Source organism: Pseudotabrizicola sp. (assembly GCF_030656345.1).
Classification (GTDB): domain Bacteria; phylum Pseudomonadota; class Alphaproteobacteria; order Rhodobacterales; family Rhodobacteraceae; genus Pseudotabrizicola.
On sequence record NZ_JAUSNR010000023.1, the window covers coordinates 221,157 to 274,193 of the forward strand.

Sequence of the window (53,037 nt, forward strand, 5' to 3'; positions counted from 1 at the left end):
ATACCCCTATGTAAGAGCGCCGGCGCGATTTGACCACTGCCGCGTTCGGGCAGCATCGCGCCGGGTCCCCGCGCCGCTCTGGAAGTCGGGCTTGCCTTGTCCGGATGAGACTGGCAATGGAAGCGCGTCTGCGGCCTTGTCCGGCCTCGACCACCGTGGCGCAGCGGGCGCGCAGCCTTTTGCCCGGCGAGACAATTGGTACAAATCTGCGTGGCGGCCACGCCCAGTGTGCGTTGACACCGATATCTGCAGTAAATGCGGGATTAGGTGGCAATTGGTGGGAAGTGCTGATTGTCGCGGGTTTTCAGAGGGTTGTGGCGACGTGGCGGGGCAAGGGGCTTTGCGGGCTGAAACTTGCATAGGGGCCGGGATCGGGGCGTAGGGCGTGCTGCGGGCCGATTTGAGGGCTAAGGCGGACGGGCGGGCTTAGAATGTTTAAACCCCAATGAAATAAGCCTTAAACGCTGTCTGAAAGCGCCGGTGAAAGATGCATCTTCCACACTCTCGATGCTCGGAACATGCAAATCGGCCCGCGAGTTCGTCCGGCATTTGCATGTTCGGGCTAAGTGGCCGGAACTTAAGAGAAACAGTGAGATCGCGGGCCGAAGCTGGCGCAACCGAACATGCAAACGATTTTGCCTTGCATGGTCTGAGTCAGTCGCCTTGGATCGGCACTCGGGCCGCGCTGGTCACGGACAAAGTGAGTTGCAGTATGCCCGCGTGTTCCCGTATCGTTCCGGGATGTCTCGCCGCAGCTCCCCTCAGCGCATCACTGATGAACAGGCCTTTCCGGTGCGGGTGATCCTGCGCGAGTTGCCTGGTGGGTTCGCTGCCGCGCTGGGACCGGGCCGCGATCCGCACAGATGGATGCAGGAGAACATCGGGCCGGGAGAGATGGCGCTGTACGGCTGGCACACGGTGTATTGCCCAGACGGATTCGCGCTGTTTGCCAGATCCTGCGGTGATGCCGCGAAGTTCCTTGCTGCCTTTCCGGAATTCGAGATCGCCGATGGAACGGTGATGGAGATCTACAACTCTCCCTACGTGACAAGGGGCCGTCGCAACCGCCGTTGAACGGTGGGCAGGCTGCCGTGCGCTCAGTTGTCTGGAAGCCCGTTTTGCAGAAAGGATTCGACGCAAAGAATATTGGTAAGTGCTGCAACATGGTCATCGGTCAGCAGTTCAGAACAAGCTGCGTAGACCGCAGTTCGGACCTGTCGCCTGTTTTCTTCTTCCCGCAGGGTGCCTGCAGCAATCAGGTCTCTCCCATTCTTCTGAAAAAAGTCGGCCGCTGCCTTTCTGGCTTCGTCCCGAGCAGCTGTCGCAGCCTTTTCTTCGAGAATGGTAGCCGATTCCACAAAGCGACCGGTGGGGTGGTGATACTCCCATTCGGTGTTGAACCCCGCTGTCAGACAGGATGCTGCCGAGAGGATCGCCTGCGTGTTGAAGACTGAGCGCCATTCCAGGATGCTGGCCGCATACCCATCAAAGGCAACGCGATCACCGATCTCGATCGCTTTATGGCAGTTGGTTGCGGTGTCATTATAGGTGTCAGCGATGCCAGATGTCGGTGCACTGACTGCAAGTGCAGACAGGATGATATACTTAAGAAAATGCATGCCTGGGGCTCCTGTTCTTTCGCTTCATTGGTGGGGCATGAAGCCCAGCCAGGCAACCTTGCCTGCTGGCCGAACATCGCTTGCACTCCAGTTGCGGATCAGGCGCGGCGCAGTTTCACGATTCGCGCTTTCGATAATCAGGTCTGCGCCGTCGAATGAGACGGAGGCAACAGAAACTCCAGCGGGCTCCTTCAAAGCCCAAAGAGCAAAGCCCCGGCGAGGGGCTGACGTGTCGATCATGGCAAGGGTTCTGGCGGCATCGAACCCGGTTATGCTGACCATGGTTGGGGCCACCGCGACGAGGTTGTCGAGGATCAGGCCGTTCGAGCTTAGCCAGCTGTCCAGGAAAGCAACAGGTGCGGATCCAGAGCCAATTTTGGGTTCAAACCAAGGAATTGGCGAGAAACCAGCCCGCATGGGATTTTTGCTGGAAAAATCATCCACGGGCGTTCCCTCATTCATTGCGCCGGGCTTTTGTCGGTAAGGGCCGAAATAGAGTTCCCATCCGAGTGCGGCCGCCATTGCCTCCAACCTGTCGATCGCCGGTGAGGAACCCTTCTTGAGGCTTTGAATGGCGGTGTTGTCCGCCTTTCCAAAAGCGCGCAGACCCAGCTGCGCCTGAGACATGCCCAGTTCGGCAAGACGATTTTCGATGAGAGAAAGGAGCTGGGCTGGAGCATACATGATGTAAATTTACACTGTTTAGCCAGCGTCGCACAAGGCGGGCACTCAAGCAACAAACTGTGTCCAAAATGATGGAAATAACCATTGACTAAATGATGGAAATATCCATTAATTAGGCATGCAGTACGAACACCTCACACAGCTTGCTTCGGCCTACGCCGCTTACCTCGACAGGTCGCTTATGACCGTCGCCAAGCGGGTGGGGGTCCACAACAGAACCTTTGTCCTGCTCGGTCAGGGCAAGGGATGCCACTTCGACACCTTTGTGCAGTCGATGAGTTGGTTCGCGGAGAACTGGCCCGCCGATCTGGAGTGGCCCGAAAATGTGCCGCGCCCCGATCCACCGAAAGCCAAGCCCGCCCGCAAGGGTTCAGCACCGCTTCCCCAAAATGTTGAAACCGCTGCCCTGCGCCTATCGCAGGCAGGCCTTAGTAAGGAGTGCCCATGATGCTGAAAAGGCTGCTTCAGCGCCTTGACGCCTTTGAAGATGACCCCATTGCCCCGGTGCTTGGGGTGATGATCCTTGCCGGTCTGCTGTTTGCCATCCTGCTGGTGCCGACGCCCGGCGTGGTGACGCAATGATCGCCCCCAGCTTGGTCCCCAAGGTCGGGGTGGATGATCTGACGCCTGAAGCATGGATTGCTGAGGTGGTCGAGCTGTCGGGCCGCATCCGTCAGCTTCGTGAGACCCCCTGCGATATCAGCAGTGTGGCGATCTTCGGGCGGGCGCATGTTGTTGAGTTTCTGAGCGAAGATCTGGTCGCGTTGATGGGCCATCCCAAGGCGCAGCCATGGCTGGCTGAAATTCAGGCCGGTGTCGGGGTGATGTTCGGGAGGGCCAGCTGATGCCCGTTATGATGGGAGTGCCGCAAGCCTGGACGGATGCGATGGGCCATCTGCGGGAGGCCTTGATCGCCCGTGAGCAGATGCGCGACCGGGCCGCGCCGCAGCCCGCGCGGGATATTGCCACTGTCCGCTACACGCAATCGGTGGACGCTTTGGTCGATGCGCTGGACCGCTGCATGACGCGGCAGCTGCTGGGGCGGATCACGGGCTGGCTGGCGCGGGAGGGCAACCACTGATGGCTTTCATGTTGCCCAAACCCGCACTGGCCAAGTTCACGGTAGAGCCATCGCGCAGCGGCTATCTGGTCTACACGCCGGATCGTGAGGTTGCGGCCGGGCCGTTCACCGACCGCAACCGCGCCCTGATGGACTGCGATCACCGCCAGCAGGAGGCGGATGCAAAGCGCAAGCGCGGCCCGCGTCCCTGCATGTGCTGCACGCAGATCTTTGAAAGTGACGGTCCGCACAACCGGCTTTGCGCCGGGTGTCGGCTGGCGTCGCATGACACCCAAGCCTTCACCTTCATCAACCCCCGGAGGCGCACGGGATGAGCGGACAGCTCGGCCACATCAAGGCGGCGCGGCTGGACAGCCCCCGGTTGCAGCGCGTGTTGCAGCTGCTGTCCGACGGCAAGCCCCGCACCACGCGCGAGATCGTGCGCAAGGCGCGGGTTATGGCCGTGAACGCCGCCGTTGCCGAGCTGCGCCATCACGGCGCGGAGATCACCTGCGTCAAGCAAATGGCCCCCGGCGGGCACGGCTGGCGCTTTTACTACACCATGACGAAGGCCCCAAAAACATGAAGAACCTGCCGTCGCCAATCCTGACCCGCGTCACGCTATCCGAGATAAGGGCCAGCAACCGTCTGCGCCCGGTTTCGCAGGCTGGGGTCGAGGCCATCCTCGCCTCGGTTGCCGAAATCGGACAGATCAAAGACCCAATGCACGTGCGCGCGAAGAAGGACGGCCTGATCCTGCTGGCAGGCGGTCACCGCATGGCTGCATACATCAGTCTTGGGATTGAAGAGGCTGATGTCTGGCTGTGGTCGGGCATCACCGATGATGTCGCGCGGCTGATTGAGATCGACGATAACCTTGCGGGCGCAGAGATGAATGCGCTCGACACGGCGGTCTTCCTTGCAGAGCGCAAGAAGGTCTATGAGCGGTTGCATCCGGAGACTGCGGCTGCAGCCTTCAAGGGCAACCAGCACACCGGCAGTGTGGCGGCGGACACGATGTCCGTCACCAGCTTTGCCCGCGCCACGGCTGAAAAGTTCGGCATGTCGGATCGGCATGTGCGCCGGTTGATCGAGGCGGGAACCAAGCTGGGGGTCGATTCCGCACGTCTGCGGCAGGCCCCGCGCCCGGTGTCGCTGAAGGATCTGATCGAGATCGCAAAGATATCAGAGGTCACGGAGCGCTACGCGGTCATCGACGCCCTGATAAATGGACAGGTGAAGTCTGCTGGCGAGGCCCGGCGCGTCTGGACCGCCAAGGAAGCGGGCCATCAGGTTCCGATCAAAGACCCCGTTGAAGACGGGTTTCAGGCTTTGATGAAGGCTTGGGAACGTGCTCCGATGGCCGCGAAAAAGCGCTTCTTGCTGGAGCATGAAAAGGACATCTGGGAGGCACAGAACAAAGGCGCGCCACTGGCCAACTGGTCGGAGGCCGCTGAATGACAACCCGTCTGACCCCCGCGCGCGAATGGTGGACCGCCGAAGAGATTGCCGCCGCCGCGCTGCCCGATATGCCCGCCACCCGGCAGGGCGTGGATGCGGTGATCAAGCGCGACTTCTGGCGCGGCAATCCGGGCCACGCCCGGCGGCGCGAGGGTCGGGGCGGGGGTTGGGAGTACAGCTGGCGTCTGTTCCCCAGCCGGGCACAGCGCAAGCTGCTGTCGGAAGTCGCAGCCCCCGTGGCGTCGGAGCGCCCGGCGCGGGATGAGGCATGGGCGTGGTTTGATGGGCTGCCGCAGGCGGTCAAGGACAAGGCGCAGGCCCGGCTGCTGATCATCCAGAAGGTCGAGGCGCTGGAACCTGCCGTGGGCAAGCATATGGCAATCGTCAATGTGGCCCGGCTGGATGGCATCGCCACCCGGACCATCTGGAATTGGATGGGCGCAATAGACGGGGTGCGGTCAGAGGACCGGCTGGCCTATCTCGCGCCCCGCCACCGGGCTGCGCCAGAGGGCCAGCGCCGGGCGGCGGTCAAGGATTGCGATCCGGACTTCTTTGACCAGATCAAGGCCGATTTTCTGCGCAATGAGGCCCCGCCCTTCACCGACTGCTATCGCCGCGCATTGCGGGTGGCGAAGGCCAAAGGCTGGGCCACCTTGCCGGAACGCACCATGCGGCGGCGGCTGGATGCGGCGGTATCGACCGCCGTCCAAGTGCTGGCGCGGCAGGGTGTCGATGCCCTGAAGCGGATGTTTCCGGTGCAGGTGCGCGACAAGACCTGTCTGGGCGCAATGGAGGCGGTGAACGCCGACTTCCACAAGTTCGACGTCTTCGTCAAATGGCCTGCGCCCAAGGGTGAACCGGAACAGATCATCCGCCCGCAGATGGTGGCGTTTCAGGACATCTATTCCGGGCGCATCCTGTCATGGCGGCTGGACGTCACACCGAACAGCACGGCCGTGCTGCTTTGCGCCGGGGACATGATCAGCGAATGGGGTATTCCGGAGCATGTGCTTCTGGACAACGGGCGCGAGTTTGCGGCCAAGTCGATCACCGGCGGAGCCTCGACCCGGTACCGCTTCAAGGTCCGCGAAGAGGACATTCCCGGCCTGTTCACCGCACTGGACTGCAAGATCCATTGGGCCACGCCCTATAGCGGTCAGTCAAAGCCGATTGAGCGGGCCTTCCGCGATATGTGTTCATCCATCGCCAAAGACCCGCGCTTTGCCGGGGCCTATACCGGCAACCGCCCTGATGCGAAGCCGGAAAACTACGGGTCAAAAGCAATCCCGCTGGAAGATTTTCTGACCGTGCTGGCCGAGGGCATTGAAGAGCACAATACCCGGCAGGGGCGGCGGTCAGAGGTCGCCTTTGGCCGGTCATTCGCCGAGGTCTTCGAGGAAAGCTATGTCGCGCGCCCGATCAGGAAGGCAGCCGAGGCGCAGAAGCGCTGGTGGTTGCTGGCGGCTGACCGGCTGCGCACTGACACCAACACAGGCGCTGTCTGGTTTCAGGGGAACGAGTTCTGGTCGGACTGGATGCAGAAGATCGCCGGACAGCGCGTGGTCATCCGCTTTGACCCTGCCGCGTTCTGGGACGGGGTTCACATCTATTCAGAGGGCAATGCCTATCTGGGCCATGCCCCAGTGCGGCAGAAGGTCGGGTTCTTCGACATGGACGAGGCCCGCGCCCACAGCCGTGCACGGGGCGCATGGATCAAGGCCGAGCGCGCCGCCCTTGAGGCGCAGCGCCGCATGACCGCGGCCGAGGTGGGCCGCAGTCTGGACGAGCTGGCCGAGTCGGCTGAGCTGCCCGCCCCGTCGCCCGAGGCAAAGGTGGTGCGCCCGACCTTTGGCAAGCGCGGACAGGTCAGGCCGCCGGAAGCGGCGCAAGCTGCACGGCGCGGACAGCCGGTGGAAGACCGGGCAGAGATTGCAGCCGGACAGGCCGTGATCGTGGCCGATCTGTCCGCCAGGATGTTGCGCGCCCAGCCCTCGGAAGAGGCCCCGCGCGACCGCTATCTGCGGGCGCTGGATCTGGAAGCCCGCATGGAGCGCGGGCAGGCCGTGACCACCGATCAACAGCGCTGGCTCAGCGTTTACCAGCATACCGCCGAATATCAGGCGGAGGCGCAGATGCGTCGCGACTTTGGCGACGCCTATCTGGGATGAGGAAAACCGCCGGGGGCTGGCAGGCCCACCGGCGGCAAAAACAGGCTTGAAGGAGATCAGAATGTCAGAGCAGAAGCCCCTTTACAACAGTGTCGCACCGCTGGCCAATGTCAGCCGGTTGACGACGCTGATCAAGCGGATCGAGAACCGCGAATATGGCCTGCCCGGCCTAGGCTGTATCTATGGCCGGGCGGGGCGCGGCAAGACCACGGCGGCTGTCTACGCCTGCAACAGCCTGCACGCATGCCACATCGAAGCGATGCCGATCGGGGGGGTGAAGGGCCTGCTGACCATGATCGTGGTCGAGCTGGGGATGCGCCCGGCGCGGACCACAGACGGGTTGTTCATGCAGGCAGCCGAGCAGCTGGGCCGCAGCAACCGCCCCCTGATCATCGACGAGGCCGATCATATCCTGACCGACCGATCCATTGAGATCGTGCGCCGCCTGCATGACATCAGCGCCGTGCCGGTGATCCTGATGGGCGAGGAAATGCTGCCACAACGCCTGCAGCGCTGGGAGCGGGTCCACAGCCGCATCCTGTCATGGGTCGGCATGGAAGAGGCCACGATTGAGGATGTGGGCTATCTGGCAGCCATCTATGCCCGCGACGTGACGCTTGGCCCGGATGTGCGGCAGGCGCTGCTGAAAGCATCGCGCGGGTCTTTGCGTAATGTCTCGACCAACCTTGCCAACCTGAAGGAATTCGCGGCGATCCGGGGCCTCAAATCTGTGACCATGACCGAATGGGGCGATCAGACGTTCCACACAGGCGAGGCCCCGCAGCCGCGCAATGCGCCGCAGCCGCGCACAATCGCGCAGCCCGCACAGCGCCGGGGTGCTGCATGAGTGCTCACCGCAAGCCACGGCCCAAGGCCCCGCCGGTCACCGCTGCGAACTTTCTGGCGGTGTCGGAGCTGGCCTGGAACAAGGCTATTGCCATGCACAGTTTCGGCTATGGCGATATCAGCCATGCTGCCAAAATCTCAATCCAGCAGGCGACGAAGATCGTGCGCGGCTGGATCAAGGAAGGTGCTGTCGACCAGCTGCAGAACGGTCAGACCGGGGCGGGCCGCTCGATCTGGCGCTGCAAGGAGGACTTTGTCCGGATCGAACCCCTGCGTAGCCGCACCCCGGAAGAGAACCTGTGGACAGCAATGCGGCGGCTGAGGTCGTTCACGCCGACTGATCTCTCGGCCCATGCGACCACGGAGACGGTGATCGTCGATGTGAAGATGGCAGCGGAGTATTGCCGGGCACTGTTGAATACCGACTATCTGGCGGTTGCCCGGCGTGCGGCCCCCGCCATGCAGCGCGAAGCGATCTACCGCCTTGTCGATGTGACCGGGGCGCAGGCCCCGGTGGTGCGCCGGGTGCGCGCTGTGGTTGACCCCAACACCGGCGAGACCCGTCTGATCGGGGGTGGCGCATGAGCGTTAAATCCCCGGTTCAAGGCCCCGTTGAAGCCGCCCATGCCGCATGGGGAGAGACCTTGCCCGACTGGGTTGCTGTGCTGGCCGCCGAATGTGCCCGCACGTCGCAGGCGGCGGTGGCCGGTCGCCTTGACCGTTCCGGCGCCGTGGTCAGCCAGGTGCTGCGCAAGATCTATGCCGCCGACATGGGCCGGATTGAGGAGCGGGTGCGCGGTGTGCTGATGGCCGGGCAGGTCAGCTGCCCGGGCCTTGGCGAGATCCCGCTGCAGGAGTGTCAGGACTGGCGCGGCAAGGCCGGGCAGTTCGCGATCGGCAATCCCCGGCGCGTCCGGATGTTTCACGCCTGCAACCGTTGCCCCCGCCACAAACCCACCGCCCCCACGGAGGAAAACCCATGAACATGCTGCCCCAGCCACTCAAGGCAATCCGCCCGCCTGAGCATATCATCGCGGTTTACCTGTCCCTGCGCTGCACCACGGCGGACGAGCTGATCCACGACCGCAACAAGAGCGCGGCGCTGAGCCGGGCGCGGCAGGAGCTGATGTGGCTGCTGCGCGACCTGACCCACCTGACGCTGGCCGAAATCGGTCAGCATGTCGGTGGCCGCGACGAGACGACGGTGCGTCACGGGATCGACCGCGTGTCGGACCTGATTGCCGCTGATGACGGGTATCGCCAGCAGCTGCAGGCCGTGCGCCGCGCCATCCTTGAGGCCAAGGCCGGTGCGGGCATGACGCCTGATCTGTGCCTGACCGCCGTTCGGTCGGTGCTGTCGAATGGCGCACTGACCGATGCCGACGCACGCAAGGCCGCGCTGCAGCTGATGGAGGTCCGGCATGGCTGAGCCCTCCCGCTGGTCCCAGGACGAGATGCTTCGCCTTGCCGCGCGCGGCGTCCTGAAGGTCGATCTGATGGGCGAGCGCGGCGCGGTGCTGGTCACCTGCGACGAGGTCGCGGCGATGGCAGCGGTCCTCGCACTGACCCAAGCGCTGCCCGACGCCCTGTTGAAACCCGAAACCCTGAAGAGGAAACCCACATGAGCCAGTATGAACCAAGCTCCGTTCCTGACGGTCGTCAGATCATCGACGGCGTGCCACATATGCAGGATGCCAAAGGGTCGCTCACGCCCGTCCGGCTGATCAAGGCCCAGCACCTGCTGCAGGACGAGGTGGTGCGGAAGATCATCGGTCACGCGATTGCCCTGTCTGCCCAGGTGGCGCGCTTCAAGGAGCACACCTTCGACGACATCGGCGGGTTCGAGGCACTGCTGGAGCAGGAATACGGTTCCACCATCGGCGGGGCCAAGGGCAACAAGACCCTGATGACCCATGACGCCTTGTTTAAGGTGCAGGTGCAGGTTGCCGACTACATCGACTTTGGCCCCGAGCTGCAGACCGCCAAGGGCCTGATCGACGAATGCCTGAACGAATGGGCCGCAGGCGCGCGGGACGAGTTGCGCGCCATCGTCACCCGTGCGTTCAACACCGACAAGCCGGGCCAGATCAACCGCTCGGAAGTGTTCATGCTGCTGCGCCTCGACATCGAGGACGCCCGCTGGCAGCGTGCCATGGCGGCGATCCGTGACGCCATGCGGGTGGTCGGATCAAAGACCTATGTGCGCTGCTACCGCCGCCCGAGCCAAGAGGCCCAATGGGAGGCGGTCAGCATTGATCTGGCGAAGGCGTGATCATGGTCCCCGCCGTTCTTGCAGAGGCGCTTGTCATCGATGCGATGGTTGAAGAGGTGGCGGAACGCCGCAAGTACTGGTTTGCGGGCAGCCCGACCGAGCTTGACCTGTACGCCGCACGTAAGGCCGTGTCGCGCCGCCTGAAGATTAGCCTCGAGACGGTCGAGGCCATGCTGGCCGCACCCTTGCCACCATCCGGGGAGGCGTGAAATATGACCGCCGCCCTGATCCGCACCATTCATGTCGGTTGCCGCCAGCTTGGGCTGGATGACGACACGCGGCGCGCGCTGCAGCTGCGTGTGGTCGGCAAGGCCAGCCTGTCGGACATGACGCCTGCCGAGCAGCAGAAGGTGCTGGATGCGCTGAAAGCCCAAGGCTTCACGCCCACCGGCGGGGCCAAGGCCAAGCGCCCGGCGGCGGCGCGGGGTGATGTGCGGTTCTGCCATGTGCTGTGGGGCAAGCTGCACCGGGCGGGCACGGTGGATGTGGCCGGGGCCAAGGGGCTGAACGCCTTTGTCCGCGCCCGGTTTGAGAAGTCATGGGGGGCAGCACCTATCGACATTGATCAGATGCGTGACCATCAGCAGATTGCCGCCATTGCCGAGGCCCTGAAAGGCATGTGCAAGCGCGCCGGGATCGAGGTGACGCGGTGAACATGCGGGCCACCTTTCACGGCATGCGCCCGTCAGGTGGCTACGGCCTGATCATGGCCGATCCGCCATGGCAGCAGGAAATGCGATCCGAGAAAGGCGAGGGGAAATCGCCCCAGGCGCATTACGAGACGATGACGGTCGATCAGATCAAGGCGATGCCGGTCGAGGCGCTGGCGGGTCGCAACTGCCTGCTGTGGCTCTGGGCTATCGCGCCCATGCTGCCACAGGCGCTGGAGGTGATGGCGGTATGGGGGTTTGAGTACAAGACCCAAGGCGAATGGGCGAAGATGACCAAGAACGGCAAGCAGGCCTTTGGCACAGGGTACATCCTGCGCGGCGCGGGCGAGCCCTTCCTGATCGGCACGCGGAGCGCGCCCAAGACGACCAGGTCTGTCCGGTCGGTGATCATCGCCCCGATGCGTGAACACAGCCGCAAGCCGGAAAAGGCATTCGAGGCCGCTGAAAAACTGATGCCGGCTGCCCGCCGGGTGGAGCTGTTCAGCCGCCAGAAACGCGCAGGCTGGGACAACTGGGGCAATGAGATTGACAAATTCGAGGGGGCGGCATGAAGCGCGCCTCGGTCCGGGTCAGTGATCATGCCTTGCTGCGCCATATGCAGCGGGTGATGGATCTGCCGGTCGAAGACCTGCGCGCCGAGCTGGAGCGGCGGATCAACGCGATCTATCTGGAAGGTGCCACCGGCATCACGATGGACGGGCATTCCTACCGGGTGGTGATCAACCCGTTCGGCGCGGTGGTGACGACGGTGATCGATACACCTGGTCGCCACGCCCACCGCCCCATTGAGCGGGAGGCGGAGGAATGACCCAGCCGACCTATGAGCAACTGGCCCTGATGCAGATGCAAGAGCAGGTGGCCACGCTGGAGCGCCTCGCCGAGACGCTGGCAAACGATCTGATCCGACAGTCGCGCCGTCTGGACCGTCTGGAGCGCAAAGAACGGAGCCGCAGCCGTGGTCGGGCCGGGGTGCAGAAACCATGACCGATGCGCCGCCGCCACCTGCCCAGCTGGAGCCCTATGTCCGCATCCTCGGTGTCGACGGCGCAGTCACGTTCTTTTCGTCCTTTGGCGGGGCAGAGCTGGTCTATTCGCAGAACCCGCGCCGGTCGCAGTTGGCCGAGATCATGGGCCTAGATGCCGCGCGGGCGCTGGCCGAAGAAGATGCCCGCAGGGGCTTGCCGCGCCGGGTTCCGCTTGGCAAACCATGGGTTGCACAGGTCATGAAATCAAAAGGCTTGCCCGTGGCCGAAATCGCCCGCAGGATGCATGCGTCCGACGTGGCGGTGCGGCGCTGGCTGAAACAGCAGCCCGGCGTCCGGTTCACTGATCCGCGCCAGCCCAGCCTGTTCTGACGCCCCCGCACACCGTTGCGGGTAATATCGCCCCCCGATTGCAGCGCATTCTGACCCGGTAATCCGCCGGGCATGGCCCCGGCCTTTCCCCGGGGTACAGACATGCAGATCAGCGCGCAGGGCGTCGCCACATTGAAGCATCACGAAGGCGAAGTGCTGCGGGCCTATCGCTGTCCGGCAGGGATCTGGACGATTGGCGTTGGCCTGACCGCCGCCTCGGGCGTGGTGAAGCCCAAGGCCGGGATGACCATCACCAGTGCGGAGTCCACGAGCCTGCTGCAGCAGGCGCTGCGTCGGAACTATGAGCCTGCGGTGAAGGCCGCCATGCCGGGGGCAAAGCAGCACGAATTCGACGCGGGCGGTAACTTCCATTTCAACACAGGTGCCATCGGTCGCGCGACATGGGTCAAGCAGTGGCGCACCAAAGCCGCTGCGGCAGTGATCCGGGCCGGGATGCTGGTCTGGAACAAGGGCGGCGGCAAGGTGCTGCCCGGGCTGGTGCGCCGCCGCGAGGACGAGGCGCGGATGCTGCTGGAGGGCAAGTATCCGGTGTCGGCCCGCAATGCCGCCCCCGAGAAACCAAAGCCGGGCGGATCACCGGTCTGGGCGCTGGCGATGAGCGGCCCCGAGCGCATCCGCGTCGAGGAGGCGTTCAACGCTCTTGGATATGGCGGCGGGATGCTCTTCGCCACGGATGTCCAGAACTTCCAGCGCGACCATGGCCTGACCATTGACGGCATCATTGGCCGCGCGACGCTGTCCACCCTCCAGCGCCGGATCGACGCCGCCGCAAAGGCCAAGCCCGCCGCTGCTGCCCCCGTTATCGCCGCTGCCGCCCCTGCCACGGGCGCGGGCGAGACGCTGGCGCTGCCGCCGTCTGCTGACTGGCTGATCCTCGGCCTTGCCGTCGCCTATGGCCTGTGGGTCGCGTTTCGCTACCGCGACGCCATTGCCGCCCACCTGACCCACAGCGCGCCGCGCGCTGCGGCTTTCCTTCGGAGCTTCTGATGAGCGTACTTGCCACCATCGCATTGCAGGCGGGTCTTCCGCTGGTCGAGCGCATCCTGTCGCGCAAGCTGGGGGATGCAGGCGGTCAGCTGGCAGGGGACGTGATCCGATCCATTGCCGGGCGGCTGACCGAGCAGCCGGAAAACCTTGAGGCGCTGGCCGAGGCCAACCCGGGACGGGTGATCGATGCCATGCGCGAGGTCGAACGTGCCGCGCCAGAGATCCTTGCCGCCTATGATCGCGATCTGCAGCTGCAGATGGCCGTGATGGCGGCAGAGCAGGGGGAGCCCACATGGCACCGGGCATGGCGGCCCGGCTGGATGTATCTGCTGGGCTTTCTGTGGCTGTGGAACCTTGTGCTGCTGCATGTCGCGAATGCGGTCTGGAAGTTCGCCTTGCCGCCGCTGCCGACCACCGACCTGCTGGCGCTGACCGGCATGTTCCTTGCCCTTTACATGGGCGGGCACACTGTCCTGCGCCTGATGGGCAAGGCAGGTGAAAAGTGACGCCTGCGGATACTTCGCTGGCGAACCTGATCCTGTGGGCCGCAGGCCTGCTGACCCTGTTCAATTTCGGGTCGGTGATCTGGATGGTTTTTTCGGGGCCGTCGCGGCGCAATTCGTCGAAGCTGGATGATCACACCGCGCGGCTTGACCGGATGGATCAGCGTGTCGCCTCGGTCGAGCAGACCCTGCGCAGCATGCCGGGCAAGGATGACATCCATCAGGTGCAGCTGGCGCTTTCGGATATGCGGGGCGATCTCAAGAACATGCAGACCAGCATGGATGGCAACATGAAGATCATGCAACGGCTGGAGACCATCGTCATCCGGCACGAAGACCATCTGCTCGGAGGGAACAAGCGATGACGGACTACGCCGAAATGCGGCGGCAGGATGCCCGCCTGATCATCCTCAAGGCTCTGGCAGCCCAGACCGACGAGCGGATGCACTCCGGCTATGTCGCCGAAGAGCTGCGCCGCTTTGGCATCGATGAAGAGCGGGCGTGGGTGCATTCCGAACTCGACTGGCTGGAACGCATGGGCGCGGTCACCCTGACCAAGCCCGGCAGTGTCGTTGTTGCCACCCTGACCGAAAAGGGCCACCGGCACCTGCGGCGTGCAATCGTCATCGAGGGCATCAAGCGCCCCAGCCGTCCGGGTGAATGACCATGGCCAACGGGCGCGGGCGTCTGTCCAGTTTCGATCTGTTGCCGACGCAGGCCGAGCATATCGTGTCCTGGGCGGCGTCCGAGCTGTGCGATCGGGAAAAGACCCAGACTGATATCTATGCCGAGTTCGTGAGCAAGTGCGAAGCGCTGATGAAAGAGCATCGGGGCGAGCTGGAGTTCCGGATCCCGGCCTTCAGCAGCTTCAACCGCTTTTCGATCCGGCAGGCCCGCCTGTCGCGGCGGCTGGATGACACGCGCGCCATCGTCGCCACCCTCGCCGAAAAGCACGATGCCAAGGCCAGCGACGATCTGACCATCATTTCCGGCGAGATGATCAAGTCGGTCGTTCTGCACATGCTGGGCGACGGCGCGGATGGCGTGGCCCCGAAGGAGCTGAAGGCCCTCGCCGACGCCCTGCGCGCGGCACAGCTGGCCCAGAACATGAGCGCGGACCGCAAGCTCAAGATCGAAGCCGATCTGAAGGCGCGCATGGCCGCCGCCGTGGACACCGTCGCCAAGGCCAAGGGCCTGACCGGCGACACGGCCGAGTCGATCAAGAAACAGATTTTGGGAGTGGTGTGATGTCTGATCCTGCCGACAACTACGCGGTCACAGCGGACGAACTGCGCCAGTTCATCGAACGGGCCGAGCAGCTGGAGTCTGAGAAGAAGGCTGTCGCCGAGCAGGAGAAGGAGTTGTTCGCCGAGGCCAAGGGCCGGGGCTATGACACTAAGGTCATGCGCAAGGTGATCGCGCTGCGCAAGCGCAAGCCCGACGAGATTGCCGAGGAAGAGGCGGTCCTCGACATGTACAAATCTGCGCTCGGATTGGCCTGACCATGCCCGCAACCCCAGCACAGGTGGCAAACGATCTGGACGCGCAGGCGACGTTCTTCCTGAAGCGGGATGCCGACATCGCGCGCGCCTGCCGGGATGCAGCGCGGATGATCCGTCGGCATCTGGCCGGTGAGGTGGTCGACGGGCACACATGGGGTGCCTTGCACACACGGCTGCTGAACCAGATCGGTCGATATCACGCCCGGCCCGAAGCGCAGATCGCCCGGTCAATGACCCGTGGCCTTGAGGCCCTTTATGAGCAAAGGGCGGCGAACCGATGCTGACAGTCGAAGTCAAACTGAACGGCCAGATCATTGCTGAAGCGACCCTTCAGAACGAGTCCGGCCTTGCCCATGTCAGCACCTATTTCTGCCGCTGGGTAGAGGGCCCTTGCGACGAGCTGGGCATTCCGGCCGCAAGCGGGAGGTTCCTGATCAAGCGCCATGCGCGCCGCCAGTCCGCATGGGCCCTGGTGGCGCGGGCCGTGGTCGAGATCCTCGGGCAGTTGCCGACGTCCGGCAGGGGCAGCGTTCAACCCGATGCAGCGGCCCCGTCAACGCCGCCACCGCCGAAGCCGCGCAGATGACCGCGATCCCCACCCAAGCAGAATGGGCCGAAGCCCGCGCCTCTGCCATGGCGGCGATCCCGGCCATGGTGCAGGCCGAGGGGTTGCCCTCGGTCCTGCTGTCCTATCAGGGCGAAGCGGTGCGGCTGCTGGACAGCGTGGGTGTCGAGGCGCTGTTCATCGAGAAGTCGCGCCGGATCGGGCTGACGTGGGGCCTTGGGGCCTATGCCGTGCTGCGCGCGGCGCGGCAGAAGGCGCATGGCGGCATGGACGTCATGTACATCAGTTACAGCCGCGAGATGACGCGCGAGTTCATCGACGTCTGCGCGATGTGGGCGCGGGCGTTCGACAGCGCTGCGACCGAGGTCGAGGAGACGCTGTTTGATCAGGGCGATGACGGCAAGGCGATCAACGCCTTCCGCATCAAGTTCGCATCCGGCTTCGAGATCATGGCGCTGTCGTCCAGCCCGCGCGGCATGCGCGGCAAGCAGGGCGTGGTAATCATCGATGAGGCGGCCTTTGTCGATGATCTGGGCGCGCTGCTGAAATCTGCCATGGCCTTCCTGATGTGGGGCGGTCAGGTGGTCGTCTGCTCGACGCATGAGGGCGTGGACAACCCGTTCAACGCGGAAATTCAGGACATCCTTGCCGGACGTTCGCCCTACACGCATATGCGGATCGATCTGGATCAGGCGCTGGAGCAGGGGCTTTACAAGCGCATCGCCCTTGTCACAGGCAAGGACTGGACACCGCAGGCCGAGGCCGCGTGGCGGCAGAAGATCCTCGACTTCTACCGCGACAATGCGGACGAGGAACTATACTGCATCCCTTCGGCCACCACCGGCGCATGGCTGCCCGGCCCGCTGATCGAAGCGCGGATGACGGTTGAGGCCCCGGTGCTGCGGCTGGAGCTGTCAAAGGACTATCTGCATCTGGACAAGGTCCGGCAGGCCAGCCTGATGGAGCCGTTCATGACGGCGCTGAAGGCCGAGTTGGCCAAGCTGGACGTGAAGCCGCGCTATGCCTTCGGGTCGGACTTTGCCCGCCATGTGGACCTTTCAACCGGGTCTTTGATGGCAATTGAAGACGGACTTAAACGCCGCGAGGTGCTGGCCTATGAGCTGCGCAACGTGCCCGGTGATGAGCAGAAGCTGATTGCCAAGACCATTCTGGATCATGTCCGTCACCGCATGGTGGGTGCCGCCTTTGACGCAACCGGCATGGGCTGGACCGTGGCCGAGGACATGGGGCGGCTGTTTGGCCTGCGCGACAAGCCGGAAGACGCCGGCATGGTGATCGCGCTGAAGTTCACCGAGGAATGGTACCGGCTGGAAATGCCGCCGCTGAAGGCGGCGTTCGAAGATGATCAGCTGGCCCTGATCCGCGACGCCGACCACCTGTCGGATCTGCGCACGATCAAGCTGGTGCGCGGCATTGCCCGCCTGCCCACGCTGCGCGAGGGCGAGACCGGCAAGAAGCGGCACGGCGACCATGCCATCGCGGTGGCGCTGGCGCATTGGGCCAGCCGCTTGCCTTGGTCGGAATATGCCTACGAGTCCGCCGCCCGGACCGACACTGCCCCTGACCCGCTGGGCGGGCCGGATGAAGACGAACACCGCGCCTGGTGGAAGCCCCCGCTTGGCGCTGCCCTGAAAGGATGGATCTGATGCCGACGACCGATGTGACTGCCCCCGGCTGGACGACTGTGACGCTGACCGTGGATGAAATCTGGCAAGCGCGCGAAGCCACGATCCTGGCAACGCTCGAGAACCCGGTGCGCGAGGATCAGGGGCTCGAGCTGATCCCCGGAGCGGTGTATCCGTTCAAGGCCGGAGACGTGGTGCGCTACCGGCCCAAAGTGGGCGGTGCGGTCGCCCCCATTCTGGTGCGGGAGGCGCGCTGATGCGCCTGCGCTCATCCCTGCGGTTGACCAGCTGCGCGCAGCTGGAACGGCTGACCGGAAGCGGGGGCGGTGCGCCCCCGTCCAGTGTGCCGTTCCAGACCGTCAATGCGGACGGATGGACGGTCACTGCGTCCGATCCTGCGGCGGCGGTGGCGCAAACCGTCACCGTGCAGCGGCAGGGGTTCGACGCGGCGGGCTTGGCGGTGACGGTCAACGATGTGCTGACCTGCACCAAGCGGCTGCGGCTCCCCTTCCCGGATCAGGCCAGCCTGACGGCGGACGGGGCGGTGCTGTCTGATTACGTCTATGCCGGTGACATTATCGCCGGGGCCGCAAACGAAAGCGCTCGCCCATACCCTACGCCCATCTCGCACTGGCTGCGGCCTGACAAGGAAATCATCTCGGCCTCCACCTACACCGCGCGGCTGGTCGTGGCCCACGCCCATGCCCGTAACGGTCGTCCCGTGGCGGCGGTCCGGTTCCGCGTCACCGACGGTGTCACGACCGTGGAGCAGATGGTCTCCGCACTGACCCCGATCTCCTACTCCGCCTCGGGCTTCACTGTCCCGCATTTTGCCGCCGGGCTGGACCTGTCGGGTTTTGCCAATGGGGCCACCCTGACGGTCGATGCGGTGATCTATCCTTGGGTCGGGGCTGCCTTCACCATCAGCACCGATGCCGATGCCTACCCCAGCCCGAACCTGACCACGCTGCGCGCCTTGTGCAACCGCACCGGGGCGTTCGGCACCGCTTATGCCTATGTCGATGCCGCCGGGGCCGGGGCCACCCCGACCGTGTCCACCAACCCGGCCACGGCGGCGGCAAACCCTTACGCTACGCTGGACGCAGCGGCAACGGCGCTGCGGGCGTTCAACAACGCCAATTTCGGGCGCAACTTCACCGATGGCGGCGTGATCCGGCTGCTGGAAGGCACCCATATTTTCAGCGCCCCGATCCGCACACCGGGCGTGACGACCGAATGGCCGCTGACCATCGAGGCGGCAAACCCTGGGGCGGTGGCCACCACGATCCTGCGCGACCGGGGCACCACCATGCAGTCCAGCCTGCCGAACCAGTGTGTGTTCAGAAACCTGACCATCCAGCGCAGCGGAACAGGGTCTTTCGTCGCCTATGACAACGTCGCAGGGAACCTGAACTATGCCCCTGTCATGGTGTTTGACGGTTGTGCTTTCGATGCCAACGGGGCGGGCGGATACGCAGGCTATATTTATCGCACGGGCAACGGTTATTTCATTAACTGCACTGAAATCTCGCCGTTTTCTCAGGCCGCGCGGCTTGCCACGGTCAACAAGACAGTCAAGACCATAGGCTGCAACGGGTCGTTCGCGTTGGCGGGTACGACCTACGCTGTCGCTGGGTCGCGCTGCGTCACGGGCGCAGCCATGTTCGGCCAACCCGGCGAAGTGGCAGGTGCGCCCGAAGGGGCCGGGTGTCTGGCAGCATTCAGTCATTTCACGAACACCAGCAACGGTTCCAACACTGTCGCGGTGGGGGGTATCATAGGCCCGCGCGGGTTCGGAGTGGTAGGCTGTGTGGTCGAGGCGTCGGCAGGGGCGACCTCTGCTGCGTTCTTTGTGAACGCAGATAGCAATGTGAACACCACGCAGAACGTGGTTGTGCTGGGAAATACCACTGTCGGATCGCGCCTGAACTATCTCTATCAGGATATCGGGACGGTCACGGTGCAGAAGTCCGGCTACCTTGCCTTCAATGCCATGCTGTACAGAAACACCAAAACTGATGTTTTCGGGGCGAATGCGAACCTGACCGGCAACTGGTCTGCCGTCCACAACGTTGGGTCGCGCTACAACGCTTGGAAGAATGGCGCGAATAATGGCAGTGGTTACGGTGTCGGGTCATGGATGGGCGAAGTGCAAGCTGCGGGCGAAGTCTATGGCACACTCGCAACGCCCCTTAATTTCGATTTCGCACTGGATGCTTCTTTCGACGGCACAGGCATGGGCGGTGGCGACTACACGCCGGGGGCCGCGACCGCCCTGCCGACCGTGCCCGCAACCCTTGCCCCCCACAGCCATGACATGCTGGGCCGGGCGCTGGGTGACGGCTGGTATGTGGGGGCTTTGCAAGCAGCATGACCACCCTTGAAGCCGCCGCTCGTTTCAACCTTGCTCGCTGCCCCGCTGCCGTTTTGGCCCGTCTGGCCCGCACGCCAGGTTGCATCGTGGATCATGGATCACTCCAAACGCTGTTGAATGAGGAAACCGGCAACGGTTGGTCGATGGACAGCGTGCGCAAGCCCATTGAGAAAGCACGCCGCGCCATCGCTGGCGTCGCGGTGATCAAGACGCATCACTGCATGGGCTATTCGTTGACGTGGCTCGGATCTGCATCCCCATCGCCGCCTTCAGCCAGCCAGTCTGGCCTATCCTGATCTGGAGCCTTTCATGAAACAGCCCCTGCTCGTCGATGCCTATGGTCGCCCGCTCGAGCGCTCGACGCTGACCGAAGAGGTTATGGCCGCCACCCTTGGCGGGGTGCGCAGCCCGATCTCGGGCTATCCGGGGGACGGGCTGAACCCGATGCGGCTGGCGTCGATCCTGCGCGAGGCTGACCGGGGCGACCCGGTGCGCTATATGGAGCTGGCCGAGACCACGGAAGAACGGGATCTGCACTATGTGGGCGTGCTGGGCACCCGGCGCCGGTCGGTGGCGCAGCTGCCGTTCACGGTGGATCCGGGCGATGACAGCGCCGAGGCAGAGCGCCACGCCCAACACTTGCGGGACTGGCTGAAGCGCGACGAGCTGCAGACCGATCTGTTCGATGTGCTGGACTGCATCGGCAAGGGCTATTCCGGCACCGAGATCATGTGGGACACCTCCCAGGGCGACTGGATGCCGGCGCGGCTGGAGCGGCGCGATCCGCGCTGGTTCCGCTTTGCCGACCATGATCTGACCACGCCGATGCGCCTGAATGAGAACGGCCAGAAGGTGCCGCTGGAAGGTGGCAAGTTCATCTGGGCGCAGATTGCCGCGAAATCCGGCCTGCCGCTGCGGTCAGGGCTGGCGCGCATCGTCGCCTGGGCGTGGATGTTCAAGGCGTTCACCCAGCGCGACTGGGCAATCTTTACCCAGACCTATGGCCAGCCGGTGCGGGTGGGCAAATGGGGCACCGGGGCCAGCGAAGCGGACAAGGCCACGCTGTTCCGGGCGGTGGCGAATATCGCCGGTGACATGGCGGCGGTCATTCCGAACACCATGCAGATCGAGTTCATCGAGTCGGGCAATGTCGGCTCGGCCTCGAACAACTACAAAGACCGGTCGGACTGGCTGGACATGCAGGTGTCAAAGGCTGTGCTTGGCCAGACCGCCACCACCGATGCCGTCACCGGCGGGCTGGGGTCGGGCAAAGAACACCGCCAGGTGCAGGAGGACATTGAGCGGTCGGATGCAGCTGCGCTGGCCGGCATCCTGAACCGGGATCTCGTCCGGCCATTTGTCCAGCTGAACTTCGGTCCGCAGAAGGTGTACCCCCGCATCAAAATCGCGCGGCCCGACGAGGAGGATCTGAAGGCGTTCGCCGATGCGATCGTCCCGTTTGTCGACCGGGGGTTCCCTTTGAGCTGGGCGACGATCAACACCAAGTTCGGGCTGTCCGAGCCGAAGGCAGGCGAGGCCACCCTGCGCGCCCGCTCTGGCGGTAATCCGGGTCAATCCGAGCCATCTGCACCGGATGATGCCGGGAAGACCGTGGACACGGTGCGCAATCCGGAAATTAAACGCGATCCCGGCGTTTTTAAACGGGGTAAGCACCTTCCGGGCAATACGGCCGCCGAGCGGGCCTTGCAGGCCTCTGGCGGCAATTTTCCGGGGGGTGATCCGGTGGCCGATCTGACGCGCCGGATGGAGGAACTTGCCGCCCCCGAGATGGAGCGTCTGCTGGGGCAGATCGAGGGCATGGTCGCGGTGGCAATTTCGCTGGAAGAGCTGCGCGAGATGCTGCTGGCGGCCTTTCCTGATATCGACAGTGCGGGACTTGCCCGGGCGATGGCCATGGGCCTTCTGGCTTCGGGTCTGGGTGGGCGGGCGATGGTGGCAGAGGAAGACTGATGGCAGAGCTTGCCGGCATCTTCCGCCGCCCCTTTACCGAACAGGTCGCGGCGTTCCGGCTGCGGCTGACCGATCTGCGCCCGACGGCTGCGTGGACCGATCTGTGGCAGGCCGAACATGACCGGGCCTTCATGGTGGCCGGCGCGCTGAAGGCGGACCTGCTGACCGATCTTGCAGGGGCCGTTCAAAAGGCCATTGAAGACGGCACCAGTCTAGAGCAGTTCCGGGCCGACTTCCGCGAAATCGTGACGCGGCGCGGCTGGCATGGATGGACCGGCGAAGGGACCAAACCCGGCGAGGCATGGCGCACCCGCGTGATCTACAAGACCAACATGTCCACCAGCTATGCGGCGGGCCGCTGGGCGCAGCTGAAGGCGGCGGGCTATCCGCTCCTCATCTACCGCCACGGCGGCAGTCTGGACCCGCGCCCCGAGCATCTGAGCTGGGACGGGCTGATCCTGCCGGTCGATCATCCGTTCTGGGTGACCCATGCGCCGCCCAACGGCTGGGGCTGCAGCTGCTATGTCACCGGCGCGCGATCGGAACGGGATGCGGTGCGCAAGGGCGGCAAGCCCGGCAAGGTGTTGCCGGATGGCTGGACGGTGCTCAGCCCCCGCACCGGCGCGCCCGTCGGCATCGACAAGGGCTGGGCCTATGCGCCGGGGGCGAGCGTGCCCGACACCATCGCGCGGGTTGCGGGCAAGCTGCCTGACCTTCCCGTCCGGGTGGCCGAGAGCCTGCGCGCCGTGCTGCCCGACCCCGCCCGGACGGATGTGCTGGAGCGGGTGGCAGAGATGATCGGGGCGACCGGCCCCGATGCCGGCGCACTGGCTGTGTTCGACGCCCTGGCGGCACGGGCGCACCCGGAGGATCAGGCGCTGCTGGCCCGGTTGCGCGACGAGCTGGCGCGCAGGATCGGGGGCGGGGCGTGATCGAGCACAAGATGGACCTGAGTGCCACAGAGGCATTGTTTGCCGCCCTTGATGCCGCGCTGACCGACATGACGCCGGTGATGAACGACCTGGGCGAGTTGCTGACCACCTCGACAAAGGACCGCTTTCCGACCGGCACGGCTCCGGACGGCACGAAATGGGCACCCAAGTCGCAGACCACGCTGAACCGCTATGGCGCAAAGAAATCCAACCGGGTGGACAGCCGCCCGCTGTTTGGCCCGTCGGGCCTGCTGTCGCGGCTGATCTTTCATGAGGCGAGCGCCACCGAGGTCAGCTGGGGATCGAACCTGATCTATTCCGCCGTGATGCAGTTCGGCGCGGCCAAGGGGGCCTTTGGCACCATGTCCAACGGGGCGTCGATCCCCTGGGGCAATATCCCGGCGCGGCCCTTCATCGGCGTGTCGGCCACCGATGAGGCCAATATGACCGCCACACTTGAAGACTGGCTGTCGGGCGCGGTGGAGAAACCTTGACCGGCGCGCGCTGCCAGGTCAGGCTGTAACGGCCCCCTGAAGAGCACAGGTCCGCGCCACCCCGCACACCGTTGCGGATTATCCCCGCGCGGCTGATCCGCGATGGTGCGGACATGACCCCGCGCACACACACCTCCCTTTCGCCCGTTCTGATGGCGTCCGATCCGGCCTCCCAAGCGGCCCCGGAGTGGATCCACCTTCTGCCGACGGCAAACGGCCCGATCCAGACCGATGACAATCGCGGTCCGTACCATGTCGAGGATGCGGATGCGATCATCGCGGCGAGCTTTGCCGACACCGACCGGCTGCCGATCGACCAGAACCATTCCACCGATCTGGCAGCCCCAAAGGGCCTGCCATCCCCGGCGAGTGGCTGGATCGTCGATATGCAGGCCCGCGCTGACGGCATCTGGGGCCGGGTCGAGTGGACCCGTGAGGGTGCCGCCATGGTCGCTGACCGTGCCTATCGCGCGATCAGCCCTGTGGTGCTGCATGACAAGGCCAAGACGATCTTTGCCGTGCTGCGCGCCAGCCTTGTGAACCGTCCGAACTTCAAGGGGCTGACCGCCCTGAATTCACCCCAAGAGGAGACAACCATGGATAATATCGCCGAGGCCCTTGGGCTGAAGGCAGGTGCCAGCGAAGAGGATATCCTTGCCGCTATCGCCTCGAGCAAGAACAAGAAGCCTGAAGGCGGTGCCGCCATGCAGGCCTCGCTGCAGGCTGCCAACGATGCGGTGACCGCGCTGCAGGCGACTGTCACCGAGCAGGCCACGCAGATCAACGCCCTGACCGAAGGGTCCGCGCGCCGCGAGGCCGAGGCCTTTGTCGATCAGGCCATCGCCGACAAGCGCGCTGGCCTGAACGCCAGCACCCGCGCCCACTACGTCTCGATGCATATGGCGGATGCGACGATGGCGAAGACCACCATCGAAAGCCTGCCAAAGCTCGGGCCGTCCGGCATGGGGGGCACCCCGCCCGCCGTCCTGAAGGAAGGCGAGATTTCCCTCAATGCCTCGCAGGTGGAAGCGGCAAAGCTCCTTGGCATTCCGACCAAGGACTACACCGCCCAGCTGAAGGCTGAAGCCGAGAAGGAGGCCAGCTGATGGTTGCTCTGACCAAAGATCGCAACACCCCGCAATCAGCGGGCGACCTGCGCGAAGGCCCGGTGGCCGCGTCGCAGCTGATCTTCGCGGGCAGCCTGGTCTGCCGCAATGCCGCTGGCTTTCTGGTCAAGGGTGTCACCGCCCTGAACCTGACCGGCGTTGGCCGCGCTGAGCATCAGATGGACAATTCCGCCGGTGGGGCGGGCGACGTCCAGTTGCGCTACCGCCCCGGGATCTTCCGCTTCGCCAACTCGGCAGCGGGCGAACTGATCACCATCGCCGATATCGGCAAGGCCTGCTTCGTGGTGGATGACCAGACGGTCGCCCGCACGAACGGCACCGGCACGCGGTCCAAAGCCGGGGTGATCGACGCTGTCGATGATCAGGGCGTCTGGGTCCGCATGGATGAAGCTCTGGCGCGCGTCGCCTCGTAAGGAAACCAGACATGCTTGTGAATGCATCCAACCTCGACTCGCTGCGCGTCGGCTTTTCTGCGGCCTTCTCAAACGGAATGGGTCAGGCACCCTCGCAGTTCGAGCGGGTGGCCACGATCATCCGCGCGACGCAGAAAGAACAGAAATACGGCTGGCTCGGCAAGATCCCGAACGTGCGCGAATGGATCGGTGCCCGGGCCGTCCAGAACCTGATGCAGCATGACTATGCCATCAAGGAAAAGCCGTTCGAACTGACCATCGGCGTCGACAAGGACGATATCGAGACAGACAACCTCGGGATCTACACGCCCATGTTCACCGAGATGGGCATGTCGTCCGGCTCCAAGAAGGACATGCTGGTCTTTGAGCTGCTGAAGGCAGGCTTCACCACCGAATGCTACGACGGCCAGAACTTCTTTGACACCGACCATCCGGTTCTGGACGCGGACGGCGACGAGATCACGGTGGCCAACACCGATGGGGGCGCGGGCACCCCGTGGTTCCTTCTGGACATGAGCCGCGCCCTGCGCCCGATCATCTTGCAGGTCCGCAAGGAGTTCGAGTTCACGGCGATGACCGAGCCGACGTCGCCGAATGTCTTCATGAACAAGGAATTCATCTACGGCACCGATGCCCGCATGAACGTGGGCTTTGGCTTCTGGCAGATGGCATGGGGATCACGGCAGACCCTGAATGCGGCGAACTATGCGAATGCCCGGGCGTCGCTGATGGAGATGAAGGGCGACTATGGCCGCCCGCTTGGCATCAACCCGCGCGTGCTGGTTGTGCCGCCCCGGCTCGAGTCGGCCGCGCTGAAGATCGTGAACAACGAGCTTGGTGCCAATGGCGAGACCAACGAGTGGAAAGGCACCGCCGAAGTGCTGGTCGCCCCTTGGCTGGCCTGACCGATCTCTGACCGCGCAGGCGGTCAGGTGATCCAGAGGGGGTGCGTGTCGCCCCCTCCCATCACCTGACAGGAGCCCCACCCGATGGCCAAGCGAACCACATCCACACCCAAGCCGAAGGCTGTTGCGCCCGCGACAGCTGTTGTCCCCGCGCCGGATGCGCTGGTGACCCAACCCGAGATCGGGGAGTCCGCTGAGCCGCAAGGCCTGGCAAGCGACCCGACGCCGCCCGCGCTGGGGAACGAGGGGCTGGCAGCTGAGGCGGGGGAGGGGCAACCCTCCCTCGCCGACTCCCAAACCCCGAAGATCCCCGAGGATGGCGTGACGCTCTCGGATGCCATCCGCGCCGGCATCGAGCATGCAGGCAGTGTGGCTTCAATATCTGCGGTTTCTCTGGAGGGTCTGGATATCCCGTTCGACTATCAACGGCAGGTTCTCAAGGGCAAGGAGGACATTTCCTTCGTTGGAGTGCGCGGTGCCAATGTGGTCTTGCCGCTTTCCACTTCGCTGGTCGTGACCGGCCCGAAGAAGGGCCGCTGGCGCATTGGCCGCAAGTTCGGGCCGGAGCCGGTCACGCTGCCGGTGGCCGAGCTGACCGAAGATGAGCTGCAGGCGCTGGCTGATGACAAGGCTCTGAACGTCACCGCCGTCACCCCGCCCTACTGACCCCGAGGACCGCATGCCCGCCTATACCGACCTTGCCCGTTTGACCGAGCGCTTTGGCGCGGACATGCTGATCCGCGCCACCGATCGATCGGATGCGCCGACCGGCACGATCGACGCGTCGGTCGTCGAGAAGGCCTGCGCCGATGCGGCGGCGCTGATCGACGGCTATCTGGCGGCACGCTATGCGCTGCCACTGGCCGAGGTGCCGCCGCTGGTTTCGGCGCTGGCCGAGGATATCGCGATCTACCGGCTGCACCCCTACGGCACAGACGACAAGATCAAGGCCGACCATGACGCGGCAATGCGGGCCTTGCGCGATATCAGCAGCGGCGCGATCCGGCTGGCTGTGGCGGGCAACGAGCCTGCCACCACCGGCGGCACGGGTGCAATGTTCACAGACCGCGAGCGGCCGTTGACGGAAGCCAGCATGAAGGGGTTCATCTGATGCTGACCGATGCGGTTGCCACGCGGCTGAAGGATCTGGAGGTCATCGACCGGGTCGAGGATGCGCTGCAGCTGCAGGCGCTGGTCGAGTCGGGCCAGCTGCCCGCCGCTGGCGTCTCGGCCTTTGTCGTGCCGCTGGGGCTGCGCGGCGGGCAGGTGCGCAGTGCCACGGCCCCGTTCATTCAGGACACTGAAGAGACGCTGGCGGTGGTGCTTGCGCTGCGCGCCCTGACCGCGCTGGACGCCCGCGCCAAGACGTCGCTGACCGGCCTGATCACTGCCGTCATTGACGTGATCGCGGGCTGGGAGCCGGAGGGGCAGCCCGACACTTTCCGGCTGGGCCGCGCCTTTCTGATCAGCATCCAGAAGGGTGTCCTGCTCTACCAGATCGAATTTTCGCTTTCATCCAGTCTGAGGATCACCCCTTGAAAAAACCTGTCCCTGCCGCCGCGCCCGCCCCTGCACCCGCGCACCCGCTGCCGCAATCGGGCGGGGCCTATCGCCTTGAGAACGGCGTTTTAAGCCGCGATGAAACCACCCTTTCAACACAGGTCACCGCGCCAGCCGGCCGGGCCGCTGACACGGACGAGGACTGAACATGGCGCAGAAGTACTGGAAGAAGAAAGTCCTGCTGGTCAAAACCGAAGTGACCTATGGCACCGACCCGGTGCCGACCGGCGCGGATAATGCAGTGCTGGCCTTGCAGGTGACGCTGTCGCCGATGGAAGGTCAGGATGTGGCGCGCGAGCTGGAGCGTGCGGCCTTTGGTGCGGATGGCACCATCCCGTCCGATCTGCATGCGAAAATCCGGTTCCGGGTGGAGCTGGCACCGTCTGGTACTGCCGGGACCGCGCCGGCCTGGGGGCCGCTGTTGCGGGCCTGTGGCTGTGCGCAGGTGATCGAGGCTGGGGTGGCCGTCACCTACAACCCGATCAGCGACGATCCGGAATCGGTCACGATGCATTTCCACTATGATGGCATCCGGCACCGCCTGCGCGGCGCGCGGGGCACCGTCAAGATGATGATCGAGGCGTCGGGCCTGCCCTATCTCGAGTTCGAGTTCTGGGGCCTGTTCGAACCCGCAACCGATGTTGTAAACCCTGTGGCCACCCTGTCCGCCTTCCGCGATCCGCTGGTGGCGAATATGGCCAATACGCCGGTGTTCACCATCGACGGTGTGGCCATGGTGCTGCGCAGCTTCAGCTTCGATACCGGTGCAACGGTCGAGCCGCGCTTCCTGATCGGCAGTGAAGCCATCCTGATCACCGGGCGCGAAGAGAAGATCGAAGCCCGGGTCGAGGCCCGCGCCATGTCGGTCTTCAACCCCTACACCCGCGCACGGGACGCCGCCAAAATGCCGATCGTGCTGCAGCACGGGGTGACGGCTGGCAACCGCGCTACCCTCAATGTCCCGCTTGCGCAGATCCAGCGCCCGGCGGGCATCGAGCAACAACAGAACATTGCCGAATGGCCGCTGAACTTCGTGCCGCAGATGACCACCGGCAACGACCAGTGGACGCTCGCGCTGACCTGATCCCCCCACCTGATCCCCATTTTGAAAGGCCCTCCCCATGCTGAAGATTGCCAAGAACCCCGAGTGGACCCACCAGATCGACATCTCTGTGCCCGTCGACGGCGGCTTTGAAACCCACACCTGCCGCGCCCGCTACCGGGTTCTGGACCCCGCCGCCATCGATCCGACCGATGCAGCCAATCCCGAGACGCTGTTGCGGGCGGTTGTGGTGCGGGTCGAGGATCTGGCGGATGAGGCGGGCCAGCCGCTGGACTGGAACGACGCGGTTCGCGACGCGGTATTCGCCATGCCATTCGTGCAGTCCGGGCTGATCAAGGGCTACTACCGTTCGGTCGCGGGCGCACGTGAGGGAAACTCCGATGGATTGGGCGTGCTTGGGCGAAGAGTGAACTAGGCGATGCACCGGCCCAGCGGACGGAGCTGGAAGAGGAAGCTCTGGCCCTCGGCATCGATCCGGACAGCCTGCCCGACCGCGATGATGGCAATGGCATCTGGCCCGAGCACATGGCGGCCGTGGACGCGTTTCTCGCGGTGGACAGCCAGTGGCGGCAATCACCGAAGGGGCGGTTTCTGGGACTGGATTACACGGCTGTGCGCGCCGGGCTTGATCTGGCCGGAATCGAGGTAACGCCCGACCTGTGGTCGGACGTTCAGCTGATTGAAGCGGGTGCCCGCCGGGCGCTGAACGGGGACGACGAATGACACTGCGGGTCCAGGGCACGATCTCGATCAACGGCGCGCAGGCCAAGGCGGAAGCCAAGGCCGTCGCGGGCGAGTTGCGCAAGGTCGGGGCCGATGCCACCGGCATGGGTCAGGGTGCGCGTGAGGCCGGTTCCGGGGTGCGGGTGCTTGGCACCGGGTCCAAGGCGGCGGCGGCAGATCTTCGCGCTCTGGCGGCGGCAGAGAAGCAGGCGGCGGCGGATGCGGCCAATGTGGGGGCCAGCCACAGCGCCGGCGCGGCTGGCGTCGCTTCCCTGACCGAGCAGGTCAACGAGCTGGGCACCGCGTCAAACATGGTGGCGGGTTCCCTCGATGCGGCCTCTGGTGCCGGGGCGGAAATGGCTGCCATCGCGCAGATGGTGCGCGCGTCCATTCACCCGGTCGTAGAGGAATATCACGCCCTGCAGTCGGCGTTGCAGCAGGTTGTGGCCTATGAACAGATCGGCGCGATCTCGATGCGTGAGGCCTCTTTGGTCCATGACAGAGTTGCGCGGGGTCTGACCGAACTGACCGCCCGGATGGAAGCCGCAGGGATCAGCATTGACGGCACCACGGTGGCGATGCGGCGTCAGGACACCACGGTCCAGCAGCTGATCAACCGGACCACCGGCATGAAAAGCGCGTCCGAAGGGGCCATTGCCGATCATCTGCGCCACGGTCAGGCGCTGGATGACCTGCGCGCGAGGTACAACCCGCTGTTCGCGGTCACGCGCCAGTACGAACTGGAATTGCGCGACATTGCCGAAGCCGAGCGTCTGGGCGCGATCTCGACCGCCGAGGCCGCTACGGCGCGCGAACGGGCAGGCCGCGCCCTGATTGCGATGCCGGGCCAGCTCGGGCAGGTCGGGGCCTCGTCGCGCACTGCCGCTGCCTATGTCGGCAACCTCGGCTTCCAGCTGAATGACATCGGCATGATGATGTCGATGGGCCAGTCACCGTTCATGCTGATGATGCAGCAAGGCCCGCAGGTCGTGCAGGTGTTTGACCAGATGCGCTCGGCGGGCATGAAGATCGGGCCAGCCTTCGCACAGGCTTTCACCACGATGCTCAGCCCCGCCAATCTGGCCACGCTCGCGGTCATCGGCATGGGCGCGGCTGCCGTTCAATGGATGACGGCGGGCAGAGCCGAGGCAAAGTCCATGGCGGATGCGATGGGCGACCTGTCGTCTCAGGTCGGGGTCTATCAGAGCGCTGCCCGCGAGGCAGAAAGTTCCACGTCCGATCTCGAAAAGCGCTTCGGGACAGCCTCGAAAGAGGCGCGGACGCTTCTGCTTGAGCTGAAGCGACTTGAGGGGGCGCGCGCCCTGCGGGCATCCGGCCTCGCGTTCGGCTCTGTTAAGGGTGACTTGGGTCTGTCGCTGGGAGGGGCGGCAAGTGGATTTGGCGCAGATCTGAAGATCATCGCCCAGACCTTCGGGCTGGATATGAAAGTTGCCCTGGAGCGCGACGCGACGGCAGCTGTCCGAAATGCCATGCAGGAGTTCAATCGCTCCCAGTTCGTCATCGATCCAAATGACCGGCTGACGCGCATGAGCGCCGCCATGACCAGTCTGGTGGAACAGACACGGCAGGCCGTCGATCTCGACGGAAAGCGGACCGAAGCTGAAGAAGAGCTGCTGGCGATACTGGTCGAACAGAACCTTGCGCTGCTGGAACAAACGGCGTTGCGCAACGAGGACAACGGTCGCTTCCCGGGCTTCCGGGCGGCGCAGGAGGCGCTTGACTATCGCCTTCAGGAGGAAATCGCGATCCGGGCGTCTGTCGCTGCAGGCCGCGAGATGATCGCGACGCTTCAGGCCGAGGGTCGCGCGCGATCTTTGGTTGCGATGTTCGGTCGGGACTCAGAGCTTGCCGCCCAAAGCCGTCTAGCGGTGGAACGCGGGCTGGTCGCAGCGCAGCTGCAGTCCGAAGGCATCGTTGGCGCTGTCGCAGCTCAGGTGCTTGCCGCCTGGGACAACGCGAAGGGCTTCAAGGTCGAAACCGCTGCCTTTGCCGATCTCTTGGCCCGGGCGCATGACTCGGTGGTCGCGTTGGCAGCTTCGGCACCGGGCGGCGGCTGGCTGTCCGGCGCGATTGATGATGCAGCCAAACTGGCCATCACGCTTTACGATGCGGCCGTGCAGGTGAACAACCTGCGCGGTATTCAGCAGCGTCTGGCGGCGGAAGGGAAAGTTTCGAGTGGTCGTGGCGGCGACCCGCGCACCTCGAACCAGCAGGGCTACGGCGAGTTCAAGTACACCGGTCCTGCGCTGGATGTGAACAACAACATCATTCCGAAAAAAGACCGGGGCGGTGCTGGCGGTGACGCCGCCGCCAAGGAGGCGAAGAAAGAGCGCGATGCGGTCCTTGACCTGATCAAGACCCTCGAGCGCGAGATCGAGCTGGAACGTGAGCTGGACCCGGTCAAGCGCCAGATGATCCAGTACCGCGAACAGATGACCGCCGCCACGCAAGCAGAGCGCGACAAGGTCGAAGAGCTGATCATCCAGCGTGAGCGCGAGAAGGCAGCGACCGAAAGTCTGAAGTGGGCGCAGGAACAGACCGGCGATGCGCTGGTCGATGCGCTGATGGGCGGGGCGGATGCGGGCGAGCGCCTGATCGAGACGCTGAAGCGCGCCGCCCTTCAGGCGCTGCTCTTGGGCAATGGTCCGCTGGCAGGCTTGTTCGGAGGCGGGTTGTTCGGCGGTGGGTTGTTCGGGGGCGGCGGGGCTGGCGGTCTGGGCAGCCTGCTCGGCGGCGGTGATCTTTTCGCGAACATCGGCGGGCTGGCTGGAGGCGGCATGGTCTACGGTGCCGGTGGCCCGACGGATGACAAGGTGCCGCGCTGGCTGTCGCCGGGTGAATTCGTCGTCAACGCCCGCGCGACGCGCCGTCACCGCACCATGCTCGAGGGGCTGAACGGTGCGCCGGGCATGGCTGCGGGCGGCTATGTCGGGCAGGGCGGCGGTAGCGCCCCTGTGGGCGGGAATGTCACCTTTGCGCCGGTGATCGATGCCCGGGGATCGCAAGATCCGGCAGCGGTCGAGCAGGCTGCGCGGCGCGGCATGGCACTGGCGCTGGACGAATACCGCCGCACCGGTCTGCCCAATGACATCCAGCGCAGCCTCGACAGCCCCAGTGTGAGGCGGTTCTGATGGCGGTGTCTTTCCCTTTGCCCTTTGCCGACTGGATCGGAAAGCTGCCGATATCATCCATGGCCTTTGACCCTGTCGAGCATGTCGTGGCCGACATGACGGGCGAAGGCGAATGGCTGACCGACGATGTGGCCCCGATGCTTTGGGAAGGCTCGGTCACGCTCGGCCGGATGCTGCAGGGCGAGGCCGATCACGCCTCGATCATGATGGATCTGCTGCGACCTGCGGGTCGCATGTTCTGGGCCTTTGACATCCGCCGCCCGTTCCCTGCGGCCGACCCGGGCGGGCTGGTCCTTGGCGCATCGGCCCCGGTGATCTCGGCCCTGCCTGCGGGCAGCCGCGAAATAGCTCTTTCGGGCTTGCCCGCAGGCTATGTGCTGCGCCGGGGCGATTATCTGGGCTTCAGCTATGGCGGCGGACGCCGTGCGTTGCACCGGCTGGCTGATGCGCAGGTGGTGGCCAGTGGCGCGGGCGTTACACCGGCGTTCGAGCTGTCAACGCTGATCCGGCCGGGTGCCGTCGTGGGTGCGCCGGTCTCGCTGATCCGGCCGGCCATCCCGGTCATGCGTGAGCCGGGCAGCGTGGTGCCGGGCGAGAGCCGGTCGCGCATCACCAGCGGTTTTACCTTTCGTTTTAAACAGACCCTGGCGGTGATCGCGTGAAGCTGTTCGACAGTGCAACCAGCGCCTATCTGGCGCGGCGTGCGGGCAACACTGCCCGGGTGCTGATCCGGATCTGGGCCGAGAACCGGACCACGTCCGAGATCGAATCGCTCGGCCTGTGGGCGGGCGAGCAGGATCAGGAATTTACGATTCGCGGCACGGTGCAGATGTTCTACCGCTCGGCCGGGAAGGTGGACATGGACGAGATCATCGCCCAGCCCGGCACCGACGTTTACATGACGTCGGTCACGCTGTCGCCGATTGATGCAAAGGTGCGGGCCATGGTGGGCGGCTATGAGCTGCGCTTTGCGCCCGTCGAGATCTACCGCGCCCTGTTCTGGCCCGAGACCGGAGAACTGGTGGCAGAGCCGGTGCGGCTGTTCAAGGGCTGGATCGACCGGATGCCCACCGACCTGCCCGAGGTGGGAGAGTCGGCCGAGCTGAAGGTGTCACTCGCCTCGGCCGCGCGGGCGCTGACGCGGACGCTGGCGTTCAAGAAGTCTGACCCGGCACTGTCGGGCGCGCGGTCGGGCGACCGGTTCAGATGCTATACAGATGTCGGATCTGTGCAGGTGCCATGGGGCGAAAAGCGCGTTGGGAATGCTCAGCCCGCGCCTCAAAGGACCTGGGATCCCAACAGCAACCCATTCACCGGCACACCGAGAGAATCGGGGGACAGATGACACGTCGTCCGGACTGGCAGGCACGGCTGACCGGCTATCTCATCGGCTGCGCGCGCGCGCCCTATCAGCTGGGCCAGCATGATTGCGCGCTGTTCGCAGCCGGCGCGGTCGAGGCGGTGACGGGCAGCGACCCCGCGTATGCGTGGCGGGGCCGCTACGCTACCAAGGCCGAGGGCTTCCGCGCGCTGAAAAGGGCTGGCCATACTGATCACATCGCGGCCACCGCCGCTGCCTTGCCCGAGATCGACCCCGTCTTCGCCGCCCCCGGCGACATCGCCTGCGTCGCGGATCCGCAAGCCGGGGGACTGGTTCTTGGCGTGGTGCAGGGCGAGTTGATCTATGTGCTTCGCGAGGACGGGCTTGGGCTGTTGCCCCATGCAGCGATGCAGCGGGCCTTCCGGACATGAGGTATCTGGCGCTCCTGTCGATCTTCCTGATGCTGTGCGCCTCGCCCGCCGACGCGGCGGTCATTGGCGCGGCAATTTCGGCAATCGCGGGCGCGTTCGCCGGGGCCTCGGCGGCCGTGATGGTCGTCGGTCGACTGCTTTTGTCGGTCGCCATCTCGGCCTATCAGAAGCGCCGGATGAAGAAGAAGATGGCGCAGCGCCAGTCCGGGATCACCACCCAGTTCCTCGGCACCGGCGGCACCACGCCACTGACCGTCATCGTCGGCCGCTATGCGACCAACGGCCATCTGGAAGCGCCGCAGATGAGCCATGACGGCGATGGCAAGCCCAATGTCTGGCTGACCTATGTCATCGGCCTTGGCGATCTGCCCGGAATCGTGCCGACCGGGCGGGTGGTGATCAATGACCGCTGGTACACCATCACCTCCGCTGAAAACCCGAGCTGGCCGGGCTATGGCTTTGCCGTCGACGCCGAGATCGGCGGCTATGCGCTGTTCCGGTTCCGCACCGGCTATGAGACCACGGCGGATGCCTGGCTGATCAGTAAATACGGGACCGATCCGGAACGGCCATGGTTGCCGGACATGATCGGGCGCGGCATTCCGCAGGCGATTGTCAATCTCTACCGCGATGCCGACCGCTTCCCGGGCGAGCCGCGCCTGCGGTTTGAGGTGATGGGCCTCCCGCTTTACGATCCGCGCCGCGACAGCAGTGTCGGCGGCACCGGGGCGCAGCGCTGGAGCGCCCCTTCGACATGGGAGTCGACCGACAATCCCAAGGTCATCGAGTACAACATCCATCGCGGGATCAACATCTACGGCTTCGGGATCTGGGGCAACCGCGCCCGGGCGGAAGAGCTGCCGCTGGCAAACTGGTTCGCTGCGATGAATGCCTGCGATGTGCTGATCGACAACGGCGCAGGCGGCACGGAAAAGGCGTATGTCTTCGGTTTTGAGTTCTCGCTCGACACGCCGCCGGCCCAGATCATTGACGAGATCAACCGCTCCTGCGGCGGCGAGACGGTCGAGGTCGGCGGTGTCTGGAAGACCCGCGTGGGCGGCGTCGGCCTGCCGGTCTATTTCCTGACCGATGGCGACATCATCGTCACCCGCCCACAGGAGCTGGACCCGTTCCCCGGACTGGACGCCACCTTCAATGCCTTCAGCTGCTCTTTCCCCGACCCTGACATCCTGTGGGAGGCGCGCGAGTCGCCGCCCTTGACCAATGCCACCTGGGAGCTTGAGGACGGCATTCTGGACTATGACGAGGATCTGGAGGCCTTCGTGCGCCGCCCGCGCCGCCTGCTGCGCGACGTGTCATTGCCCGGCGTGTCAAACCCGCGCCAGGTGCAGCGGCTCATCTCGGCCATGGCGCGCGAGGGGCGCAAGCGCATCTCGCATGTGCTGACCCTGACGCCCGAAGCGCTGGCGCTGGAGCCGCTGGACGCGGTGGCCTGGACATCGGCCCGCAATGGCTATGAGGGCAAAATCTTTGACGTGGTTTTGACTGCCGATCCGATCACCACGCTGCGCCCGCGCATCGGGCTGCTGGAAGCGGATCCATCCGACTATACACCGCCGCCCTATGTGCCGCTACCGGTGCCCTCGACCAGCAACCCGGCCTTCACGCCCCGCTCTGTGACTGGCTTTGCGGTCGAGCCCTACACGATTTCGAATGGCGCCGGCATGCCGCGCCGTCCCGCGTTGCGCCTGAGCTGGAATGGGGTGGCAATGCAAGAGGCCGATGCGATCGTCTGGGAGGTCCGGCTTGCGGCGACCGACGCCATCGTGGCGCAGGGATCGGAACAGCACCCGATCGTTGGGGCTGCCATTGTCAGCGGATTGCTACCCGATACCGACTATGGCGTTCGCGCCATTCCCGTCAGCGACCGGCCATCCGTCTACACCCCGCTTTTGCCGGTCAGGACGCCTGATGTCCGACTGGATATCGACGAACTGGCGCAATCTGTCCGGGACACCATTGATGCTGCCGCCGAGGAAGCAGCATCTGCAGCGGGCATTGACGCCGTGATGGTTCTGCCGGAGGCAGCCACCAGACTGGATCAGATCGTGCTGAAAAAGCCGGAAATGGTCCTCTACCGCTGGACTGGCACAACCTGGTCGACACAGATCTATGCTGAGCCTCAGCCGGGCTCGATCGGCATCGCGCAATTCGCATCCGGCGTGCGGCCAGTTGAAATCTTGGCCGCGCTGCCCAGTACCGGCAACACCGACGGCCGGACGGTCTTTCTGACTACCAACGGCAAAACCTATCGCTGGACGGCAGGGGCTTGGACGGCTTCGGTCGCGTCTGTTGATGTGACCGGCCAGCTGACCGATGCGCAGATCGCAGCTGTTGCGGCCGCGAAGGTCACAGGGCAAATCACCCAGACCCAGATCACCGACGGATCGATCAGCACGTCAAAGATCGCAGCGGCGGCAATCGTGGCCGACAAGATCGGGGCCGGAGCGATTGTCGCTGACAAGATCGCCGCGAACGCGATCACCGCCGCCAAGATCGGGGCCGGTCAGATCACGGCTGGCAAGATTGCAGCCGGTGCGGTGACAGCCGATGAGATCGCGGCCAATGCGATCACGACAGGCAAGATTGCGGCAGGCGCTGTGACGGCGAGTCAAATAGCTGCAGGGGAGATTACCGCTTCCAAGCTGGCGATCACCGACGCGACCAATCTGCTGCGGGACGGCGAATTCTACGACCCTGCTGACTGGATTTTGACCGGCACGTCGTTTTCGTTCATCAGCAGCGCAGGTTCACCGTTTACCACAAGCAAAGTTGCAGTCCTGAATGGCGATGCCGCCAGCTTTGCCTTTCTTCGCTCAGGGTTGTTCCCGGTGAAGCCCGGAGACTTGCTGCAGGTCATCGGCAGCGCGCGGGTTTCGGCGGGCGCTGGCGGCTGCTACGTCGATTTTCTTTTCTATGATCAGGATGAAGCGAACGCAGAGCAGGTTCTTGGAAGCCCGGTGATCACCAGCGGGTCGGTCACTGAGTTTTCGACACCCGTGACCGTGCCAGCTGGCAAGTCTCTGGCCCGCTTCCGACTGGTCAAGGTGAACACCGGGGCCACTCAGGTCCGGTTTGGTGGCATCAAGGTTTTGCGCCGGTTGGCAGGGGAGCTGATTGTCGATGGCTCGATCACCGCCGCCAAGATCGGCGCAGGTCAGATCGTGGCAAACAGCCTTGCAGCCAGCTCTGTCGTGGCAAGCAAGATCGCCACCGGGGCAGTGACGGCAGAAAAACTGGACACGGAGTCCTTGGCTGTAGCGGGTCTTGCAAGTTTTGGCGGCGATCTAAAGTCCCTGGACTATGCTGCGGGCACCAGCGGATGGAGCATAAAGAACGATGGGACCGCAGAATTCGGGACCATCCATCTGAGAGAAGGCGCGGTAACCGAATACGTAAATGCCAACACCGCATCAGCGATAACCATTTCGTCCTTTTCAACCGACACTGTCATACAGACCGTCGTGCTGAACAGAGTTGCTAAGCCGACCCAGCTGATCTTTTCCGTCGAGGCCGAAACGCTGACCGATGGTCAGACCCAAGTTGTATTTTTGTTCATCTATCGGGGCTCTGTTTTGGTGGGAACCAGTGCTGGGTACGGCATCCTTACCAACTCGATAAAGGCCAACAAGGTATACAGCGCCTCTATCGGGATTGACACTTACCTTGGAGAGGGCAGCACAACATACACCCTGAGAGCGCGCCTGGATGCGTGGGGGAGGGGGTCAGCAGTCCTCACAAACAGGTTCCTTCAAGCGCAACAGTTCAAAAGGTGAAGGGCATGGAAAGGTATGCAATTGTGGATTTCAACGGCCAAATTCATTCCATTATGGTTGTTGGTTCATCTGCCCCCCCCATTGTCGGCGCTGAATTGGTGGCCGTGTGGTGCCCAGAAACCGACGTTAAAGACGACACCCATTACTTTGATTCCGAAGGGTTCGTAGAATATCCTCCTAAACCGGGGCAATGGGCGGCATTCGACTTCGCTGCAAAGCAGTGGTTTGACCCACGAACGCCTGACTTTCTTGCAGATGAGCTGGCGCAGATCAAAAGGAGCGCCAACCTGAAAATCTTGGCGGTGATCAAGTCGATCCGTGCCTCCATGATCACAGACCTGCCTGGTCAGGAAATGATCTACCTGCGCAAGGAGGCGGAGGCCCGCGCCTATGTTGCCGATCCGGCCCCAGACATGACGAACTATCCGCTGATGGTAAGGGAGATCGGCATCACCGCGCCGACGGCAGGCGAGCTGGCTCAGGTCTGGCTCTATATGGCAAATCAGCTGATGTCCGTTGCGGGGCTGCTTGAGGCAGTCCGACTCAGCGCCTCAGCCCTGCTGGAGGGGGCAACCACCGAAGCTGAAGTTGATATGGTTCGAGATGGGCTTCTGGCCCAGATGGGGGTGTGAATGAAAGCCATGCCCCGCCCGCTCTACATCATCTTCAGGGTTCTTCATGATCTGGTGGCTGTCGGATCGCGCTTGATCAACGCGGCCGGCTATGAGGGCTCCACGCATGATACCCTGAGTTCAAGGTCATACTTTGACGGCCATACCTATCCGGAATGGGCGCGGCGGCGGCGGTTCATCAATCGGCTGTTCTTCTGGCAGGAAGACCATTGCCGGGCTGACTACCTCTACGGCCTGGAACAAGCCCGGAAGAAGCTTGAGAGGCACGAGGCGCTGATGCGCCTCGAAGGCCACAGATCCCCCACACAAGCCGTAGGAGGAGCGCAGTGCAGGCAGCTTTGACGCTGTCTTTGAGACGAGGATGAATGACCGGGGGGCAGCGCGTCAACGCACCCCCCGGTTCGGGGAGACAGTCAAGAACCCCCGCCGACCAGCTAAACCTTTTGGCCGCATCCGCCCGCTTCCGGGCAGCGCCTACAAGGACCCGATTCGAATGAATGACCAAACGAAATTTTCCATCCAGCCCGTTCGCCCCATCGCGCCGTGGCTGGGTGGGAAGCGCAACCTCGCCAAGCGCATCTGCGCCCTGATCGATGCCGATCAGCACGTCACCTATGCCGAACCCTTTGTCGGGATGGGGGGCATTTTCCTGCGACGGACATCGCGTCCACGGGCAGAGGTGATCAACGACGCGCAGCGCGACGTCTACAACCTGTTCCGGGTGCTCCAGGAGCACTACGTGGCCTTCCTCGATCTGCTGCGATTCCAGATCACCACGCAGGCAAACTTCAACCGGCTGGTGGCGGTCGATCCCGACACGCTGACCGACATGCAGCGCGCGGCGCGGTTCCTGTTCCTGCAGCGGTTGGCCTTCGGCGGCAAGATCTCTGGCCGGAACTTTGGCTTGGCGGCCGACCGTCCGGCCCGGTTCAACCTGACCACGCTGGAATCGGATCTGGAGGCCCTGCACACGCGGCTGTCGGGCGTGACCGTGATGTGCATCGACTTCGCCGAGTTCATCCGCCGCGTCGATCACAAGGACGCGCTGTTCTACCTCGATCCGCCCTACTGGGGCTGCGAGAACGACTATGGCAAGGCCCTGTTTGGCCGTGATCGGTTCGAGGAAATGGCGGCTTTACTGGCGCGTTTAAAGGGGCGTTTCATCCTGTCTTTAAACGACGTGCCAGAGGTGCGCGAGATCTTCGCCGCCTTCACGATCGAGGAGGTGATGACGACCTACACGATCGCGGGTAAGGGCGCGCAGCCGGAGCGGCGTGAGTTGCTGATCAGTGGATGAGGCGGTGACGCCGATGCGGTTATCGGCTGCGTGATTGTGGCGATTAGTCAGGTCTGTGCCGCTAAACGTTGGTCGAGCACAGACCAAGCCAGAACTGATCCTCGACCTTTCGGCCTCCGACGGGTTACTAATGGATGAATCAGAGGTCGGAACTGCCCATTGAGGGCAGCGCAATTGGGGGTCTTGGATGATCGATGCCGTTCTTCTTATCGACGATTTGATGCCAGACTTCCTGAATCCGCGGATCGGGAACGCAGCCACTCGTCTTGAGTCGATAAACCGTATCGTAAGCTTGCAGGGGCCCAAGCTGGTGAATTTGGCGCAAAGTATACTCTCGAACGGTCTCAGTCCCATTGATCGACTTCTTGTGATTAAGGACGAAAAGTTTCCCGAACATCACGTCGTCATCGAGGGAAATCGAAGAGCGACAGCGATGATACTTCTGGCCAACCCCCGGCTGATCGAAACGCTTGATGCGTTCGAAAGTTCGGCAGATCTAAAGCGTTGCAAAGCGAAACTTTTGGGCCTCGCAGCTTCATTTTCTCGATCTACAGTGGAACCGATCAAGGTTGTTCTGGCACCAAACCGAGAGGCGACAAGATACTGGGTGCAGCTCCGGCACAGTGGAGAAGGCGATGGTGTTGGCGTTACCAGGTGGCGCGTGATCGAGAGCGCAAGATTCACCGATCCAAAGAGCCGGATAGTCGCCGTCGCTGACCTTTTGTTTACTGAAGGCGACTTAAGTGGTGTCGAGAAGGAAATGTTGGACGAGCTCGCATGGTCCACATTTGACCGGTTTATCGACTCGCCTCGTCTGCGGGAGGTGCTTTGCTTTGAAGTGGTGGAGGGAATGGTGATCACAACATCTCCTCGGAATCGTGTGGTAAACGCTCTTCGGGAGATAGCATTCCGGGTAGCAAAGGGCGAATTTGACAGTCGAAAGCAAAACTCTGTTGAAGATCGGCTGAATGCACTGGCACAGCTTCCGTCGGGAGTACTTCCGCCGAGACCGACGGTCGAACGATCTGGAGAAGGCGATGAGGAGGGTCTTCATGGGAGCGACCCTGTCGAGAAAGATCCTCCTGCTGCAATAGGGACAAAACCAGACGTGACTGGCGTCCTGCCAGCTGTGAAGTCTACCAAGTCGACAACGCGAGCAAAGGACCGGTTGTTTCGTCGCAGTGATTTTGTTGTAACCGAACCCCGCCTTCAGGATATTTTGAAAGAGCTCAGTGATCTTCCGTTGTCCTCAAAACCGAATGCCTGCGCAGTGCTTCTGAGAGTGTTCCTTGAGATGTCAGTGCTCCACTACCTTCAGGATGCCGGACAAGGCACAGATGGCAGAGGGGGAAAGCAGGCTGAGCTTTTTGTGCTCGTTGAAAGAGCCTTTAAGCACATGAAATTGAAAGACCCTAGTCTTCAAATGCCCCAGATCGAGTCCCTAGTTGCAGCTCAAACCACGGGCCTTCGATTGCGGGAACTGCACTCGTATGTTCATAACCGGCACTATTTTCCGGCTCCGGCTGACCTATTGGCGGCCGCTGGTGAATTGACGCCGTTTCTTCGCAAAATCTGGAGCTAGATATGCACCATGACCATCGCACTGTCCAAAGTGGACGGTTCTCTCCCCTCCGCTATCCCGGGGGAAAGGGCAAGATGGTATCCTTCGTACGGCAAGTGGTTCGAGAAAACGGCCTGTCTGACGGTTTGTATGTTGAACCTTATGCCGGTGGGGCGGCGGTAGCGATGGAGCTGTTGCTGACAGAAGAGGTTAGCAGGATCGCGATCAATGACATCAGCCCGCACATCTTCTGTTTCTGGTCGTCTGTTCTAGACCGAACAGAGGAGCTTTGCAGAATGATCGTCGAGACACCCTTGTCTGTTCCCGAGTGGGATCGGCAAAAGCTGATCCTTCAAGGCAAAGACATATCAGATCCTTTGGCGCTAGGGTTTGCCACATTCTACCTTAATCGCACGAACCGCTCGGGCATACTGAACGGAGGTATCATCGGCGGGCGTGCGCAGGCTGGTGAGTGGACAATTGGCGCGCGCTACAATGCAAAGGAACTTGCTGCGAGGGTTGCGTCGATAGCGAACTTGAGAAGTCGGATCTCGCTCTCGAACCTGGACGCGATAGAGTTCATTAAAAGTGGCGCGAAATCGTGGGGTGATCGGACCCTCGTCTATCTCGACCCGCCTTATTACGTGAAGGGCAAGGGGCTCTATCACCATTATTATCGCCACGATGATCATGTCGAGGTTTGTCAATCGCTCGCGGCGCTGGTGAGGCAAAAGTGGATCGTTTCCTATGACGATGCTCCAGAAATCGCGGCGATCTACTCCGGAACCCGCTGGATGCGGTACGCAATCGGCTACAGCGCGCGCGAGCACACTTCTGGACAAGAGCTCATGTTTTTCGGTCCCTCATTGGCAGTACCTGCTGCCGTGGGGACAATGAGGCTCATCGAACAGGGTGCATAGAGTGCTCCTGCCTTCAGCAGACTGATACAGCCTATCCACAGGTCCCCACGGCCAGTCCGCTGGCCGCGAAAGTCGCCCGCTGCAATATTGCGTGTCAAACTATGCAAATTTGCGTGGCGAGCCACACGCAGCCTTTTGCCCGGCGAGACAATTGGTACAAATCTGCGTGGCGGCCACGCCCAGCCACAGTTGTCCACAGAAGATTTGATGAGAAATCACTTTACAGGGTTCCGCTTCTGCAACACCATATCTAGTATAGGCTTTGTCGGGCTTACGCAGAGCCTTGCCAGACACCCTGCATTTCGTGGCTGACGCGTCACGGAAGGCATCATGAAGAGGCCGGGCAATGTCACTATCTGAAGATTTCCTGTCACACGACGATATGCACCCGATTGATATCGTCGAAACCCTGGCCGAACACCATGCATGGGAGTTTGACCGGGTGACCGATGACCAGATCGCCATGGCGGTCGAAGGCCAGTGGCGCACCTATTCGCTGACCCTCGCCTGGTCGGCGCAGGATGAAACGCTGCGGCTGATCTGTACCTTTGAGATGGAGCCACCTGAGGGCAAGCTGCCGGCCCTGCTCGATGTGCTGAACCGCTGCAACGATATGGTCTGGACCGGGGCTTTCACCTATTGGGCCGAACAAAAGCTGATGGTCTGGCGCTATGGTCTGGTGCTGGCGGGCGGTCAGGTGGCCGGGCCGGAACAGATTGACCGGCTGATTTCCAGCGCGGTGATGGCGGCAGAACGCTTCTACCCGGCGTTCCAGCTGGTGGGCTGGGGTGACAAAACTCCGGCTGACGCGATGAAGGTTGCCATTGCCGAGGCCTACGGTCGCGCCTAACCTTGCCCCGTCAGGACGGGGAATGTGATGAACTTGGATACCATAAACCAAAGGGGCCTTGTGCTTCTGGGCTGCGGCAAAATGGGGTCAGCCATGCTGGAAGGCTGGCTGGGGCAGGGGCTGCGGCCTGAGGCAACTTGGGTGATTGACCCGCATCCTTCAGAGTGGCTGCAGGCGATCGCCGCCAAAGGTCTCACGCTGAACGCAGGCATGCCTGATGCACCCGCGGTGGTGCTGATTGCGGTCAAGCCGCAGATGATGGGCGACGCGCTGCCGCAGATTGCCAGCTTTGGCGGCAGCGACACACTGATCGTGACCGTCGCCGCCGGCACCACGATTGCCACCTATGAGGCAGCGTTTGGTGGGCGCACGCATATCGTGCGCGCCATGCCCAACACCCCCGCCGCCGTCGGGCGCGGGATCACCGCGATTATCGGCAATGCCGCCGCCACGCCTGCTGACCTTGACCTCGCCGAGGCCTTGCTTTCAGCGGTGGGTCAGGTGGTGCGGCTGGAGGGAGAGCATCAGATGGATGCGGTGACCGCCGTGTCCGGCTCTGGCCCGGCCTATGTGTTTCACCTGATCGAGGCGTTGGCAGCGGCGGGCGAGGCCGAGGGGTTGCCAGCGGATCTGTCGATGCAACTGGCCCGTGCCACCGTCACCGGGGCAGGGGAACTGGCGCATCGCGCGCCGGAAACTGCGGAACAGCTGCGCATCAACGTCACTTCGCCCGGCGGCACCACGGCGGCAGCGCTGTCGGTGCTGATGGAGCCCGACTCCGGTTTTCCCGCGCTGCTGCGCCGGGCGGTCAAGGCGGCGGCGGACCGCGGGCGGAGCTTGGGCAAATGATCACCTATGATGACTTTCAAAAGGTCGATATCCGCGTGGGCGTGATTACACGCGCCGAACCCTTCCCCGAGGCGCGCAAGCCCGCCATCAAGCTCTGGGTGGATTTCGGTGGCGAGATTGGGGAAAAGCGCTCCAGCGCGCAGCTGACCCGCTATTACACGCCCGAGTCGCTGGTCGGGCGGCAGGTGGTGGCGGTGGTCAACTTCCCACCGCGCCAGATCGGCAAGGTGATGTCCGAAGTGCTGGTGCTGGGCGTGCCGGATGAAGCGGGCGAGGTGGTGCTGCTGACGCCCGATCAGGTTGTGCCTTTGGGCGGAAGGATGTTCTGATGAAACTGCTGATCACACGGCCCTTGCCGGATGAGGTGCTGGATGCCGCCCGCGCCCGGTTTGACGTGACAGTGCGTGAAAGCACGCTGCCGCTGACCGGGGAAGAGCTGCGCGCCAGCCTGCGCGATTTTGACCTGATCCTGCCCACGCTGGGCGATCGCTATCAGGCGGACGTTTTCGCCGATGTGCCGGCCCCGCGCGCGCGGATGCTGGCGAACTTTGGTGTGGGCTACAATCACATTGATGTGGCCGCCGCCCGTGCCGCCGGTCTGATGGTGTCCAACACGCCGGGTGCTGTGACCGATGCCACTGCCGATATTGCGCTGACGCTGATGCTGATGACCGCACGGCGCGCCGGGGAGGGCGAACGCATGGTGCGCGCGGGCCTGTGGGAAGGCTGGCACCCGACGCAGATGCTGGGGATGCATCTGTCTGGCAAGCGGATCGGCATCATCGGCATGGGCCGGATCGGCAAGGCGATTGCGCGGCGGGCGCAGGCCGGGTTCGGGATGCAGGTGATGTTCTACAACCGCTCGCCCGTCGCCGACGCAGGTGTGCCCGCGCAGCAGGTGACACTGGCCGAGGCGATGGCTGCCGATGTGGTGGTGCTGGCGGTGCCTGGCGGCAAGGACACCCATCACCTGATCAATGCCGAAACGCTGTCGCTAATGCAGCCGCACGCAATTTTGGTGAACATCAGCCGCGGCGATGTGGTGGACGAGGCGGCACTTGCGGCAGCGCTGGTCGGGGGCCGTCTGGCCGGGGCTGGCCTCGATGTCTATGAGTTTGAGCCGCAGATCAATCCGGCGCTGATGGCGCTGGAAAATGTGACCCTGCTGCCGCATCTGGGCACCGCCGCGCTGGAAGTGCGCAGCAATATGGGGATGATGGCGGTCGACAACCTGATCGCCTTTGCGGAAGGCCGCGCCCTGCCCAATCCGGTATAAACGCAAGGGCTTTCACCTTACCCAAATACTCCCGCCGGAGGCTCCTGCCGCAGATGCCGGACGCTCCGCGGGGAGTATTTGAGAAAGCTGCAATGCAAAGAACAAGAACAGTGCCGCCCCGCACCCTGCGGAGCGGCCTCTGTGTGATTGGTCGCGGTCAGGCCGCCTTGCGGGCGGTTTTGCCGTAGAAGGTGGTGCCCGATGCCGCCATGTCGCGCAGCAGATCAGGCGTGGCGAAGCGGTCGCCTTCACTGGTGGTCAGCGCGTCGCAGATCTCCACCGCGCGGGCGGCCCCGATGATGTCGAGCCAGCCGAACGGGCCGCCGGACCATGGTGCAAAGCCCCAGCCGAGGATGGCACCGACATCGCCTTCGCGGATATCGGTCAGCACCCCGTCTTCCAGCGCCCGCACCGCCTCAAGCACCTGCGCCATCAGCAGGCGGTGTTGCACATGGGTCAGGTCGGGCTGAACGTTTGCTCCCGGATATTGCGCTGCCAGCCCGTCCCACAGCCCGCCGCGCTTGCCGGCGTCGTCATAGGTGTAGAACCCGGCATTGGCCTTCTTGCCCATGCGGCCTTGATCCGCCATCCAGAACAGTACTTCATCGACCGCGCCGTCAGGGTATGCGTCGCCCATGGCCAGTTTCGTGGCCTTGGCGATCTTCACCCCCAGATCGATTGATGTCTCATCCACCAGTTGCAGCGGCCCAAGTGGCATGCCGACCAGCTTGGCGGCGTTTTCCACCAGCGCCGGTTCCACCCCTTCGGCCACCATGCGGATGCCTTCGTTGATGTAGGGGATGATGCAACGGTTGGCGTAGAAGAAGCGCGCATCATTGACCACGATGGGCGTCTTGCGGATCTGGCGGGCAAAATCCAGCGCCTTGGCCACCGCCACATTGCCGGTTTCCTTGCCGCGAATGATTTCCACAAGCATCATCTTGTCCACCGGGGAGAAGAAGTGGATGCCGATGAACTGTTCTGGTCGCTGGCTGGCCTTGGCCAGATCGGAAATCGGCAGGGTAGAGGTGTTGGTGGCAAAGATGCAGTCCGCGCCAACCACAGCTTCAACCTTTGCCGTCACCTCGGCCTTGACCTTCATATCCTCGAACACCGCCTCGACAATCAGATCGCAGCCCGACAGGGCGGCATAATCGGTGGTGGCGGTGATGCGGGCCAGAACTTCGGCCTTTTTCTCCGCCGTCACCTTGCGCCGCGCGATGCCTTTGTCGAGGATGCCTTCCGAATAGGCCCTGCCGCGATTCGCCGCATCCTGTGCGGCGTCAATCAGCACCACCTCGATCCCGGCGTTGGCGCTGACATAGGCAATTCCGGCCCCCATCATGCCAGCCCCGATGATGCCAACCTTTTTCACGGTCTGATCAGGGGCTTCCGGCCGGTTGGCCCCTTTTTCCAGCGCTTCCTTATTGATGAACAGGCTGCGGATCATCGCCGAGGAAGACGGGTTCATCAGAACGGATGTGAAGTTGCGCGCCTCAATCTTCAGGGCGGTGTCGAAGGGCACCATCGCGCCTTCATAAACCGCGCTCAGCAGCGCCTTGGCGGCGGGGTAGACGCCCATGGTCTTGCCATGCACCATGGCCGATGCGCCGACAAAGGTCATGAAGCCGGCCGGATGATAGGGCGCGCCGCCGGGCATCTTGTAGCCCTTTGCGTCCCAGGGTTTGACCAGATCAGCCTCTTTCGCGGCGAGCACCCATTCCTTGGCGCGGGTCAGCAGGTCTTCGGGCGCGACCACCTCGTCGATCAGCCCGCCGGATTTGGCGCCCTTGGGGTCTGACAGTTTGCCTTCCAGCAGGTAGGGCGCGGCCATCATCGCGCCCATCTTGCGCACCAGCCGGGTTGTGCCGCCTGCACCGGGGAAAATGCCAACCATGATTTCCGGCAGGCCGATCTTGGCGCGTGGGTTGTCAGCGGCAATGATGCGGTGGCAGGCCAACGGCACCTCCAGCCCGATGCCAAGCGCTGTGCCGGGCAGGGCGGCGACAATTGGCTTGCCACCTTTCAGCGTCTTGGTGTCCATCCCGGCGCGTTCGATCTTGCGCAGAATGGCGTGCATTTCCATCACGCCGTTGAAAATCCCTTCCGCCCCGCCGTCATCGCGCATCTTGGCGATGACGTTCAGATCCATGCCGCCGGCAAAATCCTTCTTGCCGGAGGTGATGATCACCCCCTTGACCGCCGCGTCCGCAAGAGCGGTGTCGATGTGTGCGTCAAGCTCTGCAAAGCCTGCAAGCGACATCACATTCATCGATTTGCCCGGCACGTCCCAGGTGATGGTTGCGACGCCATCGGCATCCACGACATAGGTAAAATCGGTCATTCTTCCGGTCCTTTCCGAAGGTCGGTTTTGGCTGGGCTGGACACGGGAACCGGCCAGCGTGCTTTGGCAACAGCGTTGGAGATCGAGGCCGCTTTCCAGCGGTCCTTATTCCAACGCAGCGTGATCTGCGATTTGAACGGTTCAAACACCCGCATTCCGCCCGAAATGATGTGGGTGATGTAGCGCCCGGTGATGAGGTTGGGGGCAAGCGCCTGCGCGCTTTCCACAAGACGAATGTAGTTCGTCACCCGTTGAGACGCGAACATGGCGCAAAAGCTTTCAAAGCCTTCGCGCAAGTCGACATCCGTGGTGAACGACAGGGTTTCAGTATGGGTGACCAGATGAAACGGCAGCACCACCCCGGCCCGATAGGCCACGAAATCCGCCGCCATCACTGCGGCGGACATCTCGTCCAGATAGATCTGGAGAATGGTGACGGCGTTCATGGCCTAGACCCGTTCGATGATGGTGGCCGCCCCCATACCAGAGGCGATGCACAATGTGGCCAGCCCCACGCCCTTGCCGGTCCGCTCCAGCTCATCCAGCAGGGTGCCGATGATGATCGCCCCGGTCGCGCCCAGCGGGTGGCCCATGGCGATGGAGCCGCCGTTCGGGTTCACCTTGGCCGGGTCCACATTAAAGGCCTGCATGAAGCGCAGCACCACGCTGGCAAAGGCTTCGTTCACCTCGAACAGGTCAATGTCGCTGATGCTCATGCCCGCGTCGTGCAGGATCTTTTCGGTGACGGGCACCGGGCCGGTCAGCATGATGGTCGGATCGGTGCCGATCTTGGCGGTCGCGCGGATGCGGGCGCGGGGCTTCAGCCCATGGGCCTTGCCGAATTCAGCGTTGCCGATCAGCACGGCGGCGGCACCATCGACGATGCCCGACGAATTGCCGGCATGGTGGATGTGATTGATCCGTTCCAGATGCGGGTATTTCATCATGGCGATCTTGTCGAAACCGGGCATCACCTCGCCCATATCCTTGAAAGCAGGTTTCAGCGCCCCAAGCGCCTGCATGTCCGTGCCGGGGCGCATGTATTCATCGGTGGACAGGATCGGCAGACCGTTCTGGTCGCGGATGGTGATGACCGATTTGGCAAAGCGGTTGTCCTGCCACGCCGCCGCCGCCCGGCGCTGCGATTCCATGGCCAGGGCATCGGCCATGTCGCGGGTGAAGCCGTATTCGGTGGCGATGATATCGGCCGAAATCCCCTGCGGCACGAAATAGGTCTTCATCGCCAGTGACGGATCGACAGCAATCGCAGCACCATCACTGCCCATGGCCACCCGGCCCATCATCTCGACGCCGCCAGCGATATAGGCCTGACCGGCCCCCGCCTTGACCTGATTAGCGGCAAGGTTCACAGCCTCCATCCCGCTGGCGCAGAATCGGTTGATGGCAAGGCCGGGGATGCTTTCGTCAAGATCCGACAGCAACACTGCCGAGCGCGCAAGGCAGCCGCCCTGCTCACCCACCTGGGTCACATTGCCCCAGATCACATCCTCGACCGCGTGGCCCTCCAGCCCGTTGCGGTCCTTGACCGCATTCAGGATTTTGGCCGACAGCGCAACCGAGGTCAGCTCGTGCAGGCTGCCGTCCGGGCGACCCTTGCCGCGCGGGCTGCGAATGGCGTCATAGATAAAGGCGTCTGACATGGTATCCTCTCCTTATGCCCGGTCCGACGGGTTGCCGGGCATCAATTCATAGGGGTGTTTCCAGCCGGGCAGTGCCGCAATACGGTCAAGCCAGGCGTCGATATGGGGCCAGTCCTTGCGGTCAAAGCCAAAGGGTTCGGGATAGTAGAGGTAGCCGCAGCACGACAGATCGGCGATGGTCACATGCTCGCCCACCATCCACTCGCGCTGCGCAAGATGGCTGTTCAGAACATCATAGGCGGCCTTCAGACGGCCCTGCAAATAGGGTACCACGCCCTCTGGCCGCTTGTCAGCCGGCATGAAATTCATCTGAAACCGGACCGTGCCGATCTGGGTGGACAGTTTGTGATTGTCCCAGAGCAGCCAGCGCAGCACCTCGCTGCGGGCAAAAGGGGTGCTGCCGGTCAGCTGCCCGGTCTTTGCGACGATATGCAACAGAATGGCACCCGACTGGGTCAGGACATTCTGCCCGTCCACCAGCACCGGAACCTCCCCCATTTCGTTCAGGGCGCGAAATGCGGCCGTGCGGGTCTCGCCATTGAAGAAATCGACAAAGTGCGGTCGCCAGGGCGTGCCGGTGAAGGTCAGCGCAAGCGCGCATTTATAGGCGTTGCCACTTTCGCCAAAGCAATACAGCTCCATCTCGCCTTTGCTCAGTTCTTCCATAGCCATCGGCCCTCCCAGACCTGCCGGTGTTACCGGGGGTTTCACACCCCCGGTCCCCCGTGGAGTATTTTCGTCAAGATGAAACAAGGATTGGTTAACCTTGTCACCCTACCCTCAAAAGCGCGGTACAGGCTGGAGAGCCGATGACCGCTCAAGGTGAAGCCCCGTCCTGAAGCCCCGGATAGCCAAAACGGACAGTTGGGGCGGGGCGGACCAGGCCCATTCATCTTGACCCAAATACTCCTCGCCGGAGGCGTCCGCGCTTTTGCGCTTTCTGGCGGTTTCAGTGTTTCCGATCCTCCAGTTCCGAATTGAACAGTCGCAGCCTGTGGGTCAGGTTTTCCTTGTGGGTCACGCTGTCGAAGTGTTCGAACAGGAACGACAGCGCCTCCCCCTCATCCAGCCCCGCCTCGGCGGCAAAGCGCTTCAGGCGACGATAGCCGTCTTCGGTCATGGCGACCGGAAAGCGGCGGGTCAGGCGAAAACGTTTGGGCATCTTGTCTCTCCGGCTTGGGCGGGGGGATTTTCCGAAGAAAAATCGTGATCCCCCCAAAGGTGCTTAACGTCATTTTACGGCGACGTTTTGCGCAGCCTAGAACGCCTCTGCAGGCAAGGCCATCACCGGCTCCGCCCCGGTTTCGATGCGCGCGAGGTGCATGCCGCAGGCGGGCAGCTGGCGGGCCATGTAGAAGCGGCCGGTTGCGATCTTGGCCTCCAGAAATTCGCGGTCAGCGTCACCGGCGTCTAGCGCCTCATAGGCCGCCTTTGCCATCCGGGTCCACATCAGGCCAAGGCAGACATGGCCCATCAGATGCATGAAATCATACGACCCCGACAACGCGGCGTTGGGGTTCTTCATCCCGGCCTGCATGAAGAACATGCCTGCTTGCTGCAGTTGCTTTGATGCGGTTTTCAGCGGCTCGGCAAAGCCCTTCATCCGGTCATCGCCGTCATGCGCCTTGCATTCGGCTTTGACCATTTCGAAAAACGCCATCACATGCTTGCCACCGTCCTGCGCCAGTTTGCGCCCGACAAGATCCAGCGCCTGCACGCCGTTGGCCCCTTCATAAATCATCGCGATCCGGGCATCACGGGCAAACTGGCTCATGCCCCATTCCTCGATATACCCGTGCCCGCCGAACACCTGCTGGGCCTGCACCGCCATCTCGAACCCTTTGTCGGTCTGGAAGCCTTTGACCACCGGGATCATCAGGCTGACCAGTCCTTCCGCGGCGGCATCGCCCTGCCGGACCGAGCGGTCGATCAGATGTGCGGCCCAGAAGGTCAGGGCGCGCGCGCCTTCCACAAAGCTTTTCTGCTCCATCAGGTTGCGGCGAATATCGGGGTGCACGATCAGCGGATCGGCGGGGCCGGATGGGTTTTCTGCCCCGGTCACGGCGCGGCCCTGAAGCCGGTCTTTCGCATAGGCCAGCGCATTCTGATACGCGGCTTCGGCCTGCGCATAGCCTTGCAGGCCCACGCCCAGCCGCGCCTCGTTCATCATGGTGAACATGGCACGCATGCCTTTGTGCAGATCGCCCAGCAGCCAGCCTTTCGCCCCGTCATAGTTCATGACGCAGGTGGCATTGCCGTGGATGCCCATCTTTTCTTCGATCTTGCCGCAGGACAGGGCGTTGCGCGCGCCAAGGCTGCCGTCTTCGTTCACAAGAACCTTCGGCACGATGAACAGCGAGATGCCCTTGCTGCCCGCACCGCCGCCGGGGGCTTTGGCCAGCACCAGATGAATGATGTTGTCCGCCAGATCATGTTCCCCGGCCGAGATGAAGATCTTCTGCCCGGTGATCAGATAGCTGCCATCCTCCTGCGGATCGGCCTTGGTGCGCATCAGGCCCAGATCGGTTCCGCAATGCGGTTCGGTCAGGTTCATGGTGCCGGTCCATTCCAGCGACACCATCTTTGGCAGATAGGTTGCCTTCTGGTCGTCCGAACCCGCCGACAGGATGGCGTTGATCGCGCCGTGCGTCAGCCCTTGGTACATGTTGAAGGCCATGTTTGCCGACACGAATATCTCGCCGACGGCGGTGCCCATGACGTAGGGCAGGTTCTGGCCGCCGAATTCCTCGGGCAGGTCCAACCCGTTCCAACCGCCGTCCTTCAAGGCGTCGAACGCGCCCTTGAATCCGGTCGGCGTGTAAACCACACCGTTTTCCAGCCGACAGCCCTCGCGGTCGCCCACAGCGTTAAGCGGCGCCAACACCTCGCCCGCCAGCTTGCCCGCCTCGTCCAGAATGGCAGAAGTAAAGGCTTGGTCCAGATCGGCGTAACCGGGGATTCCGGTTTCGGTTACGTTCAGCACGTCATGCAAGATGAACTGCATATCCTTGACGGGGGCGGTATAGGTCGGCATGTCTCTCTCCCTTCGCGCGACGATTTGGGTCGATCGGCGCTTTATTCGGCTGCTGATTTGCGGAACGAGGCGATCATTTCGGCCCCCCATTCCAATTGTCCACTCAACTCGGCGATGGCTTCGTTCAGCTCGTCGCGCTGCTGCTCCATCTGGGTCAGACGACCGCGCGCGATTTCATAGGTGCGCAGCAGTTGGGTTTCTTGCTGGTCCCCGCGGTCGTACAGGTCCAGCAACTGGCGAATGTCCTCAAGGCTGAACCCGAAGCGTTTACCCCGCAAGATCAGCTTGAGCCGACCCCGGTCACGACGCGTGAACAAGCGCTTTTGCCCCTGACGGATCGGGAACAGCAGTTCCTTTGATTCGTAGAACCGCAGCGTGCGCGGCGTCACATCGAACGCGTCGCACATCTCACGGATGGACATCACTTCTTCGGTCATCACAGGATCCCTTACAAGCCACACAGTCCGGGGCAGATGCAGAGTCGTTCCACACCATACAAGAACAGTTGACGTTAACGTAAATATAACGTCACGTCAGTTCTTTCGTGACGCAGTGTCAGGGTGTGTAAGCGGAAAAGTGCTTGGCGATGGCGTCCAGCAATGGGGCGCGTCTGGCGTGTGATTCCATCAGAAGTTCATGTCGTGCGCCAGCCACGCGCAACAACCGCCCCCCGGGCCAGCGCGCGACCCGATCCTCGATGGCCGGAATATCCACGATCATTTCATCACCGCCCAAGGCCGTCAGCATGGGCACCGCTGGCGACGGGCGAAGCCCCAGCAGATGGCATTCCAACAAGGACTGATACAGCCACCGCACGGTCGGCCCGGCAATCTGCACCTCGGGATGCGCCCGCAGGTCCGCCTGCATCGCCTCCCACTCGGCACGGTCGCTTGTCAGGGTGTTGCCCAAAAAGGCGCCGGTTGCAGCATAACATACCGGGCCGGTGGCCGGTGGCGGTGCATAGCTCGATCCAAGACCAAGGGTACACGC

Annotated in this window: 68 protein-coding genes and 1 pseudogene; 59 read left to right on the forward strand and 10 right to left on the reverse strand. The window is 63.4% G+C overall.

Translation table 11 applies throughout. The features are described from left to right. The first annotated feature begins 705 nt into the window (after positions 1 to 705). A complete protein-coding gene (locus tag Q7J44_RS13980) occupies positions 706 to 1,074 on the forward strand; it encodes a hypothetical protein (RefSeq protein ID WP_304880846.1) in 369 nt (122 codons plus the stop codon). A gap of 23 nt (positions 1,075 to 1,097) precedes the next feature. On the opposite strand, the gene Q7J44_RS13985 is transcribed toward Q7J44_RS13980, so the two are convergent. Next, positions 1,098 to 1,619, reverse strand: coding sequence for a hypothetical protein (locus Q7J44_RS13985; protein WP_304880848.1), 522 nt, complete (start codon positions 1,617 to 1,619; stop codon positions 1,098 to 1,100). A 24-nt stretch (positions 1,620 to 1,643) separates the two neighbouring features. After that, complete coding sequence (locus tag Q7J44_RS13990; protein ID WP_304880850.1) at positions 1,644 to 2,303, reverse strand: hypothetical protein; 660 nt, start codon at positions 2,301 to 2,303, stop codon at positions 1,644 to 1,646. A gap of 181 nt (positions 2,304 to 2,484) precedes the next feature. Here Q7J44_RS13990 and Q7J44_RS13995 point away from each other — a divergent pair, with 181 nt between their 5' ends. From Q7J44_RS13995 to Q7J44_RS14280, 58 genes are all read left to right on the forward strand, one after another. Next, positions 2,485 to 2,751, forward strand: a complete 267-nt coding sequence (locus tag Q7J44_RS13995) for a hypothetical protein (RefSeq protein WP_304880852.1) — start codon at positions 2,485 to 2,487, stop codon at positions 2,749 to 2,751. After that, positions 2,748 to 2,885 (forward strand): hypothetical protein, encoded by a 138-nt coding sequence (locus tag Q7J44_RS14000; RefSeq protein WP_304880854.1) that lies wholly within the window; start codon positions 2,748 to 2,750, stop codon positions 2,883 to 2,885. Before Q7J44_RS13995 ends, Q7J44_RS14000 begins: the two co-directional genes overlap by 4 nt. Beyond that, positions 2,882 to 3,148, forward strand: a complete 267-nt coding sequence (locus Q7J44_RS14005; protein ID WP_304880855.1) for a hypothetical protein — start codon at positions 2,882 to 2,884, stop codon at positions 3,146 to 3,148. The genes Q7J44_RS14000 and Q7J44_RS14005 overlap by 4 nt, the downstream gene beginning before the upstream one ends. Then, positions 3,148 to 3,384, forward strand: a complete 237-nt coding sequence (locus Q7J44_RS14010; protein WP_304880857.1) for a hypothetical protein — start codon at positions 3,148 to 3,150, stop codon at positions 3,382 to 3,384. The genes Q7J44_RS14005 and Q7J44_RS14010 overlap by 1 nt, the downstream gene beginning before the upstream one ends. Beyond that, complete coding sequence (locus tag Q7J44_RS14015; RefSeq protein ID WP_304880859.1) at positions 3,384 to 3,698, forward strand: hypothetical protein; 315 nt, start codon at positions 3,384 to 3,386, stop codon at positions 3,696 to 3,698. Before Q7J44_RS14010 ends, Q7J44_RS14015 begins: the two co-directional genes overlap by 1 nt. Beyond that, complete coding sequence (locus Q7J44_RS14020; protein WP_304880861.1) at positions 3,695 to 3,949, forward strand: hypothetical protein; 255 nt, start codon at positions 3,695 to 3,697, stop codon at positions 3,947 to 3,949. Before Q7J44_RS14015 ends, Q7J44_RS14020 begins: the two co-directional genes overlap by 4 nt. Further along, positions 3,946 to 4,824, forward strand: a complete 879-nt coding sequence (locus tag Q7J44_RS14025) for a ParB N-terminal domain-containing protein (RefSeq protein ID WP_304880863.1) — start codon at positions 3,946 to 3,948, stop codon at positions 4,822 to 4,824. Before Q7J44_RS14020 ends, Q7J44_RS14025 begins: the two co-directional genes overlap by 4 nt. Continuing rightward, positions 4,821 to 6,992, forward strand: a complete 2,172-nt coding sequence (locus Q7J44_RS14030) for a transposase domain-containing protein (RefSeq protein ID WP_304880865.1) — start codon at positions 4,821 to 4,823, stop codon at positions 6,990 to 6,992. The genes Q7J44_RS14025 and Q7J44_RS14030 overlap by 4 nt, the downstream gene beginning before the upstream one ends. Before the next feature lie 61 nt (positions 6,993 to 7,053). Further along, positions 7,054 to 7,839 carry an AAA family ATPase gene (locus Q7J44_RS14035; protein WP_304880867.1) on the forward strand — a complete coding sequence of 262 codons (786 nt, stop codon included), beginning with the start codon at positions 7,054 to 7,056 and terminating at the stop codon, positions 7,837 to 7,839. Further along, a complete protein-coding gene (locus tag Q7J44_RS14040) occupies positions 7,836 to 8,423 on the forward strand; it encodes a hypothetical protein (protein ID WP_304880869.1) in 588 nt (195 codons plus the stop codon). The genes Q7J44_RS14035 and Q7J44_RS14040 overlap by 4 nt, the downstream gene beginning before the upstream one ends. After that, complete coding sequence (locus Q7J44_RS14045; RefSeq protein ID WP_304880871.1) at positions 8,420 to 8,821, forward strand: hypothetical protein; 402 nt, start codon at positions 8,420 to 8,422, stop codon at positions 8,819 to 8,821. Before Q7J44_RS14040 ends, Q7J44_RS14045 begins: the two co-directional genes overlap by 4 nt. After that, positions 8,818 to 9,267, forward strand: a complete 450-nt coding sequence (locus Q7J44_RS14050) for a helix-turn-helix domain-containing protein (protein WP_304880872.1) — start codon at positions 8,818 to 8,820, stop codon at positions 9,265 to 9,267. Before Q7J44_RS14045 ends, Q7J44_RS14050 begins: the two co-directional genes overlap by 4 nt. Next, entirely contained in the window at positions 9,260 to 9,463 is a 204-nt protein-coding gene (locus tag Q7J44_RS14055; RefSeq protein ID WP_304880874.1) for a hypothetical protein, read from the forward strand. Before Q7J44_RS14050 ends, Q7J44_RS14055 begins: the two co-directional genes overlap by 8 nt. After that, the gene (locus Q7J44_RS14060) at positions 9,460 to 10,110 is read left to right on the forward strand and encodes a DUF3164 family protein (RefSeq protein ID WP_304880876.1); all 651 of its coding nucleotides are present in this window, start codon (positions 9,460 to 9,462) and stop codon (positions 10,108 to 10,110) included. Before Q7J44_RS14055 ends, Q7J44_RS14060 begins: the two co-directional genes overlap by 4 nt. 2 nt (positions 10,111 to 10,112) lie before the next feature. Next, positions 10,113 to 10,319, forward strand: a complete 207-nt coding sequence (locus Q7J44_RS14065; protein ID WP_304880878.1) for a hypothetical protein — start codon at positions 10,113 to 10,115, stop codon at positions 10,317 to 10,319. 3 nt (positions 10,320 to 10,322) lie between these two features. Further along, on the forward strand, positions 10,323 to 10,763 hold the full coding sequence (locus Q7J44_RS14070) for a regulatory protein GemA (RefSeq protein WP_304880879.1): 441 nt from the start codon (positions 10,323 to 10,325) through the stop codon (positions 10,761 to 10,763). 2 nt (positions 10,764 to 10,765) lie between these two features. Further along, positions 10,766 to 11,332, forward strand: coding sequence for an MT-A70 family methyltransferase (locus Q7J44_RS14075; protein WP_304880881.1), 567 nt, complete (start codon positions 10,766 to 10,768; stop codon positions 11,330 to 11,332). Continuing rightward, positions 11,329 to 11,589 carry a hypothetical protein gene (locus Q7J44_RS14080; protein ID WP_304880883.1) on the forward strand — a complete coding sequence of 87 codons (261 nt, stop codon included), beginning with the start codon at positions 11,329 to 11,331 and terminating at the stop codon, positions 11,587 to 11,589. Before Q7J44_RS14075 ends, Q7J44_RS14080 begins: the two co-directional genes overlap by 4 nt. Next, positions 11,586 to 11,765 (forward strand): hypothetical protein, encoded by a 180-nt coding sequence (locus Q7J44_RS14085; RefSeq protein WP_304880885.1) that lies wholly within the window; start codon positions 11,586 to 11,588, stop codon positions 11,763 to 11,765. The genes Q7J44_RS14080 and Q7J44_RS14085 overlap by 4 nt, the downstream gene beginning before the upstream one ends. Then, entirely contained in the window at positions 11,762 to 12,136 is a 375-nt protein-coding gene (locus Q7J44_RS14090; protein ID WP_304880887.1) for a helix-turn-helix domain-containing protein, read from the forward strand. The genes Q7J44_RS14085 and Q7J44_RS14090 overlap by 4 nt, the downstream gene beginning before the upstream one ends. Before the next feature lie 102 nt (positions 12,137 to 12,238). Further along, entirely contained in the window at positions 12,239 to 13,144 is a 906-nt protein-coding gene (locus tag Q7J44_RS14095; protein WP_304880888.1) for a peptidoglycan-binding protein, read from the forward strand. Then, complete coding sequence (locus Q7J44_RS14100; RefSeq protein ID WP_304880890.1) at positions 13,144 to 13,650, forward strand: 3TM-type holin; 507 nt, start codon at positions 13,144 to 13,146, stop codon at positions 13,648 to 13,650. Before Q7J44_RS14095 ends, Q7J44_RS14100 begins: the two co-directional genes overlap by 1 nt. Next, a complete protein-coding gene (locus tag Q7J44_RS14105; protein ID WP_304880892.1) occupies positions 13,647 to 14,012 on the forward strand; it encodes a DUF2730 family protein in 366 nt (121 codons plus the stop codon). The genes Q7J44_RS14100 and Q7J44_RS14105 overlap by 4 nt, the downstream gene beginning before the upstream one ends. After that, entirely contained in the window at positions 14,009 to 14,311 is a 303-nt protein-coding gene (locus tag Q7J44_RS14110; RefSeq protein ID WP_304880893.1) for a hypothetical protein, read from the forward strand. Before Q7J44_RS14105 ends, Q7J44_RS14110 begins: the two co-directional genes overlap by 4 nt. Further along, positions 14,308 to 14,895, forward strand: a complete 588-nt coding sequence (locus Q7J44_RS14115) for a phage protein Gp27 family protein (protein WP_304880894.1) — start codon at positions 14,308 to 14,310, stop codon at positions 14,893 to 14,895. The genes Q7J44_RS14110 and Q7J44_RS14115 overlap by 4 nt, the downstream gene beginning before the upstream one ends. Beyond that, a complete protein-coding gene (locus tag Q7J44_RS14120) occupies positions 14,895 to 15,149 on the forward strand; it encodes a DUF2312 domain-containing protein (protein WP_304880896.1) in 255 nt (84 codons plus the stop codon). Before Q7J44_RS14115 ends, Q7J44_RS14120 begins: the two co-directional genes overlap by 1 nt. A 2-nt stretch (positions 15,150 to 15,151) precedes the next feature. Continuing rightward, positions 15,152 to 15,433 carry a hypothetical protein gene (locus tag Q7J44_RS14125; protein WP_304880897.1) on the forward strand — a complete coding sequence of 94 codons (282 nt, stop codon included), beginning with the start codon at positions 15,152 to 15,154 and terminating at the stop codon, positions 15,431 to 15,433. Beyond that, positions 15,427 to 15,735: a hypothetical protein gene (locus Q7J44_RS14130; protein ID WP_304880898.1), complete on the forward strand. Its 309-nt coding sequence runs from the start codon at positions 15,427 to 15,429 to the stop codon at positions 15,733 to 15,735. The genes Q7J44_RS14125 and Q7J44_RS14130 overlap by 7 nt, the downstream gene beginning before the upstream one ends. After that, positions 15,732 to 17,381 (forward strand): hypothetical protein, encoded by a 1,650-nt coding sequence (locus tag Q7J44_RS14135; protein WP_304880899.1) that lies wholly within the window; start codon positions 15,732 to 15,734, stop codon positions 17,379 to 17,381. The genes Q7J44_RS14130 and Q7J44_RS14135 overlap by 4 nt, the downstream gene beginning before the upstream one ends. Beyond that, positions 17,381 to 17,617, forward strand: coding sequence for a hypothetical protein (locus Q7J44_RS14140; RefSeq protein WP_304880901.1), 237 nt, complete (start codon positions 17,381 to 17,383; stop codon positions 17,615 to 17,617). Before Q7J44_RS14135 ends, Q7J44_RS14140 begins: the two co-directional genes overlap by 1 nt. Then, positions 17,617 to 19,734 (forward strand): hypothetical protein, encoded by a 2,118-nt coding sequence (locus Q7J44_RS14145; RefSeq protein WP_304880903.1) that lies wholly within the window; start codon positions 17,617 to 17,619, stop codon positions 19,732 to 19,734. Before Q7J44_RS14140 ends, Q7J44_RS14145 begins: the two co-directional genes overlap by 1 nt. Further along, positions 19,731 to 20,030, forward strand: a complete 300-nt coding sequence (locus tag Q7J44_RS14150; RefSeq protein WP_304880905.1) for a hypothetical protein — start codon at positions 19,731 to 19,733, stop codon at positions 20,028 to 20,030. The genes Q7J44_RS14145 and Q7J44_RS14150 overlap by 4 nt, the downstream gene beginning before the upstream one ends. A gap of 13 nt (positions 20,031 to 20,043) precedes the next feature. Continuing rightward, positions 20,044 to 21,705 (forward strand): DUF935 domain-containing protein, encoded by a 1,662-nt coding sequence (locus tag Q7J44_RS14155; protein ID WP_304880907.1) that lies wholly within the window; start codon positions 20,044 to 20,046, stop codon positions 21,703 to 21,705. After that, a complete protein-coding gene (locus Q7J44_RS14160; RefSeq protein WP_304880909.1) occupies positions 21,705 to 22,637 on the forward strand; it encodes a phage minor head protein in 933 nt (310 codons plus the stop codon). Before Q7J44_RS14155 ends, Q7J44_RS14160 begins: the two co-directional genes overlap by 1 nt. Beyond that, on the forward strand, positions 22,634 to 23,131 hold the full coding sequence (locus Q7J44_RS14165; RefSeq protein WP_304880910.1) for a phage virion morphogenesis protein: 498 nt from the start codon (positions 22,634 to 22,636) through the stop codon (positions 23,129 to 23,131). The genes Q7J44_RS14160 and Q7J44_RS14165 overlap by 4 nt, the downstream gene beginning before the upstream one ends. Positions 23,132 to 23,244: 113 nt before the next feature. Further along, positions 23,245 to 24,237 carry a phage protease gene (locus Q7J44_RS14170; protein WP_304880912.1) on the forward strand — a complete coding sequence of 331 codons (993 nt, stop codon included), beginning with the start codon at positions 23,245 to 23,247 and terminating at the stop codon, positions 24,235 to 24,237. Next, complete coding sequence (locus Q7J44_RS14175; protein WP_304880914.1) at positions 24,237 to 24,671, forward strand: hypothetical protein; 435 nt, start codon at positions 24,237 to 24,239, stop codon at positions 24,669 to 24,671. The genes Q7J44_RS14170 and Q7J44_RS14175 overlap by 1 nt, the downstream gene beginning before the upstream one ends. An 11-nt stretch (positions 24,672 to 24,682) precedes the next feature. Further along, positions 24,683 to 25,576, forward strand: a complete 894-nt coding sequence (locus Q7J44_RS14180; RefSeq protein WP_304880916.1) for a Mu-like prophage major head subunit gpT family protein — start codon at positions 24,683 to 24,685, stop codon at positions 25,574 to 25,576. Between the two features lie 84 nt (positions 25,577 to 25,660). After that, on the forward strand, positions 25,661 to 26,242 hold the full coding sequence (locus Q7J44_RS14185; RefSeq protein WP_304880918.1) for a hypothetical protein: 582 nt from the start codon (positions 25,661 to 25,663) through the stop codon (positions 26,240 to 26,242). A gap of 13 nt (positions 26,243 to 26,255) precedes the next feature. Further along, positions 26,256 to 26,687: a gp436 family protein gene (locus Q7J44_RS14190; RefSeq protein WP_304880920.1), complete on the forward strand. Its 432-nt coding sequence runs from the start codon at positions 26,256 to 26,258 to the stop codon at positions 26,685 to 26,687. Then, positions 26,687 to 27,115 (forward strand): hypothetical protein, encoded by a 429-nt coding sequence (locus Q7J44_RS14195; RefSeq protein WP_304880922.1) that lies wholly within the window; start codon positions 26,687 to 26,689, stop codon positions 27,113 to 27,115. Before Q7J44_RS14190 ends, Q7J44_RS14195 begins: the two co-directional genes overlap by 1 nt. 169 nt (positions 27,116 to 27,284) lie before the next feature. Continuing rightward, positions 27,285 to 28,220: a phage tail tube protein gene (locus Q7J44_RS14200; protein ID WP_304880923.1), complete on the forward strand. Its 936-nt coding sequence runs from the start codon at positions 27,285 to 27,287 to the stop codon at positions 28,218 to 28,220. A 37-nt stretch (positions 28,221 to 28,257) separates the two neighbouring features. Continuing rightward, positions 28,258 to 28,614, forward strand: coding sequence for a hypothetical protein (locus Q7J44_RS14205; protein WP_304880925.1), 357 nt, complete (start codon positions 28,258 to 28,260; stop codon positions 28,612 to 28,614). A gap of 95 nt (positions 28,615 to 28,709) precedes the next feature. After that, positions 28,710 to 28,922, forward strand: a complete 213-nt coding sequence (locus Q7J44_RS14210; protein WP_304880982.1) for a DUF1799 domain-containing protein — start codon at positions 28,710 to 28,712, stop codon at positions 28,920 to 28,922. Next, complete coding sequence (locus tag Q7J44_RS14215; RefSeq protein WP_304880927.1) at positions 28,919 to 32,074, forward strand: phage tail length tape measure family protein; 3,156 nt, start codon at positions 28,919 to 28,921, stop codon at positions 32,072 to 32,074. Before Q7J44_RS14210 ends, Q7J44_RS14215 begins: the two co-directional genes overlap by 4 nt. Continuing rightward, positions 32,074 to 32,736, forward strand: coding sequence for a hypothetical protein (locus Q7J44_RS14220; RefSeq protein WP_304880929.1), 663 nt, complete (start codon positions 32,074 to 32,076; stop codon positions 32,734 to 32,736). Before Q7J44_RS14215 ends, Q7J44_RS14220 begins: the two co-directional genes overlap by 1 nt. Beyond that, entirely contained in the window at positions 32,733 to 33,419 is a 687-nt protein-coding gene (locus Q7J44_RS14225) for a hypothetical protein (protein WP_304880931.1), read from the forward strand. The genes Q7J44_RS14220 and Q7J44_RS14225 overlap by 4 nt, the downstream gene beginning before the upstream one ends. After that, a complete protein-coding gene (locus Q7J44_RS14230; RefSeq protein ID WP_304880933.1) occupies positions 33,416 to 33,826 on the forward strand; it encodes a hypothetical protein in 411 nt (136 codons plus the stop codon). The genes Q7J44_RS14225 and Q7J44_RS14230 overlap by 4 nt, the downstream gene beginning before the upstream one ends. After that, positions 33,823 to 37,623, forward strand: coding sequence for a phage tail protein (locus Q7J44_RS14235; RefSeq protein WP_304880934.1), 3,801 nt, complete (start codon positions 33,823 to 33,825; stop codon positions 37,621 to 37,623). Before Q7J44_RS14230 ends, Q7J44_RS14235 begins: the two co-directional genes overlap by 4 nt. 5 nt (positions 37,624 to 37,628) lie before the next feature. Then, complete coding sequence (locus Q7J44_RS14240; RefSeq protein ID WP_304880936.1) at positions 37,629 to 38,255, forward strand: hypothetical protein; 627 nt, start codon at positions 37,629 to 37,631, stop codon at positions 38,253 to 38,255. Then, positions 38,256 to 38,597 carry a hypothetical protein gene (locus Q7J44_RS14245; RefSeq protein WP_304880938.1) on the forward strand — a complete coding sequence of 114 codons (342 nt, stop codon included), beginning with the start codon at positions 38,256 to 38,258 and terminating at the stop codon, positions 38,595 to 38,597. It abuts the gene before it with no gap. Positions 38,598 to 38,748: 151 nt separating this feature from the next. Beyond that, a complete protein-coding gene (locus Q7J44_RS14250; protein ID WP_304880940.1) occupies positions 38,749 to 39,552 on the forward strand; it encodes a DNA adenine methylase in 804 nt (267 codons plus the stop codon). 187 nt (positions 39,553 to 39,739) lie between these two features. Next, a complete protein-coding gene (locus Q7J44_RS14255) occupies positions 39,740 to 41,134 on the forward strand; it encodes a hypothetical protein (protein WP_304880942.1) in 1,395 nt (464 codons plus the stop codon). 2 nt (positions 41,135 to 41,136) lie between these two features. Next, the gene (locus Q7J44_RS14260; protein WP_304880944.1) at positions 41,137 to 42,033 is read left to right on the forward strand and encodes a DNA adenine methylase; all 897 of its coding nucleotides are present in this window, start codon (positions 41,137 to 41,139) and stop codon (positions 42,031 to 42,033) included. 346 nt (positions 42,034 to 42,379) lie between these two features. After that, positions 42,380 to 42,883, forward strand: coding sequence for a YbjN domain-containing protein (locus Q7J44_RS14265; RefSeq protein WP_304880946.1), 504 nt, complete (start codon positions 42,380 to 42,382; stop codon positions 42,881 to 42,883). A gap of 27 nt (positions 42,884 to 42,910) precedes the next feature. Beyond that, entirely contained in the window at positions 42,911 to 43,732 is an 822-nt protein-coding gene (gene proC, locus Q7J44_RS14270; RefSeq protein ID WP_304880948.1) for a pyrroline-5-carboxylate reductase, read from the forward strand. After that, complete coding sequence (locus tag Q7J44_RS14275; RefSeq protein WP_304880949.1) at positions 43,729 to 44,061, forward strand: tRNA-binding protein; 333 nt, start codon at positions 43,729 to 43,731, stop codon at positions 44,059 to 44,061. The genes proC and Q7J44_RS14275 overlap by 4 nt, the downstream gene beginning before the upstream one ends. Further along, a complete protein-coding gene (locus Q7J44_RS14280; RefSeq protein WP_304880951.1) occupies positions 44,061 to 45,008 on the forward strand; it encodes a D-glycerate dehydrogenase in 948 nt (315 codons plus the stop codon). The genes Q7J44_RS14275 and Q7J44_RS14280 overlap by 1 nt, the downstream gene beginning before the upstream one ends. A 157-nt stretch (positions 45,009 to 45,165) precedes the next feature. On the opposite strand, the gene Q7J44_RS14285 is transcribed toward Q7J44_RS14280, so the two are convergent. From Q7J44_RS14285 to Q7J44_RS14320, 8 genes and pseudogenes are all read right to left on the reverse strand, one after another. After that, a complete protein-coding gene (locus Q7J44_RS14285; RefSeq protein WP_304880953.1) occupies positions 45,166 to 47,352 on the reverse strand; it encodes a 3-hydroxyacyl-CoA dehydrogenase NAD-binding domain-containing protein in 2,187 nt (728 codons plus the stop codon). Next, a complete protein-coding gene (locus tag Q7J44_RS14290; protein ID WP_304880954.1) occupies positions 47,349 to 47,798 on the reverse strand; it encodes a hypothetical protein in 450 nt (149 codons plus the stop codon). The genes Q7J44_RS14285 and Q7J44_RS14290 overlap by 4 nt, the downstream gene beginning before the upstream one ends. A gap of 3 nt (positions 47,799 to 47,801) precedes the next feature. Continuing rightward, on the reverse strand, positions 47,802 to 49,013 hold the full coding sequence (locus tag Q7J44_RS14295; RefSeq protein ID WP_304880956.1) for an acetyl-CoA C-acetyltransferase: 1,212 nt from the start codon (positions 49,011 to 49,013) through the stop codon (positions 47,802 to 47,804). A gap of 12 nt (positions 49,014 to 49,025) precedes the next feature. Next, positions 49,026 to 49,685 (reverse strand): glutathione S-transferase family protein, encoded by a 660-nt coding sequence (locus Q7J44_RS14300; RefSeq protein WP_304880958.1) that lies wholly within the window; start codon positions 49,683 to 49,685, stop codon positions 49,026 to 49,028. A 277-nt stretch (positions 49,686 to 49,962) separates the two neighbouring features. After that, positions 49,963 to 50,175, reverse strand: a complete 213-nt coding sequence (locus Q7J44_RS14305; RefSeq protein ID WP_135429621.1) for a hypothetical protein — start codon at positions 50,173 to 50,175, stop codon at positions 49,963 to 49,965. Between the two features lie 96 nt (positions 50,176 to 50,271). Next, a complete protein-coding gene (locus Q7J44_RS14310) occupies positions 50,272 to 52,047 on the reverse strand; it encodes an acyl-CoA dehydrogenase C-terminal domain-containing protein (protein ID WP_304880960.1) in 1,776 nt (591 codons plus the stop codon). A 41-nt stretch (positions 52,048 to 52,088) separates the two neighbouring features. Continuing rightward, complete coding sequence (locus Q7J44_RS14315) at positions 52,089 to 52,484, reverse strand: MerR family DNA-binding transcriptional regulator (protein ID WP_304880962.1); 396 nt, start codon at positions 52,482 to 52,484, stop codon at positions 52,089 to 52,091. A 118-nt stretch (positions 52,485 to 52,602) separates the two neighbouring features. Continuing rightward, a pseudogene (locus Q7J44_RS14320) lies at positions 52,603 to 53,037 on the reverse strand (alpha/beta hydrolase); the annotation flags it as partial.

What these genes read in the sequence shown, in the direction of transcription:
- Q7J44_RS13985 (WP_304880848.1), bottom strand. Translation starts at nt 1,619, where the DNA reads ATGCATTTTCTTAAGTATATCATCCTGTCTGCACTTGCAGTCAGTGCA.
- Q7J44_RS13990 (WP_304880850.1), bottom strand. Translation starts at nt 2,303, where the DNA reads ATGTATGCTCCAGCCCAGCTCCTTTCTCTCATCGAAAATCGTCTTGCC.
- Q7J44_RS13995 (WP_304880852.1), top strand. Translation starts at nt 2,485, where the DNA reads ATGACCGTCGCCAAGCGGGTGGGGGTCCACAACAGAACCTTTGTCCTG.
- Q7J44_RS14000 (WP_304880854.1), top strand. Translation starts at nt 2,748, where the DNA reads ATGATGCTGAAAAGGCTGCTTCAGCGCCTTGACGCCTTTGAAGATGAC.
- Q7J44_RS14005 (WP_304880855.1), top strand. Translation starts at nt 2,882, where the DNA reads ATGATCGCCCCCAGCTTGGTCCCCAAGGTCGGGGTGGATGATCTGACG.
- Q7J44_RS14010 (WP_304880857.1), top strand. Translation starts at nt 3,148, where the DNA reads ATGCCCGTTATGATGGGAGTGCCGCAAGCCTGGACGGATGCGATGGGC.
- Q7J44_RS14015 (WP_304880859.1), top strand. Translation starts at nt 3,384, where the DNA reads ATGGCTTTCATGTTGCCCAAACCCGCACTGGCCAAGTTCACGGTAGAG.
- Q7J44_RS14020 (WP_304880861.1), top strand. Translation starts at nt 3,695, where the DNA reads ATGAGCGGACAGCTCGGCCACATCAAGGCGGCGCGGCTGGACAGCCCC.
- Q7J44_RS14025 (WP_304880863.1), top strand. Translation starts at nt 3,946, where the DNA reads ATGAAGAACCTGCCGTCGCCAATCCTGACCCGCGTCACGCTATCCGAG.
- Q7J44_RS14030 (WP_304880865.1), top strand. Translation starts at nt 4,821, where the DNA reads ATGACAACCCGTCTGACCCCCGCGCGCGAATGGTGGACCGCCGAAGAG.
- Q7J44_RS14035 (WP_304880867.1), top strand. Translation starts at nt 7,054, where the DNA reads ATGTCAGAGCAGAAGCCCCTTTACAACAGTGTCGCACCGCTGGCCAAT.
- Q7J44_RS14040 (WP_304880869.1), top strand. Translation starts at nt 7,836, where the DNA reads ATGAGTGCTCACCGCAAGCCACGGCCCAAGGCCCCGCCGGTCACCGCT.
- Q7J44_RS14045 (WP_304880871.1), top strand. Translation starts at nt 8,420, where the DNA reads ATGAGCGTTAAATCCCCGGTTCAAGGCCCCGTTGAAGCCGCCCATGCC.
- Q7J44_RS14050 (WP_304880872.1), top strand. Translation starts at nt 8,818, where the DNA reads ATGAACATGCTGCCCCAGCCACTCAAGGCAATCCGCCCGCCTGAGCAT.
- Q7J44_RS14055 (WP_304880874.1), top strand. Translation starts at nt 9,260, where the DNA reads ATGGCTGAGCCCTCCCGCTGGTCCCAGGACGAGATGCTTCGCCTTGCC.
- Q7J44_RS14060 (WP_304880876.1), top strand. Translation starts at nt 9,460, where the DNA reads ATGAGCCAGTATGAACCAAGCTCCGTTCCTGACGGTCGTCAGATCATC.
- Q7J44_RS14065 (WP_304880878.1), top strand. Translation starts at nt 10,113, where the DNA reads ATGGTCCCCGCCGTTCTTGCAGAGGCGCTTGTCATCGATGCGATGGTT.
- Q7J44_RS14070 (WP_304880879.1), top strand. Translation starts at nt 10,323, where the DNA reads ATGACCGCCGCCCTGATCCGCACCATTCATGTCGGTTGCCGCCAGCTT.
- Q7J44_RS14075 (WP_304880881.1), top strand. Translation starts at nt 10,766, where the DNA reads ATGCGGGCCACCTTTCACGGCATGCGCCCGTCAGGTGGCTACGGCCTG.
- Q7J44_RS14080 (WP_304880883.1), top strand. Translation starts at nt 11,329, where the DNA reads ATGAAGCGCGCCTCGGTCCGGGTCAGTGATCATGCCTTGCTGCGCCAT.
- Q7J44_RS14085 (WP_304880885.1), top strand. Translation starts at nt 11,586, where the DNA reads ATGACCCAGCCGACCTATGAGCAACTGGCCCTGATGCAGATGCAAGAG.
- Q7J44_RS14090 (WP_304880887.1), top strand. Translation starts at nt 11,762, where the DNA reads ATGACCGATGCGCCGCCGCCACCTGCCCAGCTGGAGCCCTATGTCCGC.
- Q7J44_RS14095 (WP_304880888.1), top strand. Translation starts at nt 12,239, where the DNA reads ATGCAGATCAGCGCGCAGGGCGTCGCCACATTGAAGCATCACGAAGGC.
- Q7J44_RS14100 (WP_304880890.1), top strand. Translation starts at nt 13,144, where the DNA reads ATGAGCGTACTTGCCACCATCGCATTGCAGGCGGGTCTTCCGCTGGTC.
- Q7J44_RS14110 (WP_304880893.1), top strand. Translation starts at nt 14,009, where the DNA reads ATGACGGACTACGCCGAAATGCGGCGGCAGGATGCCCGCCTGATCATC.
- Q7J44_RS14115 (WP_304880894.1), top strand. Translation starts at nt 14,308, where the DNA reads ATGACCATGGCCAACGGGCGCGGGCGTCTGTCCAGTTTCGATCTGTTG.
- Q7J44_RS14120 (WP_304880896.1), top strand. Translation starts at nt 14,895, where the DNA reads ATGTCTGATCCTGCCGACAACTACGCGGTCACAGCGGACGAACTGCGC.
- Q7J44_RS14125 (WP_304880897.1), top strand. Translation starts at nt 15,152, where the DNA reads ATGCCCGCAACCCCAGCACAGGTGGCAAACGATCTGGACGCGCAGGCG.
- Q7J44_RS14130 (WP_304880898.1), top strand. Translation starts at nt 15,427, where the DNA reads ATGCTGACAGTCGAAGTCAAACTGAACGGCCAGATCATTGCTGAAGCG.
- Q7J44_RS14135 (WP_304880899.1), top strand. Translation starts at nt 15,732, where the DNA reads ATGACCGCGATCCCCACCCAAGCAGAATGGGCCGAAGCCCGCGCCTCT.
- Q7J44_RS14140 (WP_304880901.1), top strand. Translation starts at nt 17,381, where the DNA reads ATGCCGACGACCGATGTGACTGCCCCCGGCTGGACGACTGTGACGCTG.
- Q7J44_RS14145 (WP_304880903.1), top strand. Translation starts at nt 17,617, where the DNA reads ATGCGCCTGCGCTCATCCCTGCGGTTGACCAGCTGCGCGCAGCTGGAA.
- Q7J44_RS14150 (WP_304880905.1), top strand. Translation starts at nt 19,731, where the DNA reads ATGACCACCCTTGAAGCCGCCGCTCGTTTCAACCTTGCTCGCTGCCCC.
- Q7J44_RS14155 (WP_304880907.1), top strand. Translation starts at nt 20,044, where the DNA reads ATGAAACAGCCCCTGCTCGTCGATGCCTATGGTCGCCCGCTCGAGCGC.
- Q7J44_RS14160 (WP_304880909.1), top strand. Translation starts at nt 21,705, where the DNA reads ATGGCAGAGCTTGCCGGCATCTTCCGCCGCCCCTTTACCGAACAGGTC.
- Q7J44_RS14170 (WP_304880912.1), top strand. Translation starts at nt 23,245, where the DNA reads ATGACCCCGCGCACACACACCTCCCTTTCGCCCGTTCTGATGGCGTCC.
- Q7J44_RS14175 (WP_304880914.1), top strand. Translation starts at nt 24,237, where the DNA reads ATGGTTGCTCTGACCAAAGATCGCAACACCCCGCAATCAGCGGGCGAC.
- Q7J44_RS14180 (WP_304880916.1), top strand. Translation starts at nt 24,683, where the DNA reads ATGCTTGTGAATGCATCCAACCTCGACTCGCTGCGCGTCGGCTTTTCT.
- Q7J44_RS14185 (WP_304880918.1), top strand. Translation starts at nt 25,661, where the DNA reads ATGGCCAAGCGAACCACATCCACACCCAAGCCGAAGGCTGTTGCGCCC.
- Q7J44_RS14190 (WP_304880920.1), top strand. Translation starts at nt 26,256, where the DNA reads ATGCCCGCCTATACCGACCTTGCCCGTTTGACCGAGCGCTTTGGCGCG.
- Q7J44_RS14195 (WP_304880922.1), top strand. Translation starts at nt 26,687, where the DNA reads ATGCTGACCGATGCGGTTGCCACGCGGCTGAAGGATCTGGAGGTCATC.
- Q7J44_RS14200 (WP_304880923.1), top strand. Translation starts at nt 27,285, where the DNA reads ATGGCGCAGAAGTACTGGAAGAAGAAAGTCCTGCTGGTCAAAACCGAA.
- Q7J44_RS14205 (WP_304880925.1), top strand. Translation starts at nt 28,258, where the DNA reads ATGCTGAAGATTGCCAAGAACCCCGAGTGGACCCACCAGATCGACATC.
- Q7J44_RS14215 (WP_304880927.1), top strand. Translation starts at nt 28,919, where the DNA reads ATGACACTGCGGGTCCAGGGCACGATCTCGATCAACGGCGCGCAGGCC.
- Q7J44_RS14220 (WP_304880929.1), top strand. Translation starts at nt 32,074, where the DNA reads ATGGCGGTGTCTTTCCCTTTGCCCTTTGCCGACTGGATCGGAAAGCTG.
- Q7J44_RS14230 (WP_304880933.1), top strand. Translation starts at nt 33,416, where the DNA reads ATGACACGTCGTCCGGACTGGCAGGCACGGCTGACCGGCTATCTCATC.
- Q7J44_RS14235 (WP_304880934.1), top strand. Translation starts at nt 33,823, where the DNA reads ATGAGGTATCTGGCGCTCCTGTCGATCTTCCTGATGCTGTGCGCCTCG.
- Q7J44_RS14240 (WP_304880936.1), top strand. Translation starts at nt 37,629, where the DNA reads ATGGAAAGGTATGCAATTGTGGATTTCAACGGCCAAATTCATTCCATT.
- Q7J44_RS14245 (WP_304880938.1), top strand. Translation starts at nt 38,256, where the DNA reads ATGAAAGCCATGCCCCGCCCGCTCTACATCATCTTCAGGGTTCTTCAT.
- Q7J44_RS14250 (WP_304880940.1), top strand. Translation starts at nt 38,749, where the DNA reads ATGAATGACCAAACGAAATTTTCCATCCAGCCCGTTCGCCCCATCGCG.
- Q7J44_RS14255 (WP_304880942.1), top strand. Translation starts at nt 39,740, where the DNA reads ATGATCGATGCCGTTCTTCTTATCGACGATTTGATGCCAGACTTCCTG.
- Q7J44_RS14260 (WP_304880944.1), top strand. Translation starts at nt 41,137, where the DNA reads ATGCACCATGACCATCGCACTGTCCAAAGTGGACGGTTCTCTCCCCTC.
- Q7J44_RS14265 (WP_304880946.1), top strand. Translation starts at nt 42,380, where the DNA reads ATGTCACTATCTGAAGATTTCCTGTCACACGACGATATGCACCCGATT.
- proC (WP_304880948.1), top strand. Translation starts at nt 42,911, where the DNA reads ATGAACTTGGATACCATAAACCAAAGGGGCCTTGTGCTTCTGGGCTGC.
- Q7J44_RS14275 (WP_304880949.1), top strand. Translation starts at nt 43,729, where the DNA reads ATGATCACCTATGATGACTTTCAAAAGGTCGATATCCGCGTGGGCGTG.
- Q7J44_RS14280 (WP_304880951.1), top strand. Translation starts at nt 44,061, where the DNA reads ATGAAACTGCTGATCACACGGCCCTTGCCGGATGAGGTGCTGGATGCC.
- Q7J44_RS14285 (WP_304880953.1), bottom strand. Translation starts at nt 47,352, where the DNA reads ATGACCGATTTTACCTATGTCGTGGATGCCGATGGCGTCGCAACCATC.
- Q7J44_RS14290 (WP_304880954.1), bottom strand. Translation starts at nt 47,798, where the DNA reads ATGAACGCCGTCACCATTCTCCAGATCTATCTGGACGAGATGTCCGCC.
- Q7J44_RS14295 (WP_304880956.1), bottom strand. Translation starts at nt 49,013, where the DNA reads ATGTCAGACGCCTTTATCTATGACGCCATTCGCAGCCCGCGCGGCAAG.
- Q7J44_RS14300 (WP_304880958.1), bottom strand. Translation starts at nt 49,685, where the DNA reads ATGGCTATGGAAGAACTGAGCAAAGGCGAGATGGAGCTGTATTGCTTT.
- Q7J44_RS14305 (WP_135429621.1), bottom strand. Translation starts at nt 50,175, where the DNA reads ATGCCCAAACGTTTTCGCCTGACCCGCCGCTTTCCGGTCGCCATGACC.
- Q7J44_RS14310 (WP_304880960.1), bottom strand. Translation starts at nt 52,047, where the DNA reads ATGCCGACCTATACCGCCCCCGTCAAGGATATGCAGTTCATCTTGCAT.
- Q7J44_RS14315 (WP_304880962.1), bottom strand. Translation starts at nt 52,484, where the DNA reads ATGACCGAAGAAGTGATGTCCATCCGTGAGATGTGCGACGCGTTCGAT.